Raw genomic sequence first — 57,671 nt, 5'->3', positions numbered from 1 at the left:
GGGCATTATATCTGTAGGAACAAAGCTTGTATTCTGAAACACGAGATTTATCACAAGCAGCAACTGAGCAATCTGTATATTGGCTTTAATATCTGCTCCATAATCACTTGACGTGAGAATCTGCTCAAGCTCTCTAGTTAGTTGCAATACCTGATGCAATTGAGCAGATTCAAGGTGTATTATATTGGCCTTGCCCTTAGGACGAAAATCGAAGCATGCGGACAAGTTGGTACTCGAGGTAGACAAGCGGTTCAGATATGATTTTTTTAGATTAATAGTTATACGCTCATATTCGTGTTTGTCCAGTGCAAAAGATCGGTGCATCTCCTCCGGAGTAAGAATGATAAGGTCGCCAGGTTGTAGATGGTAACAACGATTTTCGATATAAAAATTAACATTTCCACGAAGGAATAAATATAACTCATATGCATCATGACGATGATAAAACGTGCCCATATTGTAAGTAGTGACACGATGAAGATACAACATCTCAGTGTGAATGGGATCAAATAGATATTCTGAAGATTGATTCATACCAGTCAAACATCTCCTTGTTATTTCGCGCAATAAATATAGTGATTTGTGCAATGAAATTGCAAATGTGAACCTATAAAATGTTATTATCCTAGCATGATGATGCAAAAAATACAAGCGCTATCAAATATGCGTGAACGACTTGATTGGAGGAGAATATGGAACTGACTTTTTCTGCACGAAGCAGAACACAGATAACTATGGACTATACATCTTTGGCAGACAATAGTCTGGAGGCAAATGTTGATTTCGTAGAAGGGTTGGGGAGCGCAAAGGATCCTTGTCGTGTCAAGGTGAAGATTCACAACTATGGAGAACAAGCATGGTCAGGGATTATACATGTGGAATTACCGTTTAAGAAACAAAATCCACGTTTTTTTCTCCCTGCATTTATGTATGGTCGTAACCGTGGAGAAGCACCGCAAAATGTTCCAAATGAGTTTCCGAGATTACGGGAAGGCAATCCGTCACGACCTTCGTCGCCGTGGTGGATGGTACGAAGTGATCGGCTGTCACATCCGGTTGCAATGGTCTATGATGAGTGTCGTGTATATGGTATATGTGCAAGCCCTTACTGGATTAGCAGTGGAAAGGGCAAGCAACAGTGGCAACCTGGGTTGAATGGGGAGTTTATTCAATACAGTGGATTTACTTGCTCCATTGAAAAAGGTTCAGTTGGATACACATTGGGGTATGAGAACGCACCATTATTATTTATCAAATCAAGGCTTGTTTATGAGCGTGCTGATCTTGCAGAAAACTGCTTCGAACTGGCTGCTGAAGAGACGGTTGAACTCACCTTAGATCTGTATGATTATGAGTCATCATCAGAGCTTGGTATTAATTCTGCAATCGAAGCGATTTATGATCGGTATCATGAGCCGCCAAGAAAAGGTAGTGATATTCATACAACAGTATTAGATTTATCCAAAGCTATCTACGAATATGCTTGGTTACCAGAGGATCGTCATTACTCTACCTTTGTGTATGAGGATGCTAAAACCGGAGGCTACCGGTACAATAAAATTATCTCCATCAGTTGGACGAATGGTATGGCCATCGCTGCACCAATGCTTATGGCTGCTCTAAGGTTGAATGACGAACCCATGCGGCAACAGGCGCTGTCTTGTATTACAAATATTATCGAAAATGCTATGAATCCTGAATCCGGTCTCCCTTATGATGCCTATCAGGATGGTACATGGCACATAAAAGGGTGGTGGTTCGACGGAATGAGGACTCCAGGACATTCTGCGTACCTAGTAGCTCAGGCCATGTTTTATATCCTGAAGTGCTATGATTATGAGCTGCGAATTCGCAATTATAGACACGATGATTGGCTTATATACGTCAAGCAGGTACTTGATCGTATGGAACGTACTAAAAATACAGATGGAGAGTATCCGATCATCTTGTCTGAGAGAACAGGTGCTGGGCTCGAATATGATGCATTCAGCGGTGTCTGGTGTCTCGCAGCCATGGCTTACTATAAATGGTTAACCAAGGATTCATTGTCCATGGAGGAGCTTAGATTTAGTGAAGCCCATTATTATGATACGTACGTCAAACATATGGAATGTTACGGTGCTCCGCTGGATGCGGATAAATCGGTTGATTCGGAAGGTATCTTGGCTTATATAAAAGCGGTTCGTTATTTGCATGCTTTGACTGGTGAAGAACTTTTCCTCGATCATATGAGAGACGCTATCTGTTATGAGTTCAGTTTTAAGTTTTGTTACAATTCGCCGGTAAAGATTCCGCCACTCAGCACATTAAATTGGTCAAGTTCCGGCGGAAGTGTTACTTCAGTAGCTAATCCACATATTCACCCCATGTCTAGCAACCTCGTAGATGAGCTATTTTACTATCTTCAGCTGCGGGAGGATCATTATATTTTTCAGCGCATGATGGATACGATAAACTGGGGGTGTCAGACTTATAATCGCTATGATCAGGAATTTGGCTTTGGGAAAAAAGGATGGATGTCAGAACGTTTCTGCCATTCTGAAGGACTTGTCACCGAAAAATATGCGGATGGTACTCCGGCCAGCACCTGGTTTTGTCTAATGCCTTGGGCAAGTAGTTCGATTATTGAAGGGTTAGCAGGTGATTACTGGGAACAGACATTCAGGACAAAACTTGATTAAGGATACGACGCATACTATAGAAAACAACTTATCGATTTAGAAATTTCATAAAGTCGCTATTTACGCTTTTTTATTCAGGCTTTAGCCAGTTGGGTGGTGAAACGCACGAAATATGAAACCACCCTCTGAGCGGATGGAGGGAGCGAGGTTTGTTCCAAATAAGATCATTCCAATAAAATTGAGGGGTTTAGGCTCAGAAAAGGAATGATCTTAAGTTGTGAGTATCGATGACCTAGATCTCAATAAACATGCTACAAAAAAGCCGCTATTATAGCGGATTTTTGAGTTATTGCATTTTTGCGTCAAAGCTTACTAAGCATTTTCTTGTTCCTCAAGCAGTTGTCTCAATTTTTGACGCTGCCGTTTCTCCTTCATACGACGTTCTCTGTCTTCAGCCTGCAAAGCCTTGAGTAATGATACACACATTCCAATAAGAACCACAGCGAACGGCAGCGCCGCTACAATGGAGGCCGTCTGAAGACCGTTTAACCCTCCGCTGATTAACAGTACTACCGCAATGGCAGATTGCATAATGCCCCAGGTTAATTTCACTTTTGTACTTGGATCAAGCTTGCCATCTGAAGTCAGCATGCCCAGAACAAAAGTAGCCGAATCAGCTGAGGTAATAAAGAAGATCATGATCAGGAGGGTGGCGATGAATGCTACGATTGTGCCCAATGGCAGTTGCTCCAGCATTAGGAATAAAGCTGTAGTCGTATCTTCCTTGACGGCTTCCGCCAGTTGGGCTGCATCGAACAATTCAAGATGAAGCCCTGTTCCGCCAAACACCGAAAACCAGATGAATCCAAAAAGACTTGGAATAACCATGACGTAAATTACAAATTCCTTTACAGTTCTTCCTTTGGATACCCTCGCAATAAAGGTGCCGACAAATGGAGCCCACGCGATCCACCATGCCCAGTAAAACAACGTCCATACTCCAATCCACGTATCTCTTGAGAACGGCGTTAATCTTAAGCTCATATTAATAATATTTTGCATGTAGCTGCCCAAGGTTGTTGTGAACGTGTCAAATATAAACGTAGTCGGACCCGTCACCAATACAAACAGCATCAACAACACAGCGATCACCAGGTTGGTGTTACTCAGAATCTTGATACCTCTATCCAGGCCGGAGGTTGCGGATATTAAATACAGTACCGTTACTACGCAAATAATGACGACCTGGATTGTGGTTGAGTTAGGGATACCAAATAAGTAATTCAGACCCCCACCGATCTGAAGTGCCCCCAATCCAAGCGAGGTCGCTACACCAAAGATTGTGGAAATGACCGCCAGAATGTCAATGAACTTGCCAAGCCAGCCTGCAGCCAAACGCTCACCGATCAGAGGAATAAATGTGGAACTGATCAGTCCTTTGTAACCTTTCCGGAACTGGAAGTAAGCCAGCGCTAGGCCAATAACAGTATAGATAGCCCAAGGATGAAGCCCCCAGTGGAAGAAGGAATAGCGCATGGAGAGTCTTGCGGCTTGTGTTGTTCCAGCTTCTGCTCCCTCCGGCGCAGATAAATAGTGGGATAGCGGTTCGGCAACTCCCCAGAAAACCAGTCCAATACCCATACCAGCGCTAAACAGCATAGATAGCCAGGAAATCGTCGAATATTCCGGTTCATCATCGTCATCGCCCAGTCTGATACCGCCAAATCGACTAAATGCCAGATAGAAAGCGAAGATCAGGAAGAATAGTGTCGCCAGCAAATAAAACCAGCCAAAGTTCTGAATAGAGAAGTTGTAGGCTGTGTTCGCTACATTCGCCAGCTGATCAGGAGCCACGGCTCCCCAGATTGCAAACAGTGAAACGATAATTATTGTGATTGTAAATACCATGAAGGAACCTCCGTTATGTATGCTTCAGCCAACTGTTCCTTAGTATGTGCTAGTCCATCTTGTAATCATACGAAAAGCAAGCTGTTGATAAAATAAAACTAACCGACGTAGTTTGAAACATCTTAGGTTTATTTTTCTCCATATTGACATCTAAATTGACATCTAATCGATTAGATGAGCAACAACATAAAATACGGTGTGATTTAACTCTCAACAGCATATTATAGCATAGTTTTCTGTTTTTAAATGAAATAGTAGCGTGATAGTAATAAAAACGTCTGCTTTAGCCCAGTAGTAACGTTTGCAAATCGTATTGTATAATAATATATTTGTATAGTATGATGAACGAAAGGAAGTGTTACTTCTTGGATGCTATACACATTAGGATAGGAAATAACCTGCAGCGTATTAGAAAACATAGGCAGTTAAGCTTAGATAAGCTTGCTGATTTAACTAAGGTTAGTAAAGGTATGCTTCATCAAATTGAGCGAGGAGAAACTCAGCCCACAGTGACAACTGTCTGGAAAATTGCTACGGGGCTTAATATTTCGTTTTCATCTCTACTTAAAGTAGATGAGGCAGTAGTATCCATTGCAACTCGAAAAGAAATTCCAGATTTAACAGAAGATAATGGAAAGTGTAGAGTATACTTAATGTTTCCATTTGACCCCCAAACTCGTATTGAAACGTTTACGATTATTCTTAGTCCTACTTGTAACTATGATTCACTCCCTCACAATGATGGGGTTCAAGAGTACATCACAGTTATTTCTGGAGAGTTTAATCTACAGATTAAGGATGAAATTTACGCCTTACAAGAAGGACAGGCTATAAGATTTACAGGTAATGTTGAACATCGTTATATAAATAAATCGGATGAAGATGTGATGATACAGGTTGTTATGTATTATGCGGAAGCTTGAAAAACATGTAATGATTAGGGGGTATAAAAGTTGATAAGTCAACTTAAAGATAGCGCACAACAGGTTCAAAACAAACTAATAGAGTTGGGATATGCAAATAAAGTTATAGAACTACCTGACAGTACACGAACTGCACAGGAAGCTGCAGATGCAATAGGTTGCGAGGTTTCAAATATAGCTAAGTCAATTATCTTTCGACTTAAAAATAACGATAAACCGTTATTGGTTATAGCCAGTGGAGTAAATCAAATTAATATAAAACAAATTAACACCCATCTTAATGATAAATTAGGAAAAGCTGACGCTGATTTTGTACGTGAACATACAGGATTTGTTATTGGAGGTGTACCACCTTTAGGACATGTAGAGTCAATTCTCACTTTTATTGATGAAGACTTGTTACAATTCAGAGAGATATGGGCAGCTGCTGGACATCCAAGAGCAGTGTTTCGGTTAACACCTGAAGAATTAGTGCAAATGACAAAAGGACAAGTAATCTGTGTAAAATAGTGCTGAAGCGAGCCGTTGACCGAGGAGAGGTGTTGGACAAAGCAGTTACACGCAGGAACTAACAGAAGAGGAGCTCTCATTTGAAGGGCTCCTCTTCTGATATGTCTCCCCCAGCTACGTAAGCATGGATCACTTTAATCATTGATTGGTATACCCGCAGCCGTTAAATGTCCATGAGTTAAAATTTTTCCAAATTGAGACGCAAGTTCACTCGGAGTATACGAAAAATCATTTTTAACCCACCATATTACAATGCCCATAAAAGTAGATGCGATATATTGAAGTAATAATTCCTTTGAAATCTTCAGGGGAATATCATCCAAGCCATCTTCCACTGTATTTTTTATAATTTCCTCCATTTTTGATTGAAAACCATAAATTCTGTTCTCATCCAGTAAGAATGCTTTGTAAAAGGGGATATTGTCCTTAATTTTCTCCAGTATGGTTTGCATCAGTTGTTCAAGCATAGCGCCACTTATAGTAGATTTACTACTCGAACAAAGCTTGAGTGTACTCTTTAACTCATCTAATAATTCGTCCATAGATACATTTAACAAATCGGGTTTGTTCTGATAATGAAGGTAAAATGTATTTCGGTTAATCATCGCCTTATCGGCTATATCTTGGATCGTAATTCCTTCGTACCCCTTTTCATTAAGAAGTTCTATAAACGCCTTTTTTATCGAAAGCTTGGAGCGAATGATACGCAAATCGGTTTTTTTGTTCATCATGACCCGTTCCCTTAACTTTTTTTTGTTAGATATACGACATTTGAGTTGAAACTGTATTTTATCTCTCAAAATCAAAAATATTAAACATTGAAGACTGACCTTTTATTAATCATAATAAACAAAAGATAAATATACAACACATTGCTCATTATTTATCTGATTGATAATTAACTCTAACTAAAGGAGAGATTTTAGATGAAAACGATAGCGATTGTTGGAGCAGGAGCAGGTTTAGGAATGTCCATTGCGAAGAAATTCGGACAAAATGGCTTCCGCGTAGCGCTTATTGCGCGAAATAAAGAAAAGTTAAACCAATTGGTTATTGAATTAGAACAATTGGGAATCGAAGCTGCTTCATTTCAAGCGGACATATTAAATAAAGAACAAATAGAGATGGCATTTGCTGCGATTAAAGAGAAATACGGATTTATTGATGTTCTTGAGTACAGTCCAACGCCGAGCTTTGACTCCGTAGCGCCAACATTAGATGTAACTGAAGAAAATGCGTTATACCAATTTCAATATAATGTTTTAGGTGCTTTATCGAGCATTAAACAAGTACTTCCGGATATGCTGGATAAGCAAAGCGGTGCGCTGTTATTTACAACTGGAGGTGCTTCAGTCCACCCAGTTCCGATGATGGGTAATGTGGGAATTGCAATCTCAGGACTTCGTAATTATATCTTTAATTTGAACAGCGAACTAGCAGACAAAGGGGTTTATGCAGGCCACCTTTCGATCGGAATCTGGATGCAAGCGAATTCGGGGGTTCAAGATAAAATCGCTGATATTTGGTACGACATGTACACCAAGAGAGACAGAGTAGAAGAATTTATAACTGAAGATAAAGTGTGAGTTGAATAATTTATTTTAAAGGAGATATAAGAAAAGAATATGAATATCACTGTTTTTGGTGCAAGTGGTGCAATTGGACAGCTTGTAACACAACTAGCTTTGGATCACGGAGATATCGTTACGGCATACGTTAGAAACCCCCAAAAAATCAGCCTCAAACATCCAAATTTGAGCCTTGTACAAGGGGAACTTTCGAATATTTCAACTATCGAGAAGGCCATTGCCGAATCCGATGTCGTAATCAGCACATTGGGGCCAGCATCCGATATGTCACGAAAGCTTATAGGCACGCCGATTGCCGATGGACACGAACTGATCATTAAGGCTATGAACAAACATAACAAAAAAAGGTTCATTACACTTGCGACGCCTGCTTTGCAATCAGATGATGATAAGAAAAACATGTCCACGATACTTCCAGGTGTATTAGCCAAAGTTTTCCTTCCAAACGGTTATGCAGAAATGAAGAAACTGGAAGGAATGATTAAGGAATCTAATCTGAATTGGACAGTCGTTCGAATTATTAACCCCAATGTTAAATACAAAGGGCAATCTTATGACTTTTCATTCGGTGATAAACCGGCTAAATTAGGTGTTTCAAGAAAAAATGTTGCTAAATTCATGTACGCTGCCGCTCGTGACAACCAATTGATTAGGAAAATGCCTATTATTTATAACAAATAATCTCTATAAAAATGTAATATTCACTGAAAAATAGTTGATGAAGGAGGACTCATAATGAAAATCGAGATATGGTCGGACTATGTTTGTCCATTTTGTTATATTGGGAAACGACGATTAGAGTCTGCACTGGAGCAGTTCGCTCATCAAAATGAAGTGGTCATTGAGTATAGAAGCTTTGAACTTAATCCGCAAACATCCATGTACTCAGGCAAAAATATGCATCAAATCCTATCTGAGAAACATGGTATGAGTCTCGAACAAGCGAAAAAGGCACATGCTGAACTTGAACAACAAGCAGCAATGATGGGTCTCGTGTATAATATCGACCAAATAAAGCCCACCAATACGTTTGATGCGCATCGTTTAACCCAATATGCCAAATCTGTGGGTAAAGATCAAGAATTAGCAGAGAAGCTGTTCTATTCTTATTACACAGACGCCAAGCTAATTAGTGATCATGATACTTTAGCAAGTATTGCAGAATCAGTTGGAATGAATAGGGACGAGTCAATGGCAGTTCTCCATGATCCCTCCAAATATGCCAGCGAAGTGCGTTCAGATGAAGGTACAGCAAAACAATTAGGGATTACAGGAGCACCTTTCTTTGTCATTGATAGAAAATACGCAATATCCGGCGCACAACCAACAGAGGTATTTTTAAAAGCTCTTAACGAAGCATCTCAGTAAGTAAAGCCAGTAAGGATTGGTATGACGAAGATACTATGAGAGTATCCTATCCAAATTGGAATACATTTAAGGATAAGGAAGACAGAACACTAGTAGCATAAAAGGTTTGCGGAATTATATATCGTTTTAAAAAAGGTGTCGACTGCTTTTTGTCGAGACCCTTTTTTATTGTAGAAGCACTTTAAGAGATTCTCTTTGATCAAGCAAATTAATACAGAGATTCGGATAATTCTGCAGTGGATGCGTATATGTACCAAGCTGTTGATCAGTAGTAACCATATATTTGTATTGCGCTATAGTCCGGCTGAAATTAGTGCTATATAATGAATATTGTATGGTTTAAAAAATCAATGATCGTTCTAAGAAAAGGAGAGTTATGTAGAAATGATTACCAATCCTATTCTAAGCGGGTTTCACCCTGATCCATCTATTATTCGTGTAGGTGAAGATTATTACATCGCAACTTCAACATTTGAATGGCATCCAGGTGTACGAATACATCATTCTCGTGATCTTAAAAATTGGCGAATCGTATCTCATGCTCTAACCAGACCTTCTCAGCTTCATATGGCTGGAAATCCTGACTCGTGTGGCGTCTGGGCTCCTTGTTTGTCTTATGATAAAGGAATATTTTATCTAATATTTACCGATGTAAAAAGCAGGTTAGGCGCATTCAAGGATACACATAACTACATGGTTACAGCTACAAACATAGAAGGGCCTTGGTCTGACCCAATCTACTTAAATAGCAGCGGATTTGACCCCTCACTTTTTCATGATGATGATGGTCGTAAATGGTTGCTGAATATGTTGTGGGATCACCGCGCCGGGCGTAATCATTTTGCAGGAATATTGCTGCAGGAATTTTGTACAGAGCGACAAATGCTAATTGGAAAAGCGAAAAATATTTTTCAAGGTACAGAGTTGAAATACACTGAGGGGCCTCATCTATATAAACACAATGGTTATTATTATTTGTTGACCGCAGAAGGAGGAACCTGGCACACTCATGCTGCAACAATGGCACGCTCTAGATCAATTGAAGGACCCTACGAGGTAGACCCCTGCAATCCTATTCTGACATCGTCAGGTGACGATAGTCTAATGCTGAAAAAAGCAGGACATGGTAGCTTGGTAGAAACACAAAATGGTGAGTGGGCTATGGTACATCTCACTGGCAGGCCAGTCAATAACGTCAACTGTATCCTTGGAAGAGAGACTGCAATTCAACGAATGGAATGGACAGAAGACCACTGGCTTAGAATCGCTGGTGGAGGAAATGCGCCTAAATTATCGATTGATGAATTTGAATTACCTCATTATCCTTTCCCGTCTGTTCCTGCCATTGACTACTTTGATAAAAAAGAACTTGATCATCGTTGGAACACTTTAAGGATGCCACCAGATTCCTCATGGCTTTCCTTAACAGAAAAAGCAGGGAGCCTGCGAATTTATGGCCGGGAATCCTTAAGCTCAACATTCAGCCAAAGTATGGTGGCTCAGCGACAACAAACAATGAATGTTGAAGTGGAGACCGAGCTTGAATTCGATCCGGACCATTTTCAACAGATGGCAGGTTTAATTTTGTACTATGATACGAGTGACTATGTCTACTTAAGAATTACGAGGGATGAAAATCTTGGGAAATGCTTGGGGATTGTAAGATCGATTCAAGGGAATTGGGAAGAGTTCCCGGAATCTGAAATTTCAATCGAAGGAACTCAACGTTGTAAACTGAAAGCAAATGTAAACAATAACCACGTACTTTTTTCTTATGCTCTTGATGATGGAGAGTGGAATACAATTGGAAAGGCGATAGATATCTCGAATTTAAGTGATGAAGCGGGAGGGAAAAATGGTTTCATTCGATTTACCGGGAACTTTTTCGGCTTATGCGTTCAAGATTTAAGTGGTATGAAGAAATATGCTGACTTTGATTACTTTAGATGTGAGACAATTGAAGTTTAGTAAGTAACATTAACCCACAAGGCTATCACATAAATAGTGATGCCCTGTGGGCTGTTGTAATTTAACCTATTATTATTTATAATATTCGTTTATCCTGCGCTTATCGTTGTTATATATAAGAAGTTTAAACGGAATGGTTTCTATCCATCTCATAAATTTCTGGTTCTGTTGACCTCAATTTATCTATCATCTTTTCAGTACATGGCATAAAAATATTTAAAATTGCCCCACTGAGACAGACAGCCAGTGCAGTTCCTATACCTACGGGTCCATTAAAAATGAATTCTATGAACAGGAGTACAACGTTAATTAGAGTTCTCGAAAAAAATATATTCGTTCGAGTTATTTTTTTTAATGAGAGTGTTAACCGATCGATCGGAATCGGTGCAAAATTGTAAAGGGGGATACATGTATTGGAGTTTAAGGAGTATTTAAAACAGAAGCATTTGTTAAATGTGAATGAAAAGAAATTAAAGGATAAATCGATAGATCAGTATATAAGTAGATTAGAAAACTTGCGTTTGTATGGAATCTATAATGAGGAAAAACAAATCGATTCCATTCTAGAACAGAAAATTCAAGAACGTTATCAAGATTGGAAAATGTATAGGAAAACAATTGAGCATTACTTATCTTCAAAAAACTATTAATCAGCACAAGAGCATAGTACAATTTAAGGTCGTTAAATTATAGCGGCCTTTTTTGAGCTTATCATTTGGGGAAGGGAGCGTCACCGCTGCAGATGACCAGATTGCAGAGATATCGAGGGACAAGAACATTGTGCATTGCAGACTAGATATACATATGTACAAAATACGAGTTTTGTGAATATGTGTGTGAATCATCCCCAAAATCATGTACAGTTAAAATTTTGAAATCTTGATTATCCTATGGTTCGTTTATCTGATTCACTATATATACCCCGTATTTGATCAATCAGATGTTGACGTGTAAATGTTTTATTGTTTTATCAGGATAAGATAGCAACTTATATACAATTCCTTCTGAGACATTAAAACATCTTTGTCATTGTAAACTACTGTCAGACTATCATAGATGAGATTCGTGTTTCCGAATTGAATCTTATTTTCCGTGGCAATTTTAGACCGTCGTAACATTAACCAAGGTTCTTTAAATATTACTCTTCCCCACAACTTGCTCAGCGTGTTCTTATATGTTATTGTGATGACATTAGAAATCGCTTAATTGTAATATTTTCGTTTAGCTTTTCTTTTTGATATAATTATGCCAACGCCTAAAAGAAAGGTGATCATTTATGATACAAAAGACAGTTGAAGAATGTGATATCAATTGCTCAGGTGCAATTGTGGATTTAGATGCGATCAAGGCAGAGCTTATTGATGAGCAAGAGGCGGTAAAATTTGCGGATTGGTTTAAGGCTTTTAGTGACCCAACGCGTGTCAAAATCATTAGCGCCTTACTAAAAAGAGAGCTTTGCGTACACGACCTAACAGTGTTGCTTGAAATGGGACAATCTGCTGTTTCTCACCAGCTACGCTATTTACGAAATCTTAGGATCGTGAAAAGACGCAAGGATGGAAAAACAGTTTATTATTCACTTGATGATAGTCATATCGAACAAATATTTTTACAAACACTTCAGCACACAAAGCACGCATAATGCTATTTATTTTATATCAAATAAAAGGACTGCTCCTTCGCCAATACACTGGCGTATGGAACAGTCCCCTTTTCATTACAATTAATTGGATCAAATATTAGTTAATCTAAATTAGGTTTAACTTTTAATACACGCATCGCATTAAGGACAGCAACTAAGCTAACTCCAACGTCCCCAATAACTGCTTCCCACATCGTTGCAATTCCAAATGCTCCAAAGATAAGAAATACCGCTTTTACACCTAAGGCAAAAATAATGTTTTGCCATACAATGCGGCGAGTACTCTTGGCAATTTGCATTGCTGAAGCCAACTTGGAAGGTTCATCTGTCATGATGACTACATCAGCAGCTTCAATGGCTGCATCAGATCCTAGTCCGCCCATAGCAACCCCAATATCTGCTTGAGCCAACACAGGAGTATCATTAATACCATCACCTACAAATATAATTTTTTCTTTAGGTCCCTTGGCAACATCCAGTTTCTCCAGTTCTTCTACTTTATGCTGTGGTAATAGTTCAGCATGGACTTCATCAACACCTAATTTATGACCAACATCTTCCCCTACAGCTTTATTATCTCCAGTTAGCATTATAATTTTTTTGACACCAAGTTGTTTTAGTAACCGAATCGCTTTTGATGCGTCTTCCTTAACCTCATCTGCAATCACGATATAACCAGCATATTGTGTGTTGATTGCAACATGAACGATCGTTCCTACCTCTTTAGGCTCAGAAAATGGAATCTGTTTTAACTTCATTAGCTTAGTATTTCCTACTAGTACTTCATTATTATCAAAGTGAACTGAAATACCATGACCCGAAATTTCATCATAATTAGAAATCAGTTGCTCATCTAATTGTAGCCCATAAGCTTCTCGGATGGATTGAGCAATCGGGTGTGTAGAATGCATCTCTGCATAAGCGGCATATTTCAAAATATCCTCTTGTGCCCATTGTCCTGTAGCAATAATGTTATTTACCTTGAATGAGCCTTTAGTAAGTGTGCCTGTTTTATCAAACACAACGTACTTCACGTCATTAAGACCCTCCAAGTAATTACTTCCCTTTATAAGCACACCATTTTTAGAGGAAGCCCCTATTCCACCAAAGAAACCAAGTGGTATCGAAATAACTAGCGCACAAGGACATGAAATAACAAGGAACACTAATGCACGATATAACCAATCTGAGAACGTTGCGCCACTAATTAAAAGTGGAGGAATCGTTGCAAGAAGTAACGCAACAATGACTACGACTGGTGTATAATAACGAGCAAACTTTGTGATGAACTTTTCTGTTTCTGCTTTTTTACTACTTGCATTCTCTACAAGATCTAAAATTTTAGCAACGGTAGAATCACCAAATTCCTTAGTAACCTCTACAGTTAAAACCCCATTTTTATTAATAAATCCACTTAAAATTTCATCGCCAACAACTACTTCTCGTGGCACGGATTCTCCAGTTAATGCTGAGGTATCCATAGACGAAGTACCATCTGCTACTTTACCATCGAGAGGTACTCGTTCCCCTGGACGAATCACAATCATATCGCCAACCTTAACCTCTTCAGGACTAACACGCTTAATTTCATTGTTAATTTTTATATTGGCAAAGTCTGGGCGTAAATCTAACAATGAGCTAATTGATTTACGTGAACGATTAACTGCAATGCTTTGGAATAGTTCTCCGACCTGATAGAACAACATTACAGCAACGCCTTCAGGATACTCACCTATTGCGAATGCACCAATCGTTGCGATTGACATTAGGAAGTATTCATCAAAAACCTGTCCTCTTATAATATTTTTAACTGCTCTTAAAACAATGTCTCCACCAATAATAAGATAAGCAACGATAAAGAGCATAAGTTCAACTGTACTATTCAATGAAAGAAGAATCGCTGCAGCGCCTATAGCAGAACTGGCTATTAAACGAATGATCATTGTTCGAACGCTATTCTCTCCATGGTCATGGCTATGTCCATGTCCGTCATCTTCTGCATGATCATGATTATGCGACTTACCTTCACCATGCTCGTGATTATGCTTATGTTCGTGACTATGATCATGACTGTGTTGATGATTACTGTCTGAGTGATCATGGTTATGAGACTTAGAATCGGCTTCTCCATTCCTAGAATTAGAGTTGCCCTTCCCTTGTTCAATAAATTTGATATGTGGCTCTAGCTGCTTTACTTTCTTTCTAGCCGCATCCATAATCTCTGCTTCTCTCGTAGAATCGAATTCCAACGATAATGTCTCATTTGCATAACTTACTGAACATGAAGAAATACCTTCTATTTTTTCAATACTGTTTTCAATCTTCATTGCGCAATTCGCACAATCTAGACCCTTTAACACAACTTTTCGCTTTACTGTAGCTATATCCGCTTGCATATTAGTTCAGCTCCTCGGCAATTAACATATGATCAAATATTCATATGTTAATTATATCCTGCTTATTTTAGATTCGTCAAGGGTAAGAACGTACTTTTTTCAGGGCATACTATTGTGTAAATTATTTCCCTTAAATAATTCATTTATTCAAGGTGAAGTAACTAGTAATAAACATAGAGCTTTAACTTCGATATTGCAATTTTAGATAAAAAAAGCTACAGCACCACTATGAAGTGTGTACCGTAGCCTTGGATTATTTCTGAATTTCTTTCATATAAGCTTTAAATTCTTGGGCAATTTCTTTGAACTTTGTATGGTGTAGGTAATGGGACCCTTCCATTGGAATCATTTTTCCCTGTGCTGATTGTTTAGCCTGTGCCTCATGCAACGGCACCCACTTAGGGTTTTGTTCGTTGTTAGATTGAACAAAAAGTAGTACTGGCAAATCATTTGGATAAACTCCCTTTTCCCCATTTTTAAAATTGGAGCCAAGATGTGATAGCTCGTCCATCATCGTTGAATTGCTAGACACTTGATTGGAGATTAAATTCATTTGTTCTTTTGTATGGTCATCGAAGGCAAGCGATTTATACGGATCTCCACTCACTTTTTTGAGTAGTCTCATTAGACCCGATTTTTGCATAAACTGCATCGTTTTCAAAGGCAATTTAACATCCATACCCGGTTGATTTGGCACACTGCTATCGATACCAATAAAAGCAATAACTTCATCACGATAGTTGTTAACATAAGGTACTGCGTACAGGCCTGTAATGGAGTGCCCCATCAATATATAACGTTTAATCCCTAACTGCTGCACAGCCTCGTGAATTTCGCTAACTATATTTTCCGTTGTTCTTTCCTTATCCGTCTTATCACTTAATCCGTAACCAAAAGGTTCAATTGTCACCACTTTGTATTCTGGGATCAATTCATCGATCAATAATTTAAAATCAAGTACAGGTGAAGGTGTTCCTTGCCCTGGCAGTAGTACAATCGTTTTTTCTCCGTTTTCTGTTTCATCTTTGCCTTGAATTGATACATTCATTTTTTTACCATCCACATCAACATATTGACCATATTGCTCGATATTTTTTTTCTCAACACTTGTACTGATTGCATTAACCACAAATAAAGTCACCATAAACAGGACAATTGTGCCCACTAGTCCTATAACTATTTTTAACCATAAGCTCCACTTCTTACGGCTTTTCTTTTCTTTACTTACTTTAACTTCCTCCACTTGTTCCATATCCATCTTCTCCATTCCTATAGCTATAGTATCTGTATATCCAGCTTAGCTTGTAATATAAGCCTTATAATATAGTGAAAGTATACTTAAGCAATATGTCCTCATAATGATGATAATATGAACTAAATATGAACAAGCAAAAAAAAGGAGCGCTACCTGTATTAAAATTACACAAGCAGTTCTCCTTTTCATATTTTACTTAATTTTGTTTAGTTTTAGTGATCTAGAAATACAAGCTGAATAAAAAATAAAATAGCGAAAATATAAAAAATAGGATGAACATCTTTATATTTTCCGCGAAGCAGTTTAAGTACAGGATAAAAGATAAACCCTACACCAATCCCAGTTGCAATACTATGTGTCAGAGGCGTCAGTATAATAATTAAAAAAGCAGGAAAAGCTTCTTCAACGTTCTTCCAATCAATTTTGCTTATTGTACTGATCATAAAAAATCCAACAATAATTAAGGCAGGTGAAGTTATTGCAGGTATGCCTGAAATCACGCTGACAATAGGTGTGAAAAATAAGGTTAGCGCCATTAGCACACTTACAGTTACTGCGGTTAAGCCTGTTCTTCCTCCTGCCGCAACTCCTGTACTGGATTCAATATAAGCCGAGGTAGGGCTTGTTCCGAGCAAAGCACCCGTAGTTGTCCCTACGGCATCTGCCAATAAAGCACCACGTGATCGCGGAAATTTACCATCCTTAAGTAACCCAGCTTGTTCTGCTACCCCTAGCATTGTGCCTGTTGTATCAAACAACGTGATCAGCAGGAAAGTAAAGATGATCGTATATAGACCGCTTGAAAAAACACCGGCGATATCGAGTTGGAATGCAGTGGACGACAATCCCTTTGGTAAGGATATGATTGATGCAGGCATTTGAAATAAACCCATAATCCATGACAAGATCGCTGTAATGACCATGCCTATAAATAAATATCCTTTTACATTGTAAGCCATTAGCACAACCGTCACAATTAACCCGATAATCGTTAGGTAGGTCATTGGCTGAGCTAAATTTCCGATAGAAATTAAGTTAGATTCTGAAGCGATAATGATTTTTGCATTTTGTAGTCCTACTGTTGTAATAAACAATCCAATCCCTGCAGTTATCGCATGCTTCAATGTTGCAGGAATAGCATCTAGAAGCATATAACGAAAAGATGTCAAAGATAGAGCAATAAATAAAAGCCCTGCAATAAATACTGCACCTAGTGCAACTTGCCAAGATACACCATACCCAGCTACAACACTATAAGCAAAAAATGCATTGAGTCCCATTCCAGGCGCGATGACGATAGGATAATTAGACCAAATCCCCATAATTAGTGTTCCGACAATACTTGCTAATACTGTTGCAATAAACACACCGTTAAAGTCCATCCCAGTGCTACTGAGAATTCCTGGATTTACAATTACGATATAGACCATTGTGAAAAATGTCGTAATCCCAGCGATGATTTCTGTTGAAACTGTTGTACCTCGTTCTTTCAGCCTGAACCAGTTATCCATAATAAAGCTAGCCTCCAACTTATGTAATATTCTCCAATCTCCATAGTGAAACAAAAAGCATAAAAGCAAAAACAAAAAAATCCTAATCTACATATAGGATGGTAATATAATCGCTCCTATATTCTCGTTAGGATTTATTCGATCTAAACTCATTATCCATATCGAATTTTAATAAAAATAGCATTCATTGTCAACGAATTCACTTATAATATTATGCTCAATGCTAAAAGCATAATAAAAAACTGGAACGGAGAACAATATGCTCTCCGCCCAGTTTCTATTGCGACTTTACTTATTTACTTAAATTTTACTTGAAAATACGTTGAGCGAAGTGATACAAGCCACTGCTCCATACTTTCCCTTCATGGCCACCTACATCTAGGAACCATTGGTGAGGAACGTTCATGCTAGTTACAGCATTATGGAAGTTTTGGCTTACCCATAATAAACCATCAGATGCACCACATGATAGCCATAAGAGTTTCAATTGGCTAGCAGTATAGGATGGATTTGTAATGAGTTGATTTGCTGCTTTTGTGTTTGGTGCAGAAGAGAACGCGCCAACATAAGAGAACTTGTCCAAATGTTTAAGACCAAAGTTCAACGATTGTCCCCCACCCATTGACAAACCAGCTAAGGCACGGTTATTTTTACCTGTGAGAACTGGGAATTTAGAATCGATATAAGGAATAAGATCTTTGGTTAGGTCAAACTCAAATCTTTCAAATGCTGCTTGTTTGTCTGGTGCATAAATATCACCGATCGGACGATCATCCCACATCGCACGGCCATTCGGGAATACAACAATCATAGGTGCCAACTTGTTTTCAGCATATAGATTGTCCAAAATGTTTCTAGGGTTCATCCCATTTAACCATTCATTTTGGTCCCCACCAATACCATGTAGCAAATAAAGCACATTGTATTTTTTTGAAGGATTATAACCAGGAGGTGTGTACACATTTGCGTTCCGCATCTTTCCTACTGTGGACGAATAATAGGAAATTTGTTGTACGTTACCATGAGCAATGTTGTTGCGATAGCCATCATATCCCCAAGGAGCTGGAGTTATATTATGATTAGCCGCTGTGGGTGAAACATCAGTTTGTGGCTGTACTTCAGGAGCAGCAAATGCCATGGTTGGTACTAGTAATGCAACGGTCAAAGCCAGTCCTAAAACTTTAGTTAAACTTTTCTTCTTCATCTCATATTCATCTCCCTAATTAATTTATTGGATCTATTAAATCCATGATTTATGTTATTCTCTCAGAAGCAAATCTCTTATTTGTAAACCCTTTCAAATCTAGTATCACTCCTCCTCTTAAGTCTCATACTACGTGCATACAAAACACGACAGAACAAAAGCAGTATGAGTAGTTAAAAAATGGAAGCGTATTCATGTTTATAATACCATTTATAATATATTATGTAAATGTATTCCTTAAAAAATTTATTATTTTTCATAAACTTTGTATTTCTAACAAAAACAGACTTAATACAATAGCAATTCTATTGCTTTCACATCAGCGGTGTAATACACTAAAATCTATGTATCTAGAACTAGGTGATATTTATCATACGGAAGGATGACTTGTGGCGTGGATCTATATTTAAAATATTTTCTTATTGGCTTAACCATAGCATTACCTGTTGGTGCAATTACCGTTGAAATGACAAAACAAGGTCTGAAAAATGGGTTTATTCATGGCTGGGCGGTTGGTTTAGGTGGCATGACGATTGATCTTTTATTAATTTTAGCGATGATTTTTGGTTTTGCCTCCATCCTCTCTATTCCATTTGTTCAGATACCACTATGGATTGTTGGCGCAGGATTTCTTGCCTACTTAGGTTATGACTCTATTAAAAATTCTGATAAAGATATTACTCTCCCCGATGAGAAAACTAAGAAATCATTTTGGCATACATATCGGAATGGACTGTTGGTAGCTGTCTCTCCAGGAAATTTAGTTTTTTGGATTTCTGTATTTGGTGCGGTATTGTCGGATTCTTATATCTCATCTAATGTTGGGAGCTTTGTAATTGCAGCGTGTGGTGTTTTGGGTGGTATACTTGCGCATGATTTAGGACTGTTATCCATCGTTTCCGTGACCCGTAAAGTGATGAGTCGGAAAGCAGTTCAAATGGTTTCGATAATCGCAGGTGTTCTACTAATTGGATTTTCATTCTATTTTGTATACCAGTTTATTTCAGCTATAAAAGCACTTTTTTAAAAACAAGTGCGGATAAAGCTCTAAAAAGGAAGCCGGTTTTATTTGGGCTTCCTTTTGTATAACGTATTATCACAAAGTTATAATACATATCTATTTCATAGGTTTTACCTATCAAGGCTAGATAGAAAATAAAGGCTCGACATATTTTTTAATAAATTCCATTCTATCCTTTGCTTCTTGCATATAAAGGGAAGCGATAGAAACCACCAATTGCTTTTCTGTATTCACATAAATTACATTGCCGCTATCTCCCACTGCAGCAAAGCTATGATCCTCACCAACCCACCATAAATATCCATATGCTAGATTTAGCTGTATTGAATGACTATGCTCTTTTGTACTCTCCTCTATCCATTCGGTTGATAGTAGTTGTTTTCCGTTCCAGTTACCTTTATATAAGTAAAGCTGACCTAGTTTTGCCATATCCATTGCTGTGAGTGTTAACCCCCAGCCAGCAGTGTTTACACCAGTAGGATCAGTCACCCATCCACTTCGATCTTTAGCAACTAGGAATGCAAGCTGCTCCTCCTGACTATGGAAAACAATATTTTCCTTCACGGATATCCCTAACGGAGACAATAAGAACTCTGTTGCGAAATCAAGCACCGTTTTCCCAGTTGCCCTAACAAGAATTCCCGATAAAATATCTGGACCAATCAACGGGGTATATCTAAATTGTCCAATCTCGCCTTGTCCGCCAACAAAGCCAAGAGAAAATTTCACCCAATCCTCACTTGTGAAATAGTGTATATAAGGCTCTTCCTCGTATTTATAAGGGATTGTCATCGTGAGCAAGTGTTTTAGTGTTATATTTTTAATGATGTGATCCTCTTGCTCGACTTCGTATTCTGGGAAAAAGTCTAATACTTTTTGATTTACACTCTTAATCAAACCTTGATCAATCGCAATCCCAATTAAAGCTGAGATGATACTTTTGGTGACTGAAAAAACATGAATAGGATTTGTGATCGTGCAATTGTTAAAATATTGTTCATATCGTGTTTCCCCATTCTTTAATACAACAATCCCAGCGATATTTCTATACTCTCTTAGAATGATTTCCTCTAGTGTCTTTACTTCTTCCTTTACTTCCTTAACTTCATTTCCTTCTTGTTTCATTCAATTCATCCTCTCCAGTTTATTCATTTTGTAAGCAGGTCTTTTAGTTTCATAACCTCCTTGGACAAAGCATAATATGATTAAAAATTATTATCAATATCTAGTTTTTTAATTAATTTTTTTAATCATTTTATTTTGTTTATCAAGATGAAACATGGAGATGAATTGTTTAAGCTAAAATTTAAGCTAAAATAAGGAGGTGACGAATTTGTTAATTGGCTCATAAAAATTTTTCATCAGTATCAAGGGACTTGGAACATTAATTTTAAATAAAGCAATTCCAGCAGTACAGGCACTAACGATCCATACTGCAATCCATACTATTAGATCACGCCTCATTTTTTTACCTTTAAAAAAAGGAATATCCACGACAATAAAAATACCAGTAAGTACTAGTAATGCGACAGCCTTTACCATTAAGTTCACTCCTTCACATCTAGAATAAAGGTCTTGTCTATCAACCCAATTCGATTAATACTCACCTTTGCGTTATAGTGAATCGGAAGCTGTTTTAAATAGTTATGGCCATATTTATTCAGCAGTTTTCTCCACTCTTTTGGTTTTGATTGATAAATCGTTCTTCCAAATCCAAAAATATCTACATTAAATTTATCGTTAATTTGGGTCACTGCAGTCTGCATACGTTCAACTATTTTTTCTGCTGATTTTTTTTCCAACTCTTTAATAACCTTCTCTTCCTCTAAGTTATCTGAGCTCATAACCTCTTGCACGTTACATAAAGCGTTTACTTCAACGTATATATGTGGTTCTCCATTTTCCATTTTCACTGATTTCTTTGTCTTTGTTTTAATCGCTTCAATTACAATGGGGTTGCCATCTTTCCCTTTAACAATACCAGAGGAGTTAACAACGTTGTCGGTTATATAGTTGTATCCGATCGTTTGTACATCATCTAGCCATCCAACCATTTTATCCTTGCTAAATACAGCTACATTATCATACATAGTTTCAGTAGGCGGCGTACTGTGCTTTAAATTATCCTCACTCCCACCTTCCTGAACATTTCCTTTTACTTTGACCCCAGTTAGAACGGGACTCATTCCTCTGTTTATTAAATCTTCGATAAATCTGTTTAACGGAACCGCCGCAGTTTTCGCTGATAATCGATGTGATTTATCTAAGGATTCAAACAATTTATTTGCTGGCAGTTTATTAACCGGTGTCAATATTTTTAATACATTTTCCGCAGTTGTCTCTTTAGCAACCATAACATAAAAGTCAGAACGTGGTTCTCTACTTCGTGTAAACACATCTAGTGTTTCACCAATCCCATCACGAGCCAAAGCTTCACCAATGACAAGCACACGAATATGACCGTAATATACATTTCTAGAATTTCCTAAGGAGTACTTACGTTGTGTTTCGTATATCGTTGGAACCGTTTCAGTTGTGGTTACAATAGGGACACCACCACCCGCCCCTCCCGTTGCTTGAGAAGCAATAGAAGAAGGGATAACAATTTGTAACGTGACCTTGTACCCCATTCCCTTTTCCGCTTTATCAATTCCCATTCCGATGACAAATGCGGTCTCATTTAGTTCTGCACGTTGCCAGCAGCCACTAAGCAGCATAGAGCTAAAAATGGTTAGAACTAATACTGCGAGCATTTTCCTTTTTTTAAAGTTCATCTTAATCACTCCTATTATTTAGAGGAAGGAGATTGTCGCCGATAATCTTGTGGTCGATCCTCTACAGGTCTTGTTTTGAGAAGTGGCCACGGAAATCGGAAAATAGAATCCTTCATATCTGCAGCTCGATAAGGTGCAAACGGACTCATATAAGGTAAACCAAAGGAATGTAGGCTACACAAATGCAAAATAATGAGGAATACGCCAAACAAAATTCCGTAGAGACCCATAAAACCTGCTAAACCGATTAAAGCAAACCGAGTGATTCTCGCAGCGATGGCTAAGCCTGGTTCAGGAATAACAAAGCTAGCGATAGCTGTAATGGACACGATAATAACCATAGCCGATGATACAAAACCTGCTGAAACCGCCGCTTGACCAATAACAAGCGTCCCTACAATGGAGATCGCTTGACCAACATTTTTAGGTATTCGTACGCCTGCCTCACGTAAGATTTCATAGGTTAGCTCCATCACTAACGCCTCAATAAATGCAGGGAATGGGATCGTTTCCCTTTGAGCTGCAAGACTAATAACAAGACTTGTTGGAATCATTTCCTGATGGTAGGTCGTTAACGCCACGTAAAAGGACGGAGCTAACAAAGTAATAAAAAAGCTTAAGTAACGAATGAAGCGTAATAACGTTGAAATATCCGAACGTTGGTAATAATCTTCCGCTGATTGGAAAAACTGAACAAAAAAAGCAGGCACCAGCAATACAAATGGGGTGCCATCTACGATGATTGCTACCTTACCTTCTAAAATGCCTGCGGCGATTGTATCTGGCCGATCACTGTTATATATCGTTGGAAAAGGGGTTAGTGGTGTATCTTGAATAAATTCTTCAATATATCCACTTTCTAAGATGCTATCTGTATCAATTTGCTTTAATCTTCGCTTGACCTCTTTGACCAGCTCTGGATCTGCAATGTTTTTTAAATACATCAGAGAAACATTTGTTTGTGTAACTTTTCCAATTTGCGAGGTCTCTAACCATAGTTGACTATCCTTAATTTTTCTACGAATTAATGCTGTATTTGTCCGTAAATTTTCGGTAAACCCCTCCATTGGTCCTCGAACAACAGATTGTGAGGTTGGCTCGCTAACATTACGATCTTCCCATCCTGGTAAACCGATACGAATCGCTTCATAGCTGCCATCTACCATCACCATGACATTACCAGACATTAAATCGCGAAGAAAAGGATCTATTTCTTTAGTAACAGAAACGTCACCTGCAACCAGCAAATGAGTTTTTAATAGCTCAAGCTGATGATGTGGTTCCTGGTCAGCAATTAAAAGTGCAGTAGTAGGTTCATGAAGTGAATACAAAATAGAATTATGTAATACTTGAGTATCGATAAGACCGTCTATATAAATAACTGCGATTTTTGCTGTCTTACCAAGCTGAATTTCCTTCATAACAAGATCCGCACTTTGGCCTAGCTCTTTTTTTAAGTAATCCATATTATCATCAAGTCTGGTTGATAACTTTAATGCTGAAGATGATGTATCCATGACTTCCCCTCCAAACTATACGTATTTTCCAACTAGTATGATGAGAGGATTGGTTTATTATTCAAAACATTTTTATTGATTATTATGCAAAAAATACATAATTAGGATTTTATAGTGACATCCTAAGTGTCATAATGTAATCCATGGAGGAAACTTGTTATGAGTATAGAAAAAAGTCGCCTTAGTTCTACCCAGTTATCAATATTAGGAATGCTTGTGTTGATTGGAGACATGGCACTTGTTTATCCTACAACGATGGCAAGTGGTGCTAAGCAAGACGCATGGATTGCTGGATTAGTTGGAATTGTATTTGGTCTTATCATCGTCAAAATTTTACTGATCACCTCTAATATTGATCCGGAAAAAACATTAATCGAGTTATCACTTGAGGTATTTGGAAAGTGGATTGGTGGCCTTGTTGCGATTAGTTATTTAATATTTTTTCTGCTTGCTGGGTCAACCTATATAAAGGAGCTTGAAGATTTCTTAACCACGCAAATTTATGAGAACACGCCTGGTGGCGTCATACGGGGAATGGCAATTATATTACTGGCTTATGGATTACGAAAGGGAATCGATACATTAGGGAGAGCTAGTCAAATTATGTATCCTTTTTTTGTTTTATTTTTAGTTTTGTTAATTATACTTTTATTTCCTGAAATGGATATAAAGAGAATTTATCCGATTTTGGATAGATCTCCTTTAGACTTTTGGGAGACGGTTTTATTTGGTTTATTTTATCCCTTTGGAGAAATGTGTGTATTTCTGATGGTACTCCCCTATGTACAGAAGGAAAAAAACACGGAACGAAATTTCCTCTTCATGATCACAATGGGTGCGCTTGGACTTAATATAATTTTGTTTTTATCACTCACGGTGTTAAGTCCCTATTTGTCACACCATCAATTTTATTCGACTTACATTTTGGCACGTCAAATTAACATTGGGAACTTTCTGCAAAGACTTGAAGCACTTGTGGCTACAGCTTGGGTAATAAGTACTTATTTTAAAACAGTTCTATATTATTATGCTTTCATTTTAGGCTTTGCTCAATTATTTAAGTTAAATAGCTATAAGCATCTAATCATTCCAGTTAGTTTTTTACTATATGGACTTTCAGAAATAATTTCGCCCAACATAATATTTTTGTTGAAAAGTATTCCGAAGTCGTGGGTAGACTGGGATATCACACATGGGCTCTTTTTTCCATTAATGCTTATACTGGTGAGTAAAATTCGGAAACGTTTTAGCCAAAAGAAACTAAAAAAGCAAAATTAATGGCTCTATCTTGAAATCAGTGCTTGACCGCTAACCAGTCGTTCGAGTACAAATTTCTAAATAGAGCCAGTTTATTTTATTGGTTATTCATTGGCAAAACTACAATAAAAGTAGTACCTTCCCCTGCTGTACTTTCCACTGTGATCTCACCCTGATGTAAAGACACAATCTTTTTCACGATTGCTAGTCCCATGCCACTGCCTGCGTATTTGCGGCTATGCGAGCGATCCGCTTTAAAGAAGCGTTCAAAGATGCGCTTCTGATCCTCGGGCGATATCCCTATCCCTGTATCACTAATACGCACAATAGCGTTATTTCCCTCATGCTCAAGTTGAACCCTAATCCAACTTTCCTGCTCAGAAAATTTAATGCTATTGCTAATAATATTTGTCCATACTTGGTTTAACAAATCAAAATCTGCATTGATGCTTACGTCCTGTAAATGGAGATCAAACTGTATATTTGTAGCAGACCAACCAGGTTGAAGGGCTACAATGACACGTCTAATCTGTTCGTCTAGACTGAAGGAGGTTAGTTGTAGCTGATGTGATTGTGATTCAAGTAAGCTTAGCTTAAGTAAGCTGTCACTCATCTTGGACATTCGTTTGGCTTCATCAATAATAATATTTAAATAACGCTCCCGATCCTCATCCTTAATATTCATTTGTTTTAGTGCTGTAGCATAACCAGAGATTGAGGTTAATGGTGATTGTACCTCGTGAGACACATTCGCTACGAATTCCTTGCGCATTTGTTCAAGCTGCTGAAGATCGTAGGCCATATTTTCAAAGCTTTCCGCTAAAGTCCCAATTTCTCCTCCCTGTTTAATATCTAAGCGTACCTCGAAATCTCCCCCTGCAATTTTTTTGGTAGCGGAGGTTAGTTTTTTAATGGGTTTGACTAAAAACATCGCTGCAAGTCCAGTCAATAAGCTTCCGAAAATAAAGAAATAAAGTAGAAATAAAGATACCCATTTGACTAAAAAAGCAGAGGAGGATGCTACACTTCGTTCAACAAACATCGCTTTTCGTTCTATGCCCACTTTTATAGGTAGACCGATATGTACAGCATTGATCCCGTTGGTCTCCATTTTTGATATATTCCCTTTAAATACAGTTGCTAATTGCGCCTCCGTGACAGGGATTGGCTCATCACCTTTAAATATGCCAAAGGACTGATCAATTTGACCACGCTCATCATAAATTCGGATGTAAAAAGAGTTTAATTGCTTCATTTCGCTTACGAATTTTTCGGCCTCTTGGGTTGGAAGTATATCGTAAATCTGTGCAACATCTTGAGCAAAATCAAGGAGAGTTTCTTGTAGGCTGTCATTTAGCTCGTCTTCATACAACCATGTGACGAAAAAAAATGAAATAACGCAGCCTAACAAAATAGAGCCGATGAAGGTCATAACAACACGAGTGTATATTGATTTCATCCTTCATCTACCTCTAGTCGATAACCAAGTCCACGTACCGTTTCAATTCGAAAATCCTGAATACTGGCAAAGCGCTCACGTAAACGTTTAATATGGACATCTACCGTCCGATCATCTCCTGTATAATCAATTCCCCAGATTTGATTAATTAATTGTTCACGCGTATAGACTTGCCCCGGTGTACTTGCAAGCTTGTACAATAGTTCAAATTCCTTTAATGGAAGTGTTGTAGAGCTTGAATTTAAATCCATCTTCACTTTATATGTTTGTCGATCTAAGCTCACTTTGCCAAGTTGTATTTGCTGAGTGGAGCCGATATGATACCGCTTGAGCAGAGCCTTAACTCGAACAGTTAACTCCAGTGGGTCAAAAGGTTTGGTTAAATAATCGTCTGTCCCTAGCTCAAAGCCTTTCACCTTTTCCCAAGTCTCCCCTCTGGCAGTAAGTATGAGTAATGGAAGATCGGGATTAGCTCTACGGAGCTCCATGCATAAAGCCCATCCATCCATAATTGGCATCATAATATCAAGCACAACAAGATCAATTTGTTCTTGTTTATAAAGCTGTAGCGCTTCTTGTCCATTTGCTGCCTGAAAGGTTGTAAAACCATCATTATGTAGGAATAAACACACAAGTTCTCGGATATTTACATCATCATCAGCGACGAGTATTGTTGGCACAGTTGCCTGCACTCCTTTTGTTGTTGTAATTTTGTAATAAAAGTATGGCTCAACATAATTAATCAGTGCTTGACAATCTTTGGGGTGGGAGGCTACGTAGCAGAGAGTGGTTTCAACCGCTGTTAAATTCCCATTTTTTTTATTATAACCTGTCTTGAAATGATAAAAGTGGGACTTTAAATGCGGACGCTTTTGCTTTTCCACCATCTCTCTGCTCCTCCGCTTAGTTTGCCTATTGTCAAGCACTGATTTTGAGGTTGAGCCAGAAGTATTAAACAAAATTGTAGCTTATCGTTTTTGTTTTGTCTAACTTGTTAAAGTGTGCTTCCTATATAAAAAGATGCCCAAAAAGTAATACCCTCATCACTTTTAGGACACCAATAACGATATTGCTTTAATTTTAGTTTGTAATGCTACATATCAAGTTCCACAAAACGTACGATAATTACAATTTGCTGGTGCAAATTTTGAGTATTCAGTTGGTATTTCCATCTTATGATCAAATGGATTTGCAAGCAACTTCAATAGCCCTAACAGCTTACTATAGTCATCATGATGTAGAACGGCCTCTAATGCTTCCTCCACCAGATGGTTGCGAGGGATAATAACGGGGTTATTTTCCCGCATCAAGGTCAGGCTTTCTTCCCTTGCCAAGTCCTGCTTCTCAAGCTTATGGAGCCAATTTGTTTTCCAATGTTTGAATTCATCGGAGCTAAATAATTCAAGGATAGCATTGTTGGAATCATGCTTTCCGTCCTTAGTCAAGTTAGTCTCCGTTAACAACGTCATTAAATGAAGGAATGTGTCTGTGTAGTCTGCCTTATACTTTTGCATTAGATTAAGCAAGGTTTGGATTATTGTTTCATTTGACGTTCCCTCATCTTTATGTTGTTCCTCTTGTTTGTGTTCTGGTATCAGTCCTAATTTATTGCACATGCCAGAGGTCCATGCTTCATCAAAATGTTCCCTGTAGCTAGATAATGCCTCTTCTGCTAACGAAATTCCTTGTTCTTGATCCTCATGTAGCAACGGTAATAGCGCCTCGGCAAATCTTGTTAAATTCCATAAACCGATCTTAGGTTGATTACCATATGCATATCTGCCTTGCGTATCAATAGAACTAAAAACCGTATTTGGATGATACACATCCATAAAAGCACAAGGGCCGTAATCAATACTTTGCCCACTAATCGTCATATTATCTGTATTCATCACACCATGTATAAACCCAACCAATTGCCATTTTGCGATGAGGTTGGCTTGACGCTTAATCACTTCTTTAAGAAAAATGAGATATCGGTTTTCATTCGACTTTGTTAATGACTCAATATGTGGGTAATGCCGATGAATTGTGTAGTCCGCTAACGCTTTTAGCTGCTCATTATCCCCTTTAGCTGTCACGAATTGAAAGGTTCCAACACGTATATGGCTTTGCGCCACTCTTGTCATAATTGCACCAGGGAGCTCTGTCTCTCTAACAACCTCTTGCCCTGTAGTAACAACAGCAAGCGTACGTGTGGTTGGAATATTAAGCGCAAACATCGCTTCACTTATAATATACTCTCGAAGCATAGGTCCTAATGAAGCCCGACCATCGCCCCCACGAGAATAAGGGGTTCTGCCAGAGCCTTTAAGCTGTAAATCAACCCGCTCTCCATCTGGCGTAATATGTTCCCCAATTAACATGGCTCTGCCATCACCCAGCATCGTAAAATGCCCAAACTGATGACCCGCATAAGCTTGGGCAATAGGTGTTACATCATCTGGGAAATAGTTCCCAGCTAGTGCCGCAATACCCCTCTCACTTTGAAAATTAGACTTCGTTAAGCCAAGCTGATGTGCTAACCCTTCATTAAATAATACCAGTTTTGGATTTGGAACAGGATTAGGCTTAACGATGCTATAAAATGAGGAAGGTAATTGTAAGTAACTTGTATCTAGTTCAAGTCCAAGCGTTTTTGACTGATCTTTTAATTGATTATTCATTATATCTCCTTTCATGATGGCAAAAATAATGTAGTTATTTTACCACTTAGCTTTATTGTTTCCTTCATGAAGGGGAAAGAATGCATATTGATTATTATAATGTACGATACCACTGTGCCGCCGCATCCACTTCCTTACGTGATAGCTGGTGTCCTTGATTATCCCAGTGAATATGCACATTTGCGTTAGCTGCTTCGAGTAGTAGTGCTAATTCTGAGGTTTCGGCTTGTGGACATAATGGGTCATTTGTACCTGCACCGATATAAATGGATTTGTCCGTTAAATCTGGAAGCTCAATTCCTCTTCTTGGCACCATCGGATGAAATAGAATAGCATGTGCAAGTGAATGCTGATGGTGGAATAACAGGCTGGCAGCAATATTTGCGCCATTTGAATAGCCAACTGCCATAAATTGATTGCGGTTAAGCTGATATTCTTTAGCTGCTTCATCAAGAAAAGAATTTAGCTCGTTGGTACGAAAAATTAAATCCTCTTCATCAAATACCCCTTCTGCTAGTCTGCGAAAGAAGCGTGGCATCCCATTTTCAAGTACATTCCCTTTTACACTAAGGATATTTGCTTCTTGATCTATTGCTTCTGCTAATGGGAGCAAGTCACGCTCATTCCCCCCTGTTCCATGTAATAAGAGCAATGTAGGCCCATTTAAATTATTTCCCTTTTGAAAAATATGCTTCATCTTTAATTACCCCCTTATTGTGGTCTTTCAATCGTAAAAATGGGACCAATTTTCGCATAGTTATTGCCTGCAAGCCTGCTGACAGCTCCTAATTGATCAGAATCAATTTTGCCCTCCTTATAGATCGCGTCCAAAATATGAAATTGAACAACCTTTCCAATGATGAGATCGGTTTGAATGTGATCATTTTCCCCTAACTCTACGACCTGCTCCAGAACACACTCCATACGTATTTTTGCTTCCTTTATACCTGGAACACGTATTCGATTACTTTTTACCAACTGGAAAGTGGTTAAATCCAATTCACTGACATCTTGGGGGAGGTTAGCGGCGGTTGCGTTTACCTGCTCAACAATCCCCTCATCTACAATATGGACAACAAACTCCTTATTTCGCTTAATATTTGCGGCTGTGTGCTTTGAAACACCATTGATTCTTTGAATCGCTAAGGAGATCAGTGGTGGCTTGGATGACACGATATTAAAATAACTAAAGGGTGCGGCATTAAGCCCCCCTTCCCCTTTTGCTGATAAAGAGGTAACAAAGGCGATCGGCCTAGGAATAATGCTTCCAATGAGAAGCTTATAGTTTTCTCTTTCCGTTTGCATGTTAGGATCAATGGAGATCATGTCTTGTTCACACCCCCTAAAAAAGTATATTAATCTAACGTTCTAACTTCAATTGGGATTAGCACTTCCTGTAGTTTCCCTCTATGCTGCTCGTATTGCTTAGGCAACATTAATTGTTGTCCCATCGTGCTTTTTGTTTCATCATGAGCAAAGCCTGGGGGATCCGTCGCAATCTCAAATAAAATATGGCCACGCTCTCTAAAATATATTGCATTAAAGTAGTTCCGATCCTGTACAGGCGTAACGCTATAGCCATGCTCACTAACATATTTTTGCCAATCTAACTGATCCTCATCGTCGTTGGCACGCCATGCAATATGATGCACAGTACCTACACCCATGGTACCTAAACCACTTGTACTTAATTTAAGGTCTATAATGTTGCCGATGTCAGCAGTGGATTGATATCTTGCTAACCCATTTTCTCTACCAATAAATTGCAGTCCCATCACGTTTTCTAATAGATCCGCAGTTTTCTCAGGTATTGCAGAAAATAACGTTGCCCCGCCAAAACCTTTAATAGCAACCTCTGAAGTGACTCCACCGAAGTTCCAAGTGTTTTGCTCACCCGCTGCACGCTCCACTAGTTCAAGCTGTAACCCATGTGGATCGTTAAATTGAACATATTGTTCACCAAATCGTGATGTTTTCGTATAAGCAATACTAAAGTGGTTTAATCTTTCCTCCCAGAATGTCATCGCACCAACTGGAATCACATACGAAGTTACCCCTACTTGGCCATCTCCAATTTTCCCTTGATATGCATTTGCCCATGGGAAAAATGTAATTATGGTTCCTGGTTTGCCGCCCTCATTTCCAAAATATAAATGATAGGTTCCCGGATCGTCAAAGTTTACCGTTTGCTTGACTAAACGTAAGCCTAATACGCCAGCATAAAAATCAATATTTTGTTGTGGATGTCCTACAATTGCGGTGATATGATGAATGCCCATCGTTTTTTTTGTCATTTTAAAGCCCTACTTTCTTTTAGATTTATTTTTAAATAACATATCTTAATATTAAGTTAATTGATGTTGAGATAAATTTAACCCCTTTTTAATGAAAAGTCAACCTTTGATTTTTTAAGCTTTTCTTATTGCCTTATCCCTTTGCTTATTAGTTGCTAAAGGAATTTAGTCGCAATATAATAGATTAGATGAATATTTAATATGTATTAAATTTTGGCTCAATCTTGAAATTAGTTCTTGACCGCTAACCCAAACTAGCGAAGAGACAGAGCGATTCTGAAGATGTCTCTTAAAATCAAATTCCATCCGTAAATAGACTTTAATAAAAAGGAATATGATTTTAACAACAATCGCAAGAACGCTCTGGAGCGCAGCTATCAGACTCCTATCGTTGAAGCATTAATTTCTAAATAGAGCCTAAATTTCATGGAGGCGTTATGAACAAGCAAAATACAATGTTAGAGCTTGATCCTATTTTTGAAACCTTAGGTCTGTTTTTTATAACAAATAATTTGCACAAGCAACATAAGGATAATGTCATTGAAGAGTTAGATAAATTTATGATTAATGGTGAGGAATTTTATAACAAGCATTTGAGATACCTAGAAAAGTACATTCATAGCTTTAATAGTCATAAAATCCCTCATGAGCTTGAGCTCTTTTTTTTCGGACAGGATGATGATGAGCTATTTATCCTATTTGCGGCGATGCTAGGAACGAACAAGCAATGGCTCCAACCCGCATCTCAAGGTTCTCAACTCAATTCTGATCATGAAATTAGATTGCAGCTGCTTAACTTTTTGATAGAGGAGCAAAGCGGTAACGACTCCCTTCCAATTCCACTTCAGGAGGGCAAACTGGATGATCTCTCGTATATCATTTCCTATTTAAATCAAACTACTCTCCGTGAATCAGTAAAATGGAAACTCATGATGATTCTCGAACGTCCGAAATATTATGTCCATGAACTCATACAGTTAGTACAAAACAATCTACCCGCTTTTGAGCAGGCTAAGCAGGATATTGATAAAACATTGCAAAAATTATTAAAAAATTACGAAAAAATGATCGTAAATGGAAACTTCGAGCCATTAGATTTCGCCAACCTTGTAGCTGAAAAAAAAGTCATTTTCCCTACATTAATTATGCCGTTAGGCCAAGTTGAGATTAGCAATCTATGTTACTGTGGACTACAGGTTTATTTATTGCCAGCATTTAAAAAGAATGCAAAGCAAAGTAACGAGTTATTGCTATCACGTCTCAAAGCGCTCAGTGATCAAAGTAAGCTACAAATTATGCAGTCCTTGAAATCAAGTCCCAAATACAATCTTGAAATTGCGGAGCAGCTCGGACTAACTGCGGCTACGATGTCACACCATATGAATGTCCTTTTAGCCTGCAAGTTAGTTAAAATTGAGAAAAGAAGTGGGAAGGTCTACTATACCGTAGATACAGAAAGTGTCGAGCAGTTTGTAAAAGAATTGGAGTCCTTTTTGCTTTAAATGCCTAGCAATGCCTAGCAAATCACAATATAGCCTTACTGCGTATAGTTTATAGCCTATATAACATAAAAAAACAGCAGTCCTATTGGGCTGCTGTTTTCATACCTTCTACCTTTTCTGCTCTATAGAACACTTGATCATCCTGAACGGCGATAGAAGTATCTGTTCCTATGTTTTTGATTTTAAAAAGCTTTGTTCCTTTAGGGTATTTATTAGAAAATAAGTTTGGGATGGTACTGGATTCGTTTGAAGAATAGTTTTTAATCGTCCCAATTTGCTTTCCAACCTCTGAAACAACCTCATCTGTCATTTTATATACGTATCCATTCCAAGTAACCAAAGGATATGCCCAGCTTTGCAAGCTACTTTGGGCAACATCGTGTTTGTCTACATTATTTTGTGCTGACATCGAGCAGCCCATTAGAAATAGTGGTATGGCAAGAAAAGCGATAGCTAGCTTCTTCATTTCAAACCTCCAGCTACGAAATTAGTACAAGCTTGTAGCGATTATAGCACATGAGTTATAAATGATTAAAGCTCTTTAAAACACTTTAAAATTCAAGCTTATTTACAGCGACAGCTAACGCATTGATCGTCGCTCTCATAATATCCTTATCCATGCCTGCTCCCCAATACAGCTTATCATGCTGTGAAATACCGATATAAGCAGAGGCTTGAGCTGTTGAGCTTTTACCTAAAGAGTGCTCCTCATAAACTTCAATGTCGAAGTCTAAATTAAAATGCTGCTTCAATGCATTGCTAACAGCATCAAGGCTACCCGTACCTTCGCCATTCAGCGTCGTGTTTTCTCCATTTACTGAAATTTGTAACTGAGCTTTATGCTGCTCGCCAGTGCTCACCTCATATTTATGGATACTAAATTTAGGCGCAAAGGTGATATACTCCTGCTGGAAAATATCATAAATTTCATCTGCAGATAGCTCTTTGTTTTTGGCATCAGAGGTTCGTTTAGCCGCATAACCAAACTCCTCATTCATCTTGTAAGGCATTTGAATTCCATAGCCATTTTGTAGCACGTATCCAACTCCACCTTTACCAGACTGACTATTAATCCGAATGACATCTGTTTCATAATTTCTGCCAAGGTCAGCTGGATCAATCGGAAGATAAGGTACATCCCATTTCTGTGATTGCTGCTGCTCCCGATGTTTCATCCCTTTAGAAATCGCATCCTGATGTGAGCCAGAAAATGCAGTGAACACAAGAGAACCAGAGTATGGTTGTCTTTCTGGGATATTTAGCTTCGTAATTCGTTCATATGTCTTGCAAATCTCGTCCATTTGACTTAAGTCAAGCTCTGGATCTACGCCTTGTGAATACAAATTCATCGCTAAAGTAACTAAATCAACATTCCCTGTGCGCTCTCCATTGCCGAACAACGTACCCTCTACACGATCTGCACCTGCTAAAATTCCAAACTCGGCATCACTCACCCCACAACCACGATCATTGTGAGGGTGTAAAGACAACACAACCGCATCGCGATCTATAATATTTTTGTGGATGTATTCGATTTGACCCGCATAGATGTGTGGCATTGCATTTTCAACAGTGGTTGGTATGTTAATGATCGCTTTATGATCCTTACTCGGCTTCCAAATTTCTAGGGCACTGTTACAAATATCAAGGGCATAATCAACCTCAGTGCCAGGGAAGCTTTCAGGACTGTATTGGAAATAAATATCTCCTTTTGTCGTTTTCGCAAGATCACGACATAACACCGCACCATCCAACGCAATTTGCTTAATTTCCTCTTTGGATTTCTGGAATACCTGCTTGCGCTGGGAAACCGAAGTTGAGTTATAAAGATGGACAATCGCTTTTGGCGCACCATCAATCGCTGCAAAGGTTTTTCTAATAATATGCTCTCTAGCTTGTGTAATGACCTGAATCGTCACATCATCAGGAATCATTTTATTTTCAATGAGTATTCTTAAAAAATTAAAATCGGTATCGGATGCGGCTGGAAATGCAACCTCAATTTCTTTAAAACCAATCTCGACAAGCATCTTATACATATCGAGTTTTTCTTCTAATGTCATTGGAACAGGTAATGCCTGATTACCATCTCTTAAATCAACGCTACACCAGATTGGTGCTTTTTCGATGGTATCTTTCTTTACCCAATCATAGGTAAGTGCAGGTGGTAAAAAGAATTTCTTTTCATATTTTTGATAGTTAAACATTACGTGTTCCTCCCTTTTATAACCTAAATTAAAAACTAAAAAAGCCCTTCATCTCCAGCCAACTGACTAGGAGACGAAAGACTTATTCTTCCGCGGTACCACTCCGAATTCATAATAATCACTATTATTATGCTCTTGATCAGATACGGGCATGCCTTGTTCCCAAGCTATTGTTATTATGCCTTATATCCTCCCCTACTAACGGTGGTTTCTCCGTCCTTAAATACTCTCTAACGATTTCTCTAAGGCTGCTCAAAGGTGAGTTCACTGTCTCTCTTCTATTGCTTCGCATCAACCAGCAACTTTCTGATGACCGATCCACAGTTACTATTCCTTTTCTTAGCATTTATAAATATTCATTTTTTATCATATTAGCAAATTCGAACTCAACTGTCTAGTGTCACACTTAATTATTTTATCTATTAGATAATAATCTAATTACTTTGACATAAATTAATTTTAAGTGTTATATTTATCTTATGAATTAGATAAACATCTAATAAAAGGAGGGAAAAAGGTAAAAATGAAAACCTTATTAAAGCAAAATAAGCTGCTATTTCTTTTGACCGTATTCATTAGTATCCTCAGCTCCGCTCTCGTTGTTTTTATTGCGATTGTGATTCAAAAGTTGATTGATACCGCAACCCAAAAAGATATCCATGCTTTTATCCAAATGGTATTTCTGTCCATTGGATTTCTTGTCTTAACGGGAACTATAGGTTATTTATACCGTTTAAGCACACGCACGCTAATTCGAAATTTAACGATCCAGTTGCGTAAGAAAGTTTTTCAAGGGATTTTTAATCGCAATATGGAGGATTTCAGCAATACGGCTGATTATATCTCTGCAATGAGCAACGATATTAAGCTTGCTGAGGACAATTATTTTGAGCCGATCTTACTTACTTTGCAAAATATATTTATTTTTATCATCTCATTAACGGTTTTGTTGTATTTAAGTCCTATCGTCACTCTAATCTTACTTCTGTGTGTTGGATTAATGTTTGTGATTCCTTCTCTTTTCAGTAAAGCAATGCAACAAAGGCAATCCGCGGTTTCCTCCCAGATGTCAGCGTTTACGACTAAACTTAAGGATTTATTATCTGGTCATGAGATTATTAAATCTTATGGGATGCAGCAACATACAGAAGAGGACTTTAAAGAGCAAAACATGAAAACAGCAAAAATTAAATTTTTGGCTGATCGTCTATTTGCCGTAAATGAAAGTGTATCTGAGCTATTAGGCTTTTTAACGCAATTTATCGTTATTTTTGTCGCGGGGTATTTAATAATTAGTGGTAATTTATCAGTTGGCATGCTGGTTGCTTTAGTTCAGTTAAGTGGTGGTTTTGTGGGTCCTGTTCTTGTTATTATGCAAAATGTATCAAAGCTTCAAGGAGTTAAACCGATTATTACGCGGCTTGAGGCATTTATGACCTATGAGGATCATTCATTTAAGGGCAAGGCTTCCCCTCAATTTCACAAACATATGACTGCAAAAAACGTAAGCTTCTCCTACCAAGACCAACAGGTGTTACATGACATAAATTTAACTATTGAAAAGGGGAAAAAGTATGCGATTGTGGGGCCAAGTGGTTGTGGTAAATCGACATTAATCAAGCTGCTTAGTGGTTATTATGCTGGTTATTCAGGCACGATTAGTATCGATGGTTTGAGTCAAAGAGAAGTGGATATCTCCCAATTACAAGGAATGATTGCAACGATTCACCAGCAGGTGTATATGTTTGACAGTGATGTATTGCAAAATATTTGCCTGTACGAAAAATTTTCAGAGGAAGCAATTAAAGAGGTCATTCAGTTAAGTGGAATTTATCGATTTGAAGCTCTGCTTTCAAACGGATTATCGTCTTTGGTTGGTGAAAATGGTACTAATCTATCAGGTGGACAAAGACAACGTATTGCTGTTGCACGAGCGTTAATTCGTAACAAACCTATTTTGATTTTAGATGAGGGAACATCCGCGATTGATGCTCAAACTGCGTATGAGATTGAAAGCAAGCTGCTTACACTTGAGGACTTAACACTAATTACGATTACACATAATTTAAACCCCGATGTACTAAGCTTATACGATGAAATTATTTATATGGATCAAGGGTCAATCGTAGCACAAGGATCATTTGCTGAGTTAAGGGAGCATAGTCCTAGCTTCTGTCGTTTTCAAAGTATTACAGCTTAACAGTAAAATATAGAGAGAAAATTTAAAGTCGTCCCCTTCGGTTACGAAACTATAATCTGCATGCCAAAAATTGCGTGCCGAAGAGGATGATATTTCTTTATAATTAATCTACCTTCGCGCCAAAAGCACGTAAAAAACTAGCCGCTTGCATCGTATCCATACGTACACCACGCACATCTAACAGCTTGAAGTCTACACTCTCTACTGTAGCTCCCCTCAAATCAGCACCCTTTAATGTAACTTGAGCTAAAGAGGCACGTGTGAGATCACAATGACGTAAATCCGCCTTTTCCAAATTTGCTCCCATAAAATCTGCTTCTAAAAAGTTAATGCCCTGTAGATTTTGTTTCTTTAGTAGCTGGTTTCTTAAATTGGTATAAGACCAGTCTCCACCTTCGATCGTAATTCCGTCCATACAAGTCTTTAAGAAGTCTGAGCCAGTCATTTTACAATCTGTAAATTTAGATACAAAAAGATTTGCGCCAATAAAGTTACAATTTACAAATGCGGACTCCGTATGAAGTGAAGCATTTAACGATGCTTCTTCAAAGTTACAATGCTCAAAATGACAACGGTATGTAGAGATTTCTACTAAAGAAGCACGTGTAAAATTACAATTCGTAAAGGTACATTGTACAAGCTCGCCCTCTCTCATCTCTCGTCCACTAAAATCAACAGCTTCATATTTTTCCCCAGTGTATTGATACATGGATTTCCCGCCTTATTTATATTTAAGATAGCTTTAGTTTATCATAATGGATGGCTAAGAAGCATATAGCGAAATTGACAAATAGGCGAAGTTCAAAAAAAACGAAGCACCACAATATAAAAAAATTGTAGTACTTCGTTATGTTCATCCAATTACATTTCCCTATTTAAATAACTTAAATTGTAATGCTTGAAGCTTTAGTATGGTGAAATGCTTTAGAATACTGCTTAATCATATTCAGAAAATATTGATGAAGCCCCGTATCATCCGTTAATTCTGGATGGAATGATACGGCAAGTAAATGTTCTTGTCTAGCTGCAACTATACGTTTTTCATGCTCTGCAATTACTTCAACGTTTGCGCCAATAGACGCTATAAGGGGTGCACGTATAAACACAGCTTGGAGCTGACGCTCTAACCCTTTAAGATAAAGACTTGTTTCAAAGCTTTCCTGCTGTCTGCCATAGGCATTACGAACAACATGGATATCCATCAGTCCTAAATGTGGCTCCTGTCCCTCCACGCTTTTGGCCAATACAATCATCCCTGCACAAGTGCCCAAAATCGGCTTTTTCTGATGAGAAAATTGCTTTATAGCTTCAATGAAATCAAAGCGACGAAGGAGTTTACCAATTGTGGTGCTTTCACCTCCAGGAATAATTAAGCCGTCGATATCAGCTAATTGTTCTTTGCGTTTAATTTGGATGGCTGATGCCCCTGTTTGCTCAATCAAGTTAATATGTTCAGCCACCGCTCCTTGAAGTGCCAATACACCAACTTTAAGCACCGTAGTTCCCCCTCTTACCTAACCTGATAAATCTGATGACATATTAATCTCTTAACTTTTTTACTTTGAACGATCCTGCATACGATCTGCACCTTGGAGTGAAGAAATTTCAATGCCTTTCATCGGTGTGCCTAGGTTTTTAGATACCTCTGCAATGAGTGCATAATCGGTATAATGTGTGGTTGCTTCTACAATCGCTTTTGCAAACTTCTCAGGCTGATCTGATTTGAAAATTCCTGAGCCCACAAAAACACCATCTGCTCCTAAATGCATCATGAGTGCCGCATCTGAAGGCGTTGCTACTCCACCGGCTGCGAAGTTAACGACAGGCAATTTCCCATCCTCATGCACCTGCAATAGTAAATTGTAAGGCACACCAAGCTCTTTGGCCTCTACCATTAATTCATCCTTGGATAAACCTTGCACTCTGCGGATTTGCCCATTAATTTTGCGCATGTGACGTACAGCTTCCACAATGTTACCTGTGCCCGGTTCTCCTTTTGTTCTAAGCATTGCTGCCCCTTCTCCGATCCGGCGAAGAGCTTCACCCAAATCACGAGCCCCACACACAAATGGTACAGTAAAATCAAATTTATCAAGATGGAAAATATCGTCAGCAGGCGTTAGTACTTCACTCTCATCAATATAGTCTACGCCCAAGGCTTCAAGCACCTTTGCTTCCACAAAGTGACCTATTCTTGCCTTTGCCATGACAGGAATACTAACCACCTTCATCACCTGCTCTACAATTGTAGGGTCCGCCATACGTGCTACCCCACCTGCTGCACGAATATCTGAAGGAACACGCTCTAGTGCCATTACTGCCGATGCTCCAGCCGCTTCAGCGATTTTTGCTTGCTCCGCATTCATGACGTCCATGATAACGCCACCCTTTTGCATTTCAGCCATACCTCGTTTAACACGCTCTGTTCCTGTTTGCATCCTTTATCTGCCTCCAATTGTTTAATTAAGTATTAGTATAGTTCAATATTGACATATAAAAAGATCCAATATAGTCTATTTTTAATGTACCACTTATCAATTATCTCGTAATACGGATTTAAAATTAGGAGGTTTATATGCATTTTCAGCTTGCTTATAGTAGCTATTTAGAGCGTTATAGTACTAAAATTCAGGCATTATATCATGCCATTCGCGATGCGATTATAAGTGGTTTATTTGTGTATGGGGATAAGCTCCCCTCCTCTCGTGAGCTTGCAGCTATGTATGAAATCTCAAGAGGAACAGTTAACCAAGCGTATGACATGTTGGCTTCCCAAGGGTATTTAAGCTCTTTACATGGAAGTGGCACATTTGTAGCCTATCGCACTGAATCGACAGAAGAAGCTACTCATGAAAAGTTTAATGAATTCATCCATTGTAACAATACAGAATATTATTTATCGTCATGGGGAAAACAAATTTCTACATTGACTATACCCGCTGCCAACTATACCCAGACTACCCAGACTTCTCAGGACAATCAATTGCTTGATCACATTGATTTTAGTAGGTATGCTCCCGATTTAACTAAATTCCCTTATGATGAATGGAACAATCGTTTATATGCCGAAGTACGTGCACAGGGAATTGAGGCTAATGCATCACATCGTTCGCTTGGTGACCTCTCTTTGCGGGAAGCAATTTCTGCTTATTTACGGCGAATGCGAGGCATTGTTGCACAACCAGAGCAAATTGCGGTAACTGCAGGATCGATGCAGGCCATCGCTCTTTTAACACAATTGTTAGCAGATTCAGGGGATCATATTGTTGCTGAAAGTCCGTGTTATGAAGGCATATCCTTAGCAATTAAGGCAGCTGGGGCAAAACTCATTGAAGCAGGTCTGGATGGTCAAGGACTTGTCCCTAAGGACTGGGATGCACGTATGCTGTTTGTAACACCTAGCAGACAGTTTCCTACCGGGGAAGTATTAAGCTTGGAGCGTAGACAAACTTTACTCCAATGGGCAAGTAAGCAAAATGCGGTCATTGTAGAGGATGACTATGATAGTGAGTTTAGATATCGTGGTGTCCATGTGGAACCACTTAAAACATTAGATAAGGAGGATCGTGTGATTTACTTAGGTAGCTTTACAAAAACATTGCCGTTAGATGTGCGGTTAGGTTATGTTGTGTTGCCATTAGCTTTAGCAGACGTGTTCCGCAAGGCCCAAGCGCTTTATGAACCTAAGCCCATTAACTTACTAGAGCAACGTGCGTTAGCCGCCTTTATGAATAGCGGACAATATGAACGTCATTTACGTCGAATGAATCGATTGTATAGTCGAAAATTTAAACTTTTGTTTCAACTTCTAACAGAACAGCTTAGTACTATCTTTGATTGGATTGAAAATGACGCAGGGTTACACATCTTTGGATGGTGGAAAATGGATAAGCGAAGTTATGACTCCTTTGCTCTTGCAGCAAAACAATCAGGTGTCTTTTTTGCAGAAGCAAAAAGTACCGAAGCAAACCAAGTTCGCTACGGTATCATTTTAGCCTTTGCCCATTTAACGGAGGATGAAATTACAGAGGGGGTACGTCGTCTAACCCAAGCTATGCTCGATTGTATGAACCTGTGTGATTAAGATATCCGGTACTTTTTCTGCACACCAGGCAGAAGTGTCACAATTTGAATAACAATCCCTAATGTGAAGTAAACCAAATGTACCGCATAAACCGCTTGGAAAAAATAAGCCTGCGCAAAAATCCATATGAGTAATGCAAAGCCGGTGTACAAGGTAAAGCTCCAAGCCCAGTGTTGATGAGGAAATACGTTCAGTTTATTAGCGAGGCTTGACCGTGCTTTAGAAATTAAGCCATAGCTAATCCAGACTGGGATCACTCCTAAAATAAAGAACAATAATACACCTGGAATGAAATAGTTAGGAAAAGGTGACTGCTCTAAAAGCGATAGTGACATTTTAAGCAGTTCACCACTTGGGTCAATAATAAGCATACCTCCACCAAAAATTGCGCCAAGTGATAAGAATATTTGTAACACAATTAGTACGATGGATATTTCTGATGTCATTCTTTTCATTCCATCCCCCCCTCTTCTATGCAACTAAAAATATATATTTACATTTATATTGCATGGGACGTTATGAATGCACTATGTGATTTATCATAATCTGAGTTTAAATTAGAGTGATTTTTCAAGATTAATTTTCCTATTGTTAATTTTCAAGCTGAATTGTAGCACTAGCGGCTTCATAACCATTAATAATTAAAACGATGTTATGCTCCCCTGCATAATGGCGACGTGTCGTTAAGTTTTTCCAATTATGACGTCGTTTGCTCTTTATTTTCGTATGGGGAGCTATAGTTTTATCAGATAATAAAAATAATTTGCGTGAGATTTTATTTCCTGCCTTCACGAAGTCAATCCCATATTCAATACGTAAATGCACCGGCTTATCGTTATTGAACTCAATGCTATATTCAAGGTCAGTGGCTTCACCAATGTATACTTTTTGTGGATTCACTTGTAATGCTGCCTTTGCAATAATAGATGAAGAGTCTTGAGAAGGTAAGTAATTAAATAAAGCCATTGCACCAGGATGACACTTACGTACTAACGTGCGACAAGCATGACGAATAATCCAATCTGTGCGTTCACTTACCCCTTGCCAGCGTGCTGCGATCTGAACAACAAGGTCAGGATGATCCTTTGCAATATCATTAAGATTGTTGGCGACACTTTTTCTAACATATAAGGAAGGATCGTCTTTTAATAATTCTAAAATTGGCAAGATTAAAGCAGGGTCTCTCTTAAAAATAGATAAAGCTTGTCCCCATGGAAGGCGTGGTCTGCACCCCTCACTAGCTAATCTTCGAATATGTTCATTTGGATGACTTGCCCAGGCTAACATTTGAGCCATCATTTTATCTGGATTGTGTAAAATAAAATCACGTACTGCAAATTCCGCTGAAGAGCCACTTGTAAAAGAGGCTAAAGCTGCCATAGATAAATCCCAATGCGCTTCATCTTGACCATATACCTCAACAAAGTCAGGGAAAAATAAATAAGCTAAATGCGTGCAATCATCAGTAACTTGAAGTAATATTTCAATTGCTTCGGGATAGGATTCAGGCAAGCATTTGCCTAAACTTTCAGTGATGCGGCGTGTACGTGCCTTGAGTGCTAAACTGTCCCAATCCCCCGCCATCGTTAACTGGACAAACTGTTTAATATCAAATGAAGCATACACTGCTCGGACCTTTTCTCCAAACTCAGTTAGAAAGCCAAGATGATACATATCCTTTAAAGCCTCAGCCATATTAGCAACCAAACTCCTTTATTTCTTATATTAGAACATTTGTTCTATATTATATAGAAGTACACTTTGTATGTCTATACAAAGAAATCTTCTAAACATTTAACTAAGTGCTAAACGTTAGAAGATCGCTAAGAATTACATATAATACTTAGAAAATTGAAATGAGTGATAATACTTTAAGTGCTATTTATTAAGATTCAGATACAACGGTAAAACGTTGGTAAAGATGCTGGGGCTGTTCAATCTCATCGATGACGGCTACAGCAAAATCCTCATAGCTAACATAGCTTTCACCTTTGGAATTTACAAGTAGATGATCTAGTCCCTTTTGATAAGAACCGGTTCGTTCACCTACTGCGAAGTTAGCGGATGGACTCATGAATGTCCAAGTGATGCCATTTGTATCTTGTAACGCTAATAAATTTTTAAGCTGATTTGAAGCTGTAGGCTTGAAAAGGTCTGGGAAATCAGGGGTATCTACGACACGCAATGTTTTCTCTTCATCTACAAATAAGCTACCCGCACCACCAACCACAATGAGCCGCGTATTTGGTGCAGACTTTAAAATATCGATTAGCTTGTTACCCGCATCTACATGTAAATGCTCTTCCCCAAATGGTGCACCAAAAGCATTAACAATCACATCAAATTGCTTAATATCTTCACTTGTTAACTCAAAAATATCTTTTTCAATCACAGCTAAAGATGAATCGGTAAGCTTCGAGGCATTTCTCACAATTGCCACAACCTCATGTCCTCTTGTTTTAGCTTCTTGTGCAATTCTGCTGCCTGCTTTACCTGTTGCGCCGATAACTCCAATTTTTGCCATTATAATGCCTCCTAATAATAATAGATTGATGATAAAATGCTGTAACTCAAATTTAAGCTTTAAACTTATTGTTTAAGGTTTTAAGCTGGCTGGTTTAGCCTTAAGCTTCAACACTTAGCTTGACGCCCACGCCAAAAGGCGCATTTAATGTAACATTTGTTCCCTTTTGTTCATAACTTATGTTCGCTTGATTTAAACGTCCGACGACCTCTTCTAATGCTGCTAGATTCGGTAAAAGGATTGTAAAATATTTAATTCCAACGGCTTTTTCTGGTGTAGGTGGAGCGTCTTTTCCTGCCCAGATGTTCAGTCCGATATGATGGTGATAGCCTCCTGCGGCAATAAACAGCGCTTGATGCCCATAACTCGATGTCTGTTCAAAGCCTAAAATATTACAATAAAACTGCTTTGCTATCTCTAAATTGCCAACATGAAAGTGGACATGACCAATTACAGTACCCGTAGGTAGCCCTTGCCATGATAAACCCTCAGATGCAGCAAGCAGGCCGTCTACATCGACAGGATCAGTCCCCATTCTAACGCTTCCATCTGGATTGATATGCCAAGTATTACGAGGGCGGTCTCTGTAGATTTCAATCCCATTTCCGTCAGGATCATTTAAATATAATGCTTCACTTACTTCATGATCTCCTTGACCAATCGGAACATTATGTTTTGCTAAATTTCGCAGTACTAACCCTAACGAACGTTGATCAGGCACTAAAATAGCAAAGTGGTACAGCCCTGAATGCGATTGAGCTGGTAAAATCTCAAAAGAAGGGTCTGCTTCAATGATTATCAAAGTTTTATTGTCCACAGTCCCAAATTCAACGATATTTTGATTGCGCTCTATAGCACGTAAACCAATCACCTCTTCGTAAAATAAAACTGATTTATCAAGGTCTGTCACTTTAATATGCACTGGACCAAGCTTTGTAGCAGGATGTAATGACGCTGACATAAAAGCACCTCCTAATTTTAAGAACAAGGTAAACAAGTATTTGTAAAAAAACTGGCTGAAAATTCAATGGAGTTAATTAGATGTAACTACATTAGTTACAATACCTGTAACCATTATAGTTACAATCGTTTTTTTTGTCAACATTATGAACTAAATTGCTATGCCTCTATTTCTTTCTTTCAATTCAAATAAAAAAGGCTATCCTTCTTAGGATAACCTTCTATACATAAGTTAACATAGGTTAGTATGCTTTTTATAATTCATCAAATTGATCCGATTTATCCGCGATATCATCGACAATTTGTTTTAACGTCACATGCTTTAATTGTTCCTCCATCGCTCTTTGCGCTATCGTAAAAATAGGTTCAATCGCACTTTGAATATTTTTGCCGACATTACAATCAGGGTTCGGACTATCATGTACAGCAAACAAGGCATCCTGATTCACGACCTGAACGGCACGATAAATATCAAGCAGGTTGATTTCCTGAAGTGGTTTTGCTAATTTACTTCCTGCAACACCTGGTTTAACATCAACTAGTCCTGCCTTATTAAGCATTCCAATAATTCGACGAATGACAACAGGGTTGGTATTGACGCTGCCAGAAAGATATTCTGAAGTGCTTATGCCATCTTTGTTGAATTCAAGTAATGTTAAAATGTGAATAGCAACCGCAAATCTAGAGCTGATTGTCATAATCTCCCTCCCCTTTTCAAGCTAATTCAATATGTAACTATATTAGTTACAACTAATGAATTTGTCAAATGAGATAAAAAAAGAATAACACCATTTAGCTAAGCTACCCTAGTGTTATTCTCTCCACAATTTTAATACAGCCTCATTCGTATACTAAAATATCCTTTAGTTGTTTTGCCTGTTCAATGTATGGCCCTTCAGATAAATTATTAAAAGCCAAATGTGTTGCACGCAAGCTTAACAATTTATCTCCTACATTCACACCAAATTGATGCCAAGTACTTGCAGGCAAAGTAATATAACGGTCCCTATTTAAATAAGTCCAACAAAAGGTTCGTTCTTTAAATGTAATCGTCTGTCCTTCAGGAATACTAAAATTAAGCAAATTGGGAAGGCTTGAAAAAACAGACGCTAAAGGTGAGTTAGCTATAAGCTCCTTGCACACGACACTAAAACCCTTATTGGTGTTACGTCCCGTCATTAAAATAATTTTGGAATCTGGTTTAATATTATACTCCTGCAAGGCACGTTCTGGCAGGTAGAAAGATCCATCTGGGAGTATTTTGCTCCATGCATAAAAATACTTTGCACCTCTGGCATTTATAGCCACTTTTATCATCCCCCAAGAACTAAATGTTAATCAGTCTTTCATTAGATTAATCATCTCGTAGCTAAGGGGAAGTTGATATGATTTTCATCACGATTTGTTAGAAATAAGAAACTTGAACTATGATTTAGGCAATATTTCTTCTATTTCTGGATCCTCTTTTTTGTTAGAATAAAATGTTTTATAAAGCTGAACAATTAATATTTTTGCGATTAAATAGGCAGGAATAGCAAGAATTAATCCTAGAATACCGCCAAAATCCCCTGCGATTAAGAGTAAGATGACTGTAGTTAAAGGGTGAATGCTCACCGTTTTTCCGTAAATATATGGTGAGATTAAATTCCCTTCAATTTGCTGTGCAGCAACCACAACAACAATGGTCCACAAAGCCATCGATGGAGATACCGTAAATGCAACAATGACAGAAGGAATCGCTCCAAGCAATGCACCAAAATAAGGGATAAAGCTAAATAGTGCCCCAACAACGGAGAGCAAAAGAGCGTAAGGCAAGCCAATAATCGCAAATCCAATAAACGATAATACACCAAGGAACAATGCGCCTAACATCCGACCTGCGATAAAGCCTTTTAGTGCCCCATCCATCTCATGTAATGTTTCCTTGCCCTCTTCCTGATATTTTACAGGTAACATATTGGCTAGGAGTGGATTAACCCGATCATCATCCTTGAGCATATAGTACAGCATAATCGGAACCGTACCAATAATGATAATAAAATCGTTCAAAAATGAAAATACTTGTGACATGTAGCCTGTAGCAAATTGGAATGTTGTCCCTACATAATCTGTGAATTTTTTAGTTAAATCTGTATTTACATCCTTACCCTCACCAACAAAATAAGAGAACAATTTGCTATCTCTAAGCAGATTGAGTTGTATTTGTAGCTCTTTAATAATCTTAGGAAGGTTGTTAATGAATTCTGAAATTTGATATTGTAAAGGCGGTAAAATAACGATCAAAAACAGTGTGATCACACCTGCAAATAATAAATAAATTAACAAAATCGATGTTATTTTATTTAGTTTGCGGTTCGTTAAGAAGCCCACAACAGGCCTTAATAAATAATATAGAAAACCTGAAATTGTGAGTGGAACGATAATAATTCGAAATAATGTAATGAACGGGTTAAAAATAAAACTTACTTTAGATAACAAAAAAACGATAGTTAAAATCATAATCGTTCCTAAAGTTATTCGGAAAAAACGCTTCTCAAGCAAAGAACCACCTCCAGCTAGTAAAGTTTAAATGTCTGTTTCATCCATGCTATTCCAAGCAGCATCTAATAAATGATCAAAATCTTCATCACTTTGTTCAATATGAGCATCTACAGCTAGCAACAACTCTTCTTTACCAGGCTCATCCGCATAATGCAAGCTATAGTCCCAGTCCTTTCCTCTTTTGCTGAAAAAAGTGATTTCATATTTCGTAGGATCCTCATTCGCCTGAAATATTGTTTTGCCTAAAAATGAACCATCCGCTTCTTTTTTCATGGAAGCTGTAACAACATTTATTTTCATTATTTATGATTCTCCTTTATCTTTTCTTCCATATAGCTTACAATATCTTATCATGTTTTATACTAATATCAAGATGTTATCCTTAGAGGTGGAATAAAAATTGAGCATAAAATCAAAAAAACAAATCTCCTATCTTTCGCCGGCAAAAGTTTTAACCTATGGCTTTGCGATAATAATCATATTGGGCACATTTCTGCTTTCCTTAGATATTGCATCTGTGGGCGGTTCGGGAATCAAGCTTGTAGATGCTTTTTTTATCGCAACCTCTGCAACCTGTGTCACAGGTCTTGTCGTCGTTGATATTGGTACTCAGTTTTCTGTATTTGGACAACTTGTTGTGATGGTTCTTACCCAAATCGGTGGGCTTGGATTTATGGCACTAGGTACACTTATCGCCCTTGCTTTTAACCGTCGTATTTCGTTGCGAGAACGACTTGTTTTGCAGGAATCGATGAATTACAACTCTATGGGGGGACTCATTACCCTAATGCGGAGAGTATTGTTGTATTCACTTGTTATTGAAGGTGTAGGTGCAGTCCTGCTTGCTATTCGTTGGTCGTTTGATATGCCTATTGGAAAAGCACTATACTTTGGAGTATTTCATAGTATTTCGATTTTTAATAATGCTGGCTTTGATTTGTTTGGTCAAATACATGGTCCGTTTTCAGGCATGGGTAAATACATTGGAGACCCCTTTGTCAATGTCATTTTGATGTCACTCATTTTTTTAGGCGGAATTGGATTTATTGTCATTTCTGATTTGTTAAACTATCGTACAACCAGACAATTATCACTCCACTCTAAAGTTGTATTAACGATGTCAGGGGCATTGATCCTTGGAGGCGCGCTGCTCTTTCTAATTATGGAATGGTCAAATCCTGCAACACTTAAGTTTCTTACGGTAAAGGATGATATTCTGGCCTCCTTGTTCCACTCCATCAGTGCTAGATCAGGTGGTGTAAGCACATTGTCTATTTCTGATTTACGTCACTCTACTCAATTTTTGCTTATTATTTTAATGTTTATTGGGGCTGCTCCTGGTTCTACAGGAGGCGGAATTAAGGTTACGGTATTTGCCATATTACTTGGCGCCATCTATGCAATGCTACGTGGAAAACAAGATATCGTTTTCTTTCGCAAAAGGCTGTCAAAGGAATCCATTTTACGGGCCATTACGCAAACTTGGCTAGCGCTTTTTCTAGTTGTATTTATAGCAATGATTTTATCAGTTGTTGAATCTAGAGATTTTCTCATTCTGTTATTTGAAACGACCTCTGCCTTTAGTACGGCAGGACTAACGCTTGATTTGACGCCCGACCTATCAAATTTGAGTAAAATTATATTGTGCTTGGTGATGTTTCTTGGACGTGTAGGTCCAATGACAATGGCGTATGCCATTACTGCTAGCTCTGGGAAGGAATCATATCGCCTACCTGAGGGTAAAATTACTATTGGATAAAAAAAATTAACCAACGTTCAAAATAAAATAGATACGAAGGCGTAAACGTAGTACACTAGGAAGTGTCTAAAAAGTCAGCAGGGAACAGATGACCTTGAATGATTTTTTAGACACGACCTAGTATAGTTAAGTTAAAAAATTGGTTTGGAGGTATTTATATGGATAACTTTAAGCAAAACTTACACAAATATGCAGAACTTGCTGTTAAAGTAGGTGCGAATGTTCAAAAGGGACAAACCCTTATCATTAATACGTCTCTTGATGCAGCAGAGCTAGTACGTCTGATCGTTAAGCAAGCGTATGAACAAGGAGCTTACCATGTTAAGGTAAATTGGAGTGATGATACAGTTACTCGTTTACGTTATGATATGGCGGCAGAGGAGTCGTTTCTTGATGAGCCTAAATGGTATGCAGGTGAAATGCTTGAGCTTGTTCAAAAAGGCGCGGCTGTGCTACATATCGTCTCTTCTGATCCAGACCTATTAAATGGTGTATCGACCGAAAGACTACAAAATCATCAGGTTACCTACAGAAAAGCAATGACCACGTATCGTGAGCTACAAATGTCCGATAAATTCAGCTGGTCTATTATTGCTGTTCCAAGTAAAGCTTGGGCTGCCAAAGTATTCCCTCATCTTCCAGAAGATAAACAGGTAGACGCATTATGGGAAGCTATTTTCAAAGCTGTGCGTGTTGATCAACCAGATCCGATTGCTGCTTGGGAACAACATATTGAGAATTTGTCCAGTAAAGCAGCCTATTTAAACGACAAAAATTATAAAAAGCTCCACTATATTGCAGAAGGTACAGATTTAACGATTGAACTGCCAGAGGGTCATTTGTGGGTAGCTGCGGATAGCATCAATAAGGATGGAAATTCATTCTTAGCCAATTTGCCAACAGAAGAAGTGTTCACAGCACCTTTGAAAACAGGTGTTAATGGTACTGTAGCTAGTACTAAACCACTTAGCTATAATGGTAACATTATTGATGAATTTAAAATTACGTTTAAGGATGGCAAAATTGTAGACTATTCCGCTAAAGTTGGCGAAGCTTCTTTGAAGCAATTAGTTGAACTAGATGAAGGCTCTAGCTATTTAGGTGAAGTTGCACTTGTGCCTCATGGCTCACCTATTTCACAATCTGGCGTATTATTTTACAATACTTTATTTGATGAAAATGCATCCAATCATTTAGCAATCGGTTGCTCGTATGCTTTTAATTTAAAAGGCGGAAAAGAAATGGCGAGAGAGCAACTAGAGCAAGCTGGTATGAACCAAAGCTTAGCTCATGAAGATTTCATGATTGGCTCCGCTGACATGGATATTTTCGGAATTACAGAGGATGGAACAAAGGAACAAATCTTTGCAAAAGGTAATTGGGCATTTTAATGAAAGCTCAAAAAAGATCAGGTGTTATCTGTACCAACAGATGACCTGATCTTTTTATTTTACAATACTGAACTTATTAACTGGTTAATTCCTCAAGCTGAGTATATGATTCTTCACGTATTAGCCTAATACGAGCTATACGTTTGTGATCCAACTCTTCTACTGCAAATAAGAAGTCTTTATATTGGAAGCTAGCCCCTTGTCTTGGAGGCAATACAGGTAATCGAGAATATAACCAACCACCAATTGTGTCATATCCTTCAGAATCCAAATCTAAGTCAAAAATATGATTGATAGAATCAATCAGCATTAAACCATCCACAGAATATGCATTTCCTGTCTGTTCAACGCTTGGTCGCTCCTCATCAAACTCATCTTGAATTTCACCAACAATTTGCTCCACAATATCTTCTAAGGTCACCATGCCTGATGTACCACCATATTCATCAATTAAAATTGCGATTTGCGACTTGGTACGTTGTAATCTCTTCATTAGTGTACTAATCGGAATCGATTCAGGCACTGCCATGATTGGACGCAAAAACTCCATATACTGCTGCTCGTTGCTTTTGATGAGATCTTTTATATGAAAAAATCCAATAATATGATCTTTATCCTCATCACATACGGGATAACGTGTTCTAGTTCCTTCGAGCGCTACATTTAAGTTTTCCTCTAACGTATCCTGAATATATAAGCATTGCATTTCTGTTCGAGGAATCATAATTTCTTTGGCTGTTGTATCTGCAAATTCAAATATGTTATCAACCAAAGACATTTCAGTGCTGTCGAGTAATCCACGTTCGCTGCTCTCCTTCATCATAATTCGAATCTCATCCTCGGTGTGAAGCTGAGTTTGCCCTGAAGAAGGCGTAACACCTACAATTTTAAGTACTGTCGTAGATATTTTTTGTAATAGCCAAACAAGTGGATACATTAGCCTGAAAAACAATTTCATCGGTCTAGCAAACCACATTACAATGCTTTCAGCCTTTAAAATGGCTACAGTTTTGGGGGCAAGTTCACCAAATACGATATGCATCATAGCAATAAATAGAAATGCGATTGTTAGTGAGATTACTGACATTATTCCGCCCTGAAGCCCAAACATTTTGAATATCGGATACAGTAGTGACGTAATAATGGGCTCACTCAGCCAACCTAAGCCTAAGGAGCATAATGTAATACCTACTTGACATGCAGATAAATATTGCTCAAGCCGCCCAAGCATACCTTTTACAATGATGGCTCGCTGTTTTCCCTCTTCTGCCAACGCATTTATACGATGGTGACGTACTTTGACAATGGCATACTCAATGGAAACAAAAAAACCATTTAGTAAAATAAGTAATACCATAAAACCTAAAAGCATCATACTCGGTAAAGGGTCATCGTTCAATACAGTCCCTAATTCCTTATCCAGAAATTAGGAGCACCTCCTTTATGTAATCAATTTTATTGATTTGATACTATTATACACTACATAGTCAAACTGCTCAGTATGCAGTTAATTTTAAACTCATATCTAACCTCAAATGATGAACAAACAAGAAGTTAAGCATCATATCTGTGAATTTCTCTTAGATTGTCCTGATAACTTCTCACGATGCGATCAAAACCTTCAAATCTTTTGCCTCTGAAGGTTAGTTTTCCAGTATCGCCTTCTGTATGTTGTCCAAATACTGATCCACTCACCTTAAATTCTAAACGTTCGCCACCTTCTACTTCAAACGTCAGATAATAAGTACTATCTGAACGGTTGACAGATGTATCTGAATCAAAATAATGAGATACTTCGGTTCTTTTTGCGATAATTGTAGACCTAACAATAAGTAAAGGTTGCTTGCTATCAGAGTAATATCGTCTAATGCTGCTCGAGGCTAAGATAACGATGATGCCTAAAATAACAACAATAAATATAGGAAAAGCCAAATTCATGACCCCGAACATTTCACCCCATGTCTGCATCTCTTCTCCTCCTCTTTGCAAGTGTACCAATCACTGATGTATATGCACGCCTGCTTGTCCGCAATGCACAAAATTATGATGATCCTAACCGATTTATGACAAAATAAATAGCCTTTGAGCACTTCATTGTATGAAGGGCCAAAGGCTATTGAACAACCATATATAATTTTAGGTTAAGCATAGTAGAATTGCAGCAATTGTTGTGTTTCATTTACGTTATCGGCTTGATTATCAAGTAATCCTTGTCTAGTCCAGCATTCCATACAAGCATCCTCTGTTGTGCACAAATGAGCATCTTCACAAGTATAGCAAAATTGAAGTAAGTTGCGAGTAACTACAGTTTCATGGTTGTTATTTTTCATTATAATCACTCCTAAATTAATTTATAGAGCCAAGCTCTTAATGTGATTTTTTTCACTTATTCCTTACAAGTTAAATATATCACAAACTTTAAGTAATACATGTGATAAATTTCACAATTATGCGAACATTTAAACGGTGGATTTGGGCGTGCTGTTTAGAGCACGCTCCAATTGGCTCCACCGTCGGTAGTTTGAAGCAATAAAGAACGTTTTTGATCACTTTTAGCCACAAGCAACCAACCTACTTTAGATGTGAAAAATTGTAGTTTTACGACTTCTGGATAGTCTTTCATAATCTTTTTTAATGTTGAGCTTTCAGGTAGGGTTGTCCATTTATTACCTTGATCCGTCGTATGATAGATCGTAGCATTATGAATACTCCATCCCTCATTCTCATTTAAAAACACAGGGCTTAACCCTTCATTCACTCCAGTTTGCCAAGGTAAATCAAAGCTAACAAAGTTCCAGCTTCTTCCGGCATCCTTTGTAAAATACCCGTTATATTTTGTCTTATCTCCACGAACACAACCTACTGAAATCCAGACATTAGGACTTTGCTTCGTAAAGGCAGAAATAACTCCGATTTTAAATTGATCTTGTGACTCATATTTAGAGCGATCAAAGAAATTGTCTTGTACCTTCCAATCGATACCACCATCATTCGTAATATATAATTTTGGCTCACCATTTTCTATAACAGTAGCATAACCTCGCTCACCATTACTAAAATCCATAGAAATAAAGCTAGCTTCTTTAGGAAGTACAAAGTCTCGTTTTGTTTCATTAGGTAAAGTATCATTTTTCATATTAACGACCCAAGTTGCGCCACCATCTTCAGTTTCAAATAATACTTTTGATTCCTTCTCAGACCCTTGGTCAGCCGTTGTCATAATCCAGCCGTGCTTTGGATTAATAAAATGAATAGCAGCAATTTCTAATGAATTAGCTATTGAAGATAACTTCCAGGTTAAACCGCCATTTATTGTTCTTAAAATTACGATTTGATCGGAGCCAACGGATCTTCGTACTATCCAGCCATGATCGGGATCAGTAAAAAATATTTCTTGACCGTATTTTGGATTGCTTGGAAATTGTATGGCAGATGAAGGTGAAATATTAGTCCAGGTTACACCATTATCCTTCGTGGAATACAACCTAAGTTCACCTCTTGTTGTTCCCCATGCCAAACCCGTAGAAGCACTTAATAGCTGAAAATCAGTTAATCTAGTCTGAATCTGATACTTAGGGCCATCAGAATTGGTATCCTCTGCAGAAATATTACTTGGTGATGGCTCTAAGTTAGTTACGGTAATTGTTTGACCTTCCTCTGCTGGCTCCTGTTTTTGTTCAGGAGCATTAGCTTCTGGCTTGGATGAACTGCAGCCTACTATTACAAGTTGAAATATAATGAATAATGCAATATATTTACGCCATGGCTTCAACAGCATAAACCTCACTTCCTATACTTGATGCAGATTCAAAATGAATTTGAATCTAAATCTCGTCTTATATCATTTATAAACGTTTGTCTTTAGCAAAATTGACTGACAAATGATGCTCAGGCTTATACACTGCAAATGAATACCCTTTTTTCTGCGCATATTCGATGATCTGTGGCAACACTTTGACCGTTTGCTCACGCTCATGCATTAAAATGACTTCTGTATTAAGCGTTAAATGTTTTTTCACTACCTGTACAATTTTATCAGGGTTACGTGGATATCTCCAATCATTAGAATCAAGAGTCCAATCCCACATTTTAAAGCCTGCTTTTACAATATCGTCTCTAAACTTTTTGTTTATATTTGGCGCACTACCATAAGGTGGGCGAATAAGAATAGGCTTAGTTCCGATAATATCCTCTACAAGTCCTTGTTCTTTTTTAAATTCATTAATAAAGTTAGCTGAGCTTCCACTTTTGTATAATTTTTTAGCATTATGACTCATACTATGAAGACCTACATAATGTCCAGCAGCGGCAGTGTTCTTTAAGGCTTGCTCATTGCCTTTAAGATTAGAACCAATTGCAAAAAAAGTTGCATGTACACCGTATTTGTCTAAGATTTTAAGAATTGTGTCTGTATGCTCATTAGGTCCATCGTCAAAGGTAAGATAAACTGTTTTAGGTCCTTTTTTGTCCTTATCCGTGATTGGTTTTGTATTTGAGTTGTTGGTATTTGTATTTTCACTATTTTGCGATCCATTGTTAATTCCGTTTGTTGCTTCATTGTTATTAGGGTTATTTTCCTTCCCATTCTCAGACTCAATGTCTTTATTTTTTTCTTTGTCAGAGTCTTTATCCTTCTCTTTATCATCTACAGTTGGTGTTTTACTAGCCTCGTTTGGATCATTTGGGCTACTATTTGGATCAACTTCCTTTGTTGGAGACTCGTTAGGAGCAGTTAATTTAGGTGTTACTACTGTAGCTTCCTGCTTTACCGTATCATTATTTCCTAACATTCTAATTGCTAAAAAAACTACAAAAACTAGTGCTATAGCTGAAAGGGACAACCCTAGTATTTTCACTACTTTTTTCTTTTTTTTATTTTGTGCATTTAGTTTATCCAACGCTTTTTTTGTCTCTACTCTACTTATGTACGACATTTGATTCTCACCAAAATCCTCTCCGTTTTTTATCTATTACTAGAATAATACAAAATATGATGATCGTCCTTACAGAAAAGTTACATCTCTGGTTACAATGTCATCATAATACCAATATTTCTACAAAAAGTCGTTGGTAAAATGTCGCATTTTGAGTAGTTCCACTAGACAAATTGCCTCTTTTTTCGAGAAAATCTACTTTTCTTTTACATTATACTAGATTATATATTTGTACTCTAATTTCTCTGTTTTGTTTCGATAATTGGTAAGATTTACTTTAAAATTTTAATGATTAATGTACAATAAGAGTGAGATCATAATATAAAAGTTAAAAAACTTTAAATCTTTTTATTAACCAGATTAATTATTAAGGAGATGAAATGAATGACAACTGAATTACGCTCCAGCAGGGTAGTGATTATTGGAACAGGTGCAGTCGGAACCACAACAGCGTATACCTTATTTTTAAGGGAGCGTGTTTCTGAATTAGTGCTTATTGATGCCAACAAGGAGAAAGCACTTGGCGAAGCACTGGACATGAATCATGGATTGCCTTTTACAGGTGGGGTCAAGTTATGGGCTGGGGATTATAGTGATTGTGCCCAAGCGGATATTATTATTATTGCTGCTGGTGCTTCTCAACGTCCAGGCGAAACCAGAATTGATTTATTGAAAAGAAATGCTGACATTTTTGATCAAATTATTAAAAACATTGTGAAATACAATAATCATGGCATTATTTTGGTCGCTACCAATCCAGTTGATATTTTATCTTATGTTTCCTTAAAGAAAAGTGGCTTCCCCTCCAATCGAGTTATCGGTTCAGGTACATTATTAGACAGTGCCCGCTTCCGTTATTTAATTGGTCAAAGCAAAGGTATTAATCCACGTAGCATCCACGCCCATATTATTGGTGAGCATGGTGATTCAGAGCTTCCTCTGTGGAGCTTAGCAAATGTGGCAGGGATTGGTTTGGAATTTACTGAAGAAGAGCAAAAGGAAATTTTTAATAACACAAAAAATGCGGCCTATGAAATTATCAATGCAAAAGGCGCTACATTTTATGCGATTGCCTTAGCACTGGATCGAATTGTTGTCTCCATTTTGCAAGATGAGGGCTCAGTATTAAATGTATCGACTTTACTGACAAATTATAACGGAGTTTCAGATGTTTATCTTGGTGTCCCAAGTATTGTTGATCGTAATGGGGTCCGTAAAGTGCTTGACCTTGAGCTTAACAATGAGGAATTAGCCCAATTCCAACAGTCTGCTGAAAAGTTAAAGATTGCGATTGCTGAATTGTCCTTGTAACAATCCCTCTGCCTTTTGCTTTTCGTTAGTTATATGTAGTCCTTGATGGGTTCTTATTTCCCATTTAGGACTTTTAAACATGTAAATGCGCGATATGAACTTGAATGAGAGATGTAGCATAGCAAATTTTGTTCTTCTATTGTGAAATTTTCATGTAATGTTTTATTATAAATAGCTGGATTGACAGTTGTTCATTAACGTACTACTCTGAATATAGAACGCTTTTTAGCTTTGGAGGTGTTTTATTATGAATCATGTAAATGAACCTGCGGTACTTATTGAACGTTGTTCCTCTCCTCGTGGAGAAATTCAGCTTCAACGACGTGGTGAATATTACGAAGTGATTAGTAATGGGACTTTCTTAATGGCTACATA

Annotated in this window: 53 protein-coding genes and 1 other annotated feature (2 of these 54 only partly in view); of the genes, 18 read left to right on the top strand and 35 right to left on the bottom strand. The window is 38.0% G+C overall.

What is annotated here, in order from left to right:
• A protein-coding gene (locus tag ABE099_RS06530; RefSeq protein ID WP_430028561.1) for a helix-turn-helix domain-containing protein crosses the window boundary here: on the bottom strand, positions 1-534 show its 5' portion. 318 nt of this gene lie to the left of the window's left edge; the window shows 534 of its 852 coding nt (coding positions 1-534); it begins with the start codon at positions 532-534; the stop codon falls past the left edge of the window.
• A 158-nt stretch (positions 535-692) separates the two neighbouring features.
• Here ABE099_RS06530 and ABE099_RS06525 point away from each other — a divergent pair, with 158 nt between their 5' ends.
• Entirely contained in the window at positions 693-2,681 is a 1,989-nt protein-coding gene (locus tag ABE099_RS06525; protein WP_430028559.1) for a hypothetical protein, read from the top strand.
• Between the two features lie 312 nt (positions 2,682-2,993).
• On the opposite strand, the gene ABE099_RS06520 is transcribed toward ABE099_RS06525, so the two are convergent.
• The gene (locus ABE099_RS06520; RefSeq protein ID WP_430028555.1) at positions 2,994-4,529 is read right to left on the bottom strand and encodes a glycine betaine uptake BCCT transporter; all 1,536 of its coding nucleotides are present in this window, start codon (positions 4,527-4,529) and stop codon (positions 2,994-2,996) included.
• A gap of 365 nt (positions 4,530-4,894) precedes the next feature.
• Between ABE099_RS06520 and ABE099_RS06515 the strand changes: the two genes are divergently transcribed.
• Together ABE099_RS06515 and ABE099_RS06510 are read left to right on the top strand one after the other, a co-directional pair.
• The gene (locus ABE099_RS06515; RefSeq protein ID WP_430028553.1) at positions 4,895-5,452 is read left to right on the top strand and encodes a helix-turn-helix domain-containing protein; all 558 of its coding nucleotides are present in this window, start codon (positions 4,895-4,897) and stop codon (positions 5,450-5,452) included.
• Between the two features lie 30 nt (positions 5,453-5,482).
• A complete protein-coding gene (locus tag ABE099_RS06510) occupies positions 5,483-5,962 on the top strand; it encodes a YbaK/EbsC family protein (RefSeq protein ID WP_430028551.1) in 480 nt (159 codons plus the stop codon).
• Between the two features lie 134 nt (positions 5,963-6,096).
• On the opposite strand, the gene ABE099_RS06505 is transcribed toward ABE099_RS06510, so the two are convergent.
• The gene (locus ABE099_RS06505; protein WP_430028548.1) at positions 6,097-6,690 is read right to left on the bottom strand and encodes a TetR/AcrR family transcriptional regulator; all 594 of its coding nucleotides are present in this window, start codon (positions 6,688-6,690) and stop codon (positions 6,097-6,099) included.
• A gap of 198 nt (positions 6,691-6,888) precedes the next feature.
• Here ABE099_RS06505 and ABE099_RS06500 point away from each other — a divergent pair, with 198 nt between their 5' ends.
• From ABE099_RS06500 to ABE099_RS06475, 6 genes are all read left to right on the top strand, one after another.
• Positions 6,889-7,548, top strand: coding sequence for an SDR family NAD(P)-dependent oxidoreductase (locus tag ABE099_RS06500; protein ID WP_430028545.1), 660 nt, complete (start codon positions 6,889-6,891; stop codon positions 7,546-7,548).
• 39 nt (positions 7,549-7,587) lie between these two features.
• Positions 7,588-8,232 carry an NAD(P)-dependent oxidoreductase gene (locus ABE099_RS06495; protein WP_430028543.1) on the top strand — a complete coding sequence of 215 codons (645 nt, stop codon included), beginning with the start codon at positions 7,588-7,590 and terminating at the stop codon, positions 8,230-8,232.
• A gap of 54 nt (positions 8,233-8,286) precedes the next feature.
• Positions 8,287-8,919, top strand: coding sequence for a DsbA family oxidoreductase (locus ABE099_RS06490; protein ID WP_430028540.1), 633 nt, complete (start codon positions 8,287-8,289; stop codon positions 8,917-8,919).
• Between the two features lie 384 nt (positions 8,920-9,303).
• Entirely contained in the window at positions 9,304-10,887 is a 1,584-nt protein-coding gene (locus ABE099_RS06485) for a glycoside hydrolase family 43 protein (protein WP_430028538.1), read from the top strand.
• A gap of 413 nt (positions 10,888-11,300) precedes the next feature.
• Positions 11,301-11,537, top strand: coding sequence for a hypothetical protein (locus tag ABE099_RS06480; protein WP_430028535.1), 237 nt, complete (start codon positions 11,301-11,303; stop codon positions 11,535-11,537).
• Positions 11,538-12,163: 626 nt separating this feature from the next.
• Positions 12,164-12,529 carry an ArsR/SmtB family transcription factor gene (locus ABE099_RS06475; protein ID WP_430028533.1) on the top strand — a complete coding sequence of 122 codons (366 nt, stop codon included), beginning with the start codon at positions 12,164-12,166 and terminating at the stop codon, positions 12,527-12,529.
• 101 nt (positions 12,530-12,630) lie between these two features.
• On the opposite strand, the gene ABE099_RS06470 is transcribed toward ABE099_RS06475, so the two are convergent.
• From ABE099_RS06470 to ABE099_RS06455, 4 genes are all read right to left on the bottom strand, one after another.
• On the bottom strand, positions 12,631-14,925 hold the full coding sequence (locus ABE099_RS06470; protein ID WP_430028530.1) for a heavy metal translocating P-type ATPase: 2,295 nt from the start codon (positions 14,923-14,925) through the stop codon (positions 12,631-12,633).
• A 253-nt stretch (positions 14,926-15,178) separates the two neighbouring features.
• Complete coding sequence (locus tag ABE099_RS06465; protein ID WP_430028527.1) at positions 15,179-16,177, bottom strand: alpha/beta hydrolase; 999 nt, start codon at positions 16,175-16,177, stop codon at positions 15,179-15,181.
• A 215-nt stretch (positions 16,178-16,392) separates the two neighbouring features.
• Complete coding sequence (locus ABE099_RS06460; RefSeq protein ID WP_430028524.1) at positions 16,393-17,691, bottom strand: NCS2 family permease; 1,299 nt, start codon at positions 17,689-17,691, stop codon at positions 16,393-16,395.
• A 307-nt stretch (positions 17,692-17,998) separates the two neighbouring features.
• On the bottom strand, positions 17,999-18,895 hold the full coding sequence (locus tag ABE099_RS06455) for an alpha/beta hydrolase (protein ID WP_430028521.1): 897 nt from the start codon (positions 18,893-18,895) through the stop codon (positions 17,999-18,001).
• Between the two features lie 394 nt (positions 18,896-19,289).
• Here ABE099_RS06455 and ABE099_RS06450 point away from each other — a divergent pair, with 394 nt between their 5' ends.
• Positions 19,290-19,922 (top strand): LysE family translocator, encoded by a 633-nt coding sequence (locus ABE099_RS06450; RefSeq protein ID WP_430028518.1) that lies wholly within the window; start codon positions 19,290-19,292, stop codon positions 19,920-19,922.
• A 117-nt stretch (positions 19,923-20,039) separates the two neighbouring features.
• Here ABE099_RS06450 and ABE099_RS06445 read toward each other — a convergent pair whose 3' ends face one another.
• From ABE099_RS06445 to ABE099_RS06430, 4 genes are all read right to left on the bottom strand, one after another.
• On the bottom strand, positions 20,040-21,041 hold the full coding sequence (locus ABE099_RS06445; protein ID WP_430028515.1) for a serine hydrolase domain-containing protein: 1,002 nt from the start codon (positions 21,039-21,041) through the stop codon (positions 20,040-20,042).
• Between the two features lie 186 nt (positions 21,042-21,227).
• A complete protein-coding gene (locus ABE099_RS06440; protein WP_430028512.1) occupies positions 21,228-21,458 on the bottom strand; it encodes a hypothetical protein in 231 nt (76 codons plus the stop codon).
• 5 nt (positions 21,459-21,463) lie between these two features.
• Positions 21,464-22,690 carry a Ger(x)C family spore germination protein gene (locus ABE099_RS06435; protein ID WP_430028510.1) on the bottom strand — a complete coding sequence of 409 codons (1,227 nt, stop codon included), beginning with the start codon at positions 22,688-22,690 and terminating at the stop codon, positions 21,464-21,466.
• A 14-nt stretch (positions 22,691-22,704) separates the two neighbouring features.
• Positions 22,705-24,207: a spore germination protein gene (locus ABE099_RS06430; RefSeq protein WP_430028508.1), complete on the bottom strand. Its 1,503-nt coding sequence runs from the start codon at positions 24,205-24,207 to the stop codon at positions 22,705-22,707.
• A 159-nt stretch (positions 24,208-24,366) separates the two neighbouring features.
• On the opposite strand from ABE099_RS06430, the gene ABE099_RS06425 reads away from it, so the two are divergent.
• On the top strand, positions 24,367-25,485 hold the full coding sequence (locus ABE099_RS06425) for a GerAB/ArcD/ProY family transporter (protein ID WP_430028505.1): 1,119 nt from the start codon (positions 24,367-24,369) through the stop codon (positions 25,483-25,485).
• Positions 25,486-25,561: 76 nt separating this feature from the next.
• Here ABE099_RS06425 and ABE099_RS06420 read toward each other — a convergent pair whose 3' ends face one another.
• The 6 genes from ABE099_RS06420 to ABE099_RS06395 form a co-directional block, all read right to left on the bottom strand.
• Positions 25,562-26,923: a sensor histidine kinase gene (locus ABE099_RS06420; protein ID WP_430028503.1), complete on the bottom strand. Its 1,362-nt coding sequence runs from the start codon at positions 26,921-26,923 to the stop codon at positions 25,562-25,564.
• Positions 26,920-27,603, bottom strand: a complete 684-nt coding sequence (locus ABE099_RS06415; protein ID WP_430030506.1) for a response regulator transcription factor — start codon at positions 27,601-27,603, stop codon at positions 26,920-26,922. Before ABE099_RS06415 ends, ABE099_RS06420 begins: the two co-directional genes overlap by 4 nt.
• 420 nt (positions 27,604-28,023) lie before the next feature.
• Positions 28,024-29,589: a protein adenylyltransferase SelO gene (locus ABE099_RS06410; protein WP_430028500.1), complete on the bottom strand. Its 1,566-nt coding sequence runs from the start codon at positions 29,587-29,589 to the stop codon at positions 28,024-28,026.
• 94 nt (positions 29,590-29,683) lie between these two features.
• On the bottom strand, positions 29,684-30,286 hold the full coding sequence (locus ABE099_RS06405) for an alpha/beta hydrolase (RefSeq protein WP_430028498.1): 603 nt from the start codon (positions 30,284-30,286) through the stop codon (positions 29,684-29,686).
• A gap of 14 nt (positions 30,287-30,300) precedes the next feature.
• Entirely contained in the window at positions 30,301-30,915 is a 615-nt protein-coding gene (locus ABE099_RS06400) for a flavin reductase family protein (RefSeq protein WP_430028495.1), read from the bottom strand.
• Positions 30,916-30,944: 29 nt separating this feature from the next.
• Positions 30,945-31,883, bottom strand: coding sequence for a ring-cleaving dioxygenase (locus tag ABE099_RS06395; RefSeq protein ID WP_430028492.1), 939 nt, complete (start codon positions 31,881-31,883; stop codon positions 30,945-30,947).
• 437 nt (positions 31,884-32,320) lie between these two features.
• On the opposite strand from ABE099_RS06395, the gene ABE099_RS06390 reads away from it, so the two are divergent.
• Positions 32,321-33,385, top strand: a complete 1,065-nt coding sequence (locus tag ABE099_RS06390; protein ID WP_430028490.1) for an ArsR/SmtB family transcription factor — start codon at positions 32,321-32,323, stop codon at positions 33,383-33,385.
• A gap of 82 nt (positions 33,386-33,467) precedes the next feature.
• Here the strand turns inward: ABE099_RS06390 and ABE099_RS06385 are convergent, their stop codons facing one another.
• Together ABE099_RS06385 and ABE099_RS06380 are read right to left on the bottom strand one after the other, a co-directional pair.
• Entirely contained in the window at positions 33,468-33,851 is a 384-nt protein-coding gene (locus ABE099_RS06385) for a hypothetical protein (RefSeq protein WP_430028488.1), read from the bottom strand.
• Between the two features lie 85 nt (positions 33,852-33,936).
• Entirely contained in the window at positions 33,937-35,592 is a 1,656-nt protein-coding gene (locus tag ABE099_RS06380; protein WP_430028485.1) for a 2-isopropylmalate synthase, read from the bottom strand.
• 66 nt (positions 35,593-35,658) lie between these two features.
• Positions 35,659-35,942, bottom strand: a binding site (T-box leader).
• A gap of 173 nt (positions 35,943-36,115) precedes the next feature.
• On the opposite strand from ABE099_RS06380, the gene ABE099_RS06375 reads away from it, so the two are divergent.
• The gene (locus tag ABE099_RS06375) at positions 36,116-37,792 is read left to right on the top strand and encodes an ABC transporter ATP-binding protein (RefSeq protein ID WP_430028483.1); all 1,677 of its coding nucleotides are present in this window, start codon (positions 36,116-36,118) and stop codon (positions 37,790-37,792) included.
• A 103-nt stretch (positions 37,793-37,895) separates the two neighbouring features.
• On the opposite strand, the gene ABE099_RS06370 is transcribed toward ABE099_RS06375, so the two are convergent.
• The 3 genes from ABE099_RS06370 to pdxS all read right to left on the bottom strand — a co-directional run bounded on the left by ABE099_RS06370 (position 37,896) and on the right by pdxS (position 40,230).
• Positions 37,896-38,501, bottom strand: coding sequence for a pentapeptide repeat-containing protein (locus tag ABE099_RS06370; protein ID WP_430028481.1), 606 nt, complete (start codon positions 38,499-38,501; stop codon positions 37,896-37,898).
• Positions 38,502-38,676: 175 nt separating this feature from the next.
• Positions 38,677-39,288, bottom strand: a complete 612-nt coding sequence (pdxT, locus tag ABE099_RS06365; RefSeq protein ID WP_430028478.1) for a pyridoxal 5'-phosphate synthase glutaminase subunit PdxT — start codon at positions 39,286-39,288, stop codon at positions 38,677-38,679.
• A 60-nt stretch (positions 39,289-39,348) separates the two neighbouring features.
• Entirely contained in the window at positions 39,349-40,230 is an 882-nt protein-coding gene (pdxS, locus tag ABE099_RS06360; RefSeq protein WP_430028476.1) for a pyridoxal 5'-phosphate synthase lyase subunit PdxS, read from the bottom strand.
• Positions 40,231-40,367: 137 nt separating this feature from the next.
• On the opposite strand from pdxS, the gene ABE099_RS06355 reads away from it, so the two are divergent.
• Positions 40,368-41,876, top strand: a complete 1,509-nt coding sequence (locus tag ABE099_RS06355; RefSeq protein WP_430028473.1) for a PLP-dependent aminotransferase family protein — start codon at positions 40,368-40,370, stop codon at positions 41,874-41,876.
• Here ABE099_RS06355 and ABE099_RS06350 read toward each other — a convergent pair.
• The 8 genes from ABE099_RS06350 to ABE099_RS06315 form a co-directional block, all read right to left on the bottom strand.
• Positions 41,873-42,331 (bottom strand): hypothetical protein, encoded by a 459-nt coding sequence (locus ABE099_RS06350; RefSeq protein ID WP_430028472.1) that lies wholly within the window; start codon positions 42,329-42,331, stop codon positions 41,873-41,875. The genes ABE099_RS06355 and ABE099_RS06350 overlap by 4 nt on opposite strands.
• A 136-nt stretch (positions 42,332-42,467) precedes the next feature.
• Complete coding sequence (locus ABE099_RS06345) at positions 42,468-43,571, bottom strand: DNA alkylation repair protein (RefSeq protein ID WP_430028470.1); 1,104 nt, start codon at positions 43,569-43,571, stop codon at positions 42,468-42,470.
• A gap of 190 nt (positions 43,572-43,761) precedes the next feature.
• Positions 43,762-44,400 carry an NAD(P)-dependent oxidoreductase gene (locus tag ABE099_RS06340; RefSeq protein WP_430028468.1) on the bottom strand — a complete coding sequence of 213 codons (639 nt, stop codon included), beginning with the start codon at positions 44,398-44,400 and terminating at the stop codon, positions 43,762-43,764.
• A gap of 100 nt (positions 44,401-44,500) precedes the next feature.
• Positions 44,501-45,361, bottom strand: a complete 861-nt coding sequence (locus ABE099_RS06335; protein WP_430028465.1) for a VOC family protein — start codon at positions 45,359-45,361, stop codon at positions 44,501-44,503.
• A gap of 253 nt (positions 45,362-45,614) precedes the next feature.
• Positions 45,615-46,058: an Rrf2 family transcriptional regulator gene (locus tag ABE099_RS06330; RefSeq protein WP_430028463.1), complete on the bottom strand. Its 444-nt coding sequence runs from the start codon at positions 46,056-46,058 to the stop codon at positions 45,615-45,617.
• Between the two features lie 142 nt (positions 46,059-46,200).
• The gene (locus ABE099_RS06325) at positions 46,201-46,677 is read right to left on the bottom strand and encodes a hypothetical protein (protein ID WP_430028460.1); all 477 of its coding nucleotides are present in this window, start codon (positions 46,675-46,677) and stop codon (positions 46,201-46,203) included.
• A 108-nt stretch (positions 46,678-46,785) separates the two neighbouring features.
• On the bottom strand, positions 46,786-47,901 hold the full coding sequence (locus ABE099_RS06320) for an AI-2E family transporter (protein ID WP_430028457.1): 1,116 nt from the start codon (positions 47,899-47,901) through the stop codon (positions 46,786-46,788).
• Between the two features lie 24 nt (positions 47,902-47,925).
• The gene (locus tag ABE099_RS06315; RefSeq protein ID WP_430028455.1) at positions 47,926-48,201 is read right to left on the bottom strand and encodes a hypothetical protein; all 276 of its coding nucleotides are present in this window, start codon (positions 48,199-48,201) and stop codon (positions 47,926-47,928) included.
• A 106-nt stretch (positions 48,202-48,307) separates the two neighbouring features.
• On the opposite strand from ABE099_RS06315, the gene ABE099_RS06310 reads away from it, so the two are divergent.
• Both ABE099_RS06310 and ABE099_RS06305 read left to right on the top strand, forming a co-directional pair.
• Complete coding sequence (locus tag ABE099_RS06310; protein ID WP_430030503.1) at positions 48,308-49,660, top strand: TrkH family potassium uptake protein; 1,353 nt, start codon at positions 48,308-48,310, stop codon at positions 49,658-49,660.
• A gap of 158 nt (positions 49,661-49,818) precedes the next feature.
• Complete coding sequence (locus ABE099_RS06305; protein ID WP_430028453.1) at positions 49,819-51,051, top strand: aminopeptidase; 1,233 nt, start codon at positions 49,819-49,821, stop codon at positions 51,049-51,051.
• Between the two features lie 76 nt (positions 51,052-51,127).
• Here ABE099_RS06305 and ABE099_RS06300 read toward each other — a convergent pair whose 3' ends face one another.
• The 5 genes from ABE099_RS06300 to ABE099_RS06280 all read right to left on the bottom strand — a co-directional run bounded on the left by ABE099_RS06300 (position 51,128) and on the right by ABE099_RS06280 (position 55,985).
• Positions 51,128-52,426, bottom strand: coding sequence for a hemolysin family protein (locus ABE099_RS06300; protein ID WP_430028450.1), 1,299 nt, complete (start codon positions 52,424-52,426; stop codon positions 51,128-51,130).
• A 179-nt stretch (positions 52,427-52,605) separates the two neighbouring features.
• On the bottom strand, positions 52,606-53,019 hold the full coding sequence (locus ABE099_RS06295; protein WP_430028448.1) for a DUF2500 domain-containing protein: 414 nt from the start codon (positions 53,017-53,019) through the stop codon (positions 52,606-52,608).
• A 173-nt stretch (positions 53,020-53,192) separates the two neighbouring features.
• Complete coding sequence (locus tag ABE099_RS06290) at positions 53,193-53,381, bottom strand: hypothetical protein (RefSeq protein ID WP_430028446.1); 189 nt, start codon at positions 53,379-53,381, stop codon at positions 53,193-53,195.
• A gap of 155 nt (positions 53,382-53,536) precedes the next feature.
• Positions 53,537-54,829 (bottom strand): WD40/YVTN/BNR-like repeat-containing protein, encoded by a 1,293-nt coding sequence (locus tag ABE099_RS06285; protein WP_430028444.1) that lies wholly within the window; start codon positions 54,827-54,829, stop codon positions 53,537-53,539.
• A gap of 67 nt (positions 54,830-54,896) precedes the next feature.
• Complete coding sequence (locus ABE099_RS06280; protein ID WP_430028442.1) at positions 54,897-55,985, bottom strand: polysaccharide deacetylase family protein; 1,089 nt, start codon at positions 55,983-55,985, stop codon at positions 54,897-54,899.
• 384 nt (positions 55,986-56,369) lie between these two features.
• On the opposite strand from ABE099_RS06280, the gene ABE099_RS06275 reads away from it, so the two are divergent.
• The gene (locus tag ABE099_RS06275) at positions 56,370-57,296 is read left to right on the top strand and encodes an L-lactate dehydrogenase (protein ID WP_430028440.1); all 927 of its coding nucleotides are present in this window, start codon (positions 56,370-56,372) and stop codon (positions 57,294-57,296) included.
• Positions 57,297-57,543: 247 nt separating this feature from the next.
• Positions 57,544-57,671: the start of a spermine/spermidine synthase gene (locus ABE099_RS06270; protein ID WP_430028438.1), read on the top strand. 541 nt of this gene lie beyond the right edge of the window; only the first 128 of its 669 coding nucleotides appear in the window; its start codon is at positions 57,544-57,546; its stop codon lies off the right edge, out of view.

The organism is Paenibacillus turicensis (assembly GCF_050461185.1).
In the GTDB taxonomy this organism is placed as follows: Bacteria; Bacillota; Bacilli; order Paenibacillales; family Paenibacillaceae; genus Fontibacillus; species Fontibacillus turicensis_A.
The sequence above is the reverse complement of the archived record's forward strand: the minus strand, read 5'-3'. Positions and strand labels throughout refer to the sequence as shown.

What these genes read in the sequence shown, in the direction of transcription:
- ABE099_RS06485 (WP_430028538.1), top strand. Translation starts at nt 9,304, where the DNA reads ATGATTACCAATCCTATTCTAAGCGGGTTTCACCCTGATCCATCTATT.
- ABE099_RS06400 (WP_430028495.1), bottom strand. Translation starts at nt 30,915, where the DNA reads ATGATCTCCATTGATCCTAACATGCAAACGGAAAGAGAAAACTATAAG.
- ABE099_RS06375 (WP_430028483.1), top strand. Translation starts at nt 36,116, where the DNA reads ATGAAAACCTTATTAAAGCAAAATAAGCTGCTATTTCTTTTGACCGTA.
- ABE099_RS06410 (WP_430028500.1), bottom strand. Translation starts at nt 29,589, where the DNA reads ATGAATAATCAATTAAAAGATCAGTCAAAAACGCTTGGACTTGAACTA.
- ABE099_RS06490 (WP_430028540.1), top strand. Translation starts at nt 8,287, where the DNA reads ATGAAAATCGAGATATGGTCGGACTATGTTTGTCCATTTTGTTATATT.
- ABE099_RS06460 (WP_430028524.1), bottom strand. Translation starts at nt 17,691, where the DNA reads ATGGATAACTGGTTCAGGCTGAAAGAACGAGGTACAACAGTTTCAACA.
- ABE099_RS06525 (WP_430028559.1), top strand. Translation starts at nt 693, where the DNA reads ATGGAACTGACTTTTTCTGCACGAAGCAGAACACAGATAACTATGGAC.
- ABE099_RS06380 (WP_430028485.1), bottom strand. Translation starts at nt 35,592, where the DNA reads ATGTTTAACTATCAAAAATATGAAAAGAAATTCTTTTTACCACCTGCA.
- ABE099_RS06345 (WP_430028470.1), bottom strand. Translation starts at nt 43,571, where the DNA reads ATGGCTGAGGCTTTAAAGGATATGTATCATCTTGGCTTTCTAACTGAG.
- ABE099_RS06430 (WP_430028508.1), bottom strand. Translation starts at nt 24,207, where the DNA reads ATGGATACATCATCTTCAGCATTAAAGTTATCAACCAGACTTGATGAT.
- ABE099_RS06385 (WP_430028488.1), bottom strand. Translation starts at nt 33,851, where the DNA reads ATGAAGAAGCTAGCTATCGCTTTTCTTGCCATACCACTATTTCTAATG.
- ABE099_RS06470 (WP_430028530.1), bottom strand. Translation starts at nt 14,925, where the DNA reads ATGCAAGCGGATATAGCTACAGTAAAGCGAAAAGTTGTGTTAAAGGGT.
- ABE099_RS06355 (WP_430028473.1), top strand. Translation starts at nt 40,368, where the DNA reads ATGCATTTTCAGCTTGCTTATAGTAGCTATTTAGAGCGTTATAGTACT.
- ABE099_RS06425 (WP_430028505.1), top strand. Translation starts at nt 24,367, where the DNA reads ATGAGTATAGAAAAAAGTCGCCTTAGTTCTACCCAGTTATCAATATTA.
- ABE099_RS06280 (WP_430028442.1), bottom strand. Translation starts at nt 55,985, where the DNA reads ATGTCGTACATAAGTAGAGTAGAGACAAAAAAAGCGTTGGATAAACTA.
- ABE099_RS06395 (WP_430028492.1), bottom strand. Translation starts at nt 31,883, where the DNA reads ATGACAAAAAAAACGATGGGCATTCATCATATCACCGCAATTGTAGGA.
- ABE099_RS06445 (WP_430028515.1), bottom strand. Translation starts at nt 21,041, where the DNA reads ATGAAACAAGAAGGAAATGAAGTTAAGGAAGTAAAGGAAGAAGTAAAG.
- ABE099_RS06295 (WP_430028448.1), bottom strand. Translation starts at nt 53,019, where the DNA reads ATGCAGACATGGGGTGAAATGTTCGGGGTCATGAATTTGGCTTTTCCT.
- ABE099_RS06500 (WP_430028545.1), top strand. Translation starts at nt 6,889, where the DNA reads ATGAAAACGATAGCGATTGTTGGAGCAGGAGCAGGTTTAGGAATGTCC.
- ABE099_RS06370 (WP_430028481.1), bottom strand. Translation starts at nt 38,501, where the DNA reads ATGTATCAATACACTGGGGAAAAATATGAAGCTGTTGATTTTAGTGGA.
- ABE099_RS06440 (WP_430028512.1), bottom strand. Translation starts at nt 21,458, where the DNA reads ATGGTAAAGGCTGTCGCATTACTAGTACTTACTGGTATTTTTATTGTC.
- ABE099_RS06340 (WP_430028468.1), bottom strand. Translation starts at nt 44,400, where the DNA reads ATGGCAAAAATTGGAGTTATCGGCGCAACAGGTAAAGCAGGCAGCAGA.
- ABE099_RS06390 (WP_430028490.1), top strand. Translation starts at nt 32,321, where the DNA reads ATGAACAAGCAAAATACAATGTTAGAGCTTGATCCTATTTTTGAAACC.
- ABE099_RS06330 (WP_430028463.1), bottom strand. Translation starts at nt 46,058, where the DNA reads ATGACAATCAGCTCTAGATTTGCGGTTGCTATTCACATTTTAACATTA.
- ABE099_RS06305 (WP_430028453.1), top strand. Translation starts at nt 49,819, where the DNA reads ATGGATAACTTTAAGCAAAACTTACACAAATATGCAGAACTTGCTGTT.
- ABE099_RS06420 (WP_430028503.1), bottom strand. Translation starts at nt 26,923, where the DNA reads ATGAAATCAATATACACTCGTGTTGTTATGACCTTCATCGGCTCTATT.
- ABE099_RS06405 (WP_430028498.1), bottom strand. Translation starts at nt 30,286, where the DNA reads ATGAAGCATATTTTTCAAAAGGGAAATAATTTAAATGGGCCTACATTG.
- ABE099_RS06335 (WP_430028465.1), bottom strand. Translation starts at nt 45,361, where the DNA reads ATGTCAGCGTCATTACATCCTGCTACAAAGCTTGGTCCAGTGCATATT.
- ABE099_RS06435 (WP_430028510.1), bottom strand. Translation starts at nt 22,690, where the DNA reads ATGAACTTTAAAAAAAGGAAAATGCTCGCAGTATTAGTTCTAACCATT.
- ABE099_RS06505 (WP_430028548.1), bottom strand. Translation starts at nt 6,690, where the DNA reads ATGAACAAAAAAACCGATTTGCGTATCATTCGCTCCAAGCTTTCGATA.
- ABE099_RS06290 (WP_430028446.1), bottom strand. Translation starts at nt 53,381, where the DNA reads ATGAAAAATAACAACCATGAAACTGTAGTTACTCGCAACTTACTTCAA.
- ABE099_RS06520 (WP_430028555.1), bottom strand. Translation starts at nt 4,529, where the DNA reads ATGGTATTTACAATCACAATAATTATCGTTTCACTGTTTGCAATCTGG.
- ABE099_RS06475 (WP_430028533.1), top strand. Translation starts at nt 12,164, where the DNA reads ATGATACAAAAGACAGTTGAAGAATGTGATATCAATTGCTCAGGTGCA.
- ABE099_RS06325 (WP_430028460.1), bottom strand. Translation starts at nt 46,677, where the DNA reads ATGATAAAAGTGGCTATAAATGCCAGAGGTGCAAAGTATTTTTATGCA.
- ABE099_RS06455 (WP_430028521.1), bottom strand. Translation starts at nt 18,895, where the DNA reads ATGAAGAAGAAAAGTTTAACTAAAGTTTTAGGACTGGCTTTGACCGTT.
- ABE099_RS06350 (WP_430028472.1), bottom strand. Translation starts at nt 42,331, where the DNA reads ATGAAAAGAATGACATCAGAAATATCCATCGTACTAATTGTGTTACAA.
- ABE099_RS06285 (WP_430028444.1), bottom strand. Translation starts at nt 54,829, where the DNA reads ATGCTGTTGAAGCCATGGCGTAAATATATTGCATTATTCATTATATTT.
- pdxS (WP_430028476.1), bottom strand. Translation starts at nt 40,230, where the DNA reads ATGCAAACAGGAACAGAGCGTGTTAAACGAGGTATGGCTGAAATGCAA.
- ABE099_RS06465 (WP_430028527.1), bottom strand. Translation starts at nt 16,177, where the DNA reads ATGGAACAAGTGGAGGAAGTTAAAGTAAGTAAAGAAAAGAAAAGCCGT.
- ABE099_RS06300 (WP_430028450.1), bottom strand. Translation starts at nt 52,426, where the DNA reads ATGATGCTTTTAGGTTTTATGGTATTACTTATTTTACTAAATGGTTTT.
- ABE099_RS06315 (WP_430028455.1), bottom strand. Translation starts at nt 48,201, where the DNA reads ATGAAAATAAATGTTGTTACAGCTTCCATGAAAAAAGAAGCGGATGGT.
- ABE099_RS06495 (WP_430028543.1), top strand. Translation starts at nt 7,588, where the DNA reads ATGAATATCACTGTTTTTGGTGCAAGTGGTGCAATTGGACAGCTTGTA.
- ABE099_RS06275 (WP_430028440.1), top strand. Translation starts at nt 56,370, where the DNA reads ATGACAACTGAATTACGCTCCAGCAGGGTAGTGATTATTGGAACAGGT.